Genomic DNA, 55,883 nt, shown 5'->3' with positions numbered 1-55,883 from the left:
CGTTACCATCAACGAGTCCGGCGAGGTCTTCGCTAAGATCGACGGACAGGCCCAGCCGCAGAATCTTGGTCAGCTGACGCTTGCGAACTTTGCCAACGACGCCGGCCTGGAGCCGATCGGCAGCAATTACTATCGCGAGACCCTGGCGTCCGGCGCGCCGGCGACCGGCATTCCGTCCGATCCCGGTTTTGGCAAGATCCATCAGGGCTACCTTGAGGCTTCCAACGTTGATCCCATCAAGGAAATCACCAACCTGATCTCGGCCCAGCGCGCCTTCGAAATGAATTCGAAGGTGATCCAGGCTGCCGACGATATGGCGGGGACGGTTTCCAAGGGGATCCGCTAAGACAGGCGGCCGGGTGATAGTCTCATGAAGCATCTCTTCCACATCGCACTTTCGGTAGCCACCCTGGTTTCGGCGGGATCTCGGGCTGCCTTAGCTGAAGAGCGTATCCTCCCGGTGCCTTCAATCACGATCTATGCCGGCGACACGATCACCGAGTCGATGCTCAAGGATCGAACGTTTCCCGAAAACTATCGCTATCGGACGGCCGTCATTGAATCTCCCCGGGTCCTTGCAGGTAAGATGGCCCGCCGAACTCTTCTCCCTGGGGAGCCTATTCCGATGAATGCCGTCGACGATCCGAAGCTCGTAACACGGGGTGTTCAAACCCAGATCGTTTTCGAAGAAGGCGGCCTGGCGATCATGGGAACCGGGATCCCGCTGCAATCGGGAACCTTGGGAGAGACGATCCAGGTCAAGAACGTCGACAGCGGCCGAATCATTACCGGCCGGGTCCAGCCCGACGGTCGAGTCCGAATCGGATTTTGATGATGCTACGCTCGATTCTTTTCCTTCTCGCTGTTCTCGTCTCCTTCCAGAGCCACGCTGCGACGCGCATTAAGGACGTGGCGGCCGTTCAGGGCGTGCGCGACAACCAGCTGATTGGCTATGGCCTCGTGATGGGTCTCCAGGGCACCGGCGATACGCTTCGCAATTCCCAATTCACGGAACAATCGCTGCAATCGATGCTGGACCGGATGGGCGTCAATGTCCGTGATATCAACCTGCGCACCCGCAACGTTGCGGCAGTCATCGTTACGGCCGACCTTCCTCCGTTCGTGGGCGCAGGATCCCGCATTGATGTGACGGTTACATCAATGGGGGATGCAACGTCCCTGAAGGGGGGCACTCTGATGCTCACGGCCCTGCAGGGTGGAGACGGACAGGTCTATGCCGTCGCCCAAGGAGCCATCGCCGTATCCGGTTTCTCCGCACAGGGCCAAGCGGAGACGCTGACTTCAGGGGTCGCGACCGCAGGGCGCATCCCGAACGGCGCCCTGATCGAGCGGGAAGTCCAAGGCGGGTTCAACACTGTCGGGCCGATGGCCTTCGAACTCAAAAACCCCGATTACAAGACCGCGACTCTCATCACCGATGCTATCAACCAATATGCCCAGCAGCGGTATGGTACGCGCGTCGCGTCCCCTCGCGACTTCCGGACCGTCGTACTGCAGAAGCCGAAGAACGTCGCAGCGACACGGTTCATTGCTGAACTGGGGGATCTCGAGATCAGACCGGACACGCCGGCCCGGATCGTTGTGGATCAACGGACCGGAACGGTCGTGATCGGAAAGAATGTCCAGATCTCCACAGTGGCGATCACGCATGGTGCTTTGACGATCCGCGTGACGGAAACTCCGGAGGTATCGCAGCCGGACCCATTCTCGATGGGCCAGACTGTCGTCGTACCTCGCACCCAGATCACGGCCGCGGAGGAGAGGGTGCCCCTTGCCATCGTACGAGGAGCGGATCTGCAGACTCTCGTCAAAGGCCTCAATCAGATGGGTCTCAAGCCTTCCGACGTCATCGCTATTCTCCAGGCCGTGAAGACGGCTGGGGCACTGCAAGCAGAACTGGTGATCCAATGACCGAATCGACGATCATCAAGGCGTTTCAGCCGATGGCGCTCGCCGCCTGCATGCTCGCCGGAGCAGCACTCTATCAGGCAGCCTGGGCGCAGGACGCGAAGCCGAATGCCAAGAACAACCAGTACTGCGCCAACATTGCCGATGCCGCGTCGGACGCTCGCTTTGCACTTCAGAAGCAGGCGCTCGCCGACATGGAGAAGGAGATCGAGAGCCGCATCAAGGTTCTGGAATCCAAGCGCGCCGAATACGAAGAGTGGCTCAGGCGCCGTAACGAAGTTCTAGAGAAGGCCGATGAGACCATCGTCCTGATCTATTCGCGCATGCGCCCCGATGCCGCTGCATTGCAGCTCACCAACATGGATGAGGAAATCGCTGCGGCCGTCATCGCCAAGCTCAATCCACGGGTGGCAAGCGCCGTCCTGAACGAAATGGAACCTGGACGGGCGGCTCAATTGGCTAATGTCATCACCGATGCCCCGAAGCGGGACAAGAACACCGTGAGGCAGAATTGAAACACATCATCTTGATTGTCGGCCTGTGTTTCCTCGGTGCCTGCGCAACGAGGCCCGAGGAAATTGGACGTGAGCCGGTCATGACACCCGTCGGTTCGGGAATCGCGGTCGACCGTGAGCCGCTTCCTCATCTGTTCAAGGCGGGCGGCAGGTCTGCGGCGAACTCGACCTGGAGCAATGCCAGCGCGGATCTCTTTACGAGTCCGCGAGCCAGGCAGGTCGGCGATATTGTCACGGTGAACATCCAGATCGACGATAAGGCCGAGTTCGACAATGCGAGCGATCGGTCAAGGAAGTCCTCGATCAGCGCCGGGCTGGATTACGCCTTCTCGTTCAAGGGATGGAACGCCGATGGAACCGGGGATTTCGGTGTCGACTCCTCGTCCTCGTCGAATGGGCAGGGCACGATCGACAGGTCCGAGAAGCTGCGCCTTTCCGTCGCTGCGGTCGTCAACGAGGTCCTGCCGAACGGAAATGTCGTGATCAGTGGATCTCAGGAAGTGCGCGTCAACTATGAGCTCCGCATCCTGAACATTGCCGGCATCGTGCGCCCGCGAGACATCTCGCCGAAGAATACGATCAGCTACGACAAGATTGCCGAGGCTCGGGTGTCCTATGGCGGCCGTGGACGCCTGATGGAAGTCCAGCAGCCCGCCTATGGACAGCAGATCTATGATGTCGTGGCGCCCTTCTAGACAGATCATCAAGACGAGAGAAGAATGGCCAAGGCCCTAGAACTTCCAGCGCCTTCCGGAAGCGCGCCGAGCAAAGAAGGATCGCTCCGATGGCTCCTGACGCTCGGCCTCCTGACGCTCCTGTCGGCCGCCATCGGTGGCGGATTCGGCTTGGTGATGGTGTCCGGCATCGAAAAGCAGGTTGAGGAAAAATATAAGGCCCTGCCGCACAAGGCGGAAGTCGTCAGCCCCTACACAGGAAACATCGCAGTCAAGAAGCTCGCCCCAGTCGTCACCAACCTCGCCGGTTCGGAGACCGACTGGGTCCGGATCGAGGCGTCCATTGTCTACCAGCCGGGCGGTGACCATAACCCCGATATTCTTGTCGCCGAGGCCCGGCAGGACATGTTGTCCTATATCCGCACGATGTCATTGGCTCAGATCCAGGGTCCCAGCGGTCTTCTCCACCTGCGTGAAGACCTCAACGAACGCGCGAGACTGCGTTCGAAGGGAGCCATCCGGGAGCTGGTGCTCGAAACATTGATCGTTCAGTAATTTGCCGACATTGCTGCGCTCGCCCGCTCCCGGGTGACTGCCATCTGATTTCCTGAAAGATATAGTGATGCTCCGTCGTTTCATATTCGCCATAACGTTCCTCCTGGCGGCAACGAGCGCCCACGCTCAGATCGCAGGTCTGGAGGCCCTCCTTCCGCCTGGCGACGGCGCCGTCAGCGGCCGAATCATCCAGCTCGTCGTCCTCTTGACCGTGCTGTCCCTGGCGCCAGGTCTGCTGATCATGGTGACCAGCTTCACCCGGTTCGTGGTCGCCTTCTCGTTCCTGCGCTCGGGCCTGGGCCTCCAGAGCACACCTGCCAACATATTCCTGATCAGCCTGTCCCTCTTCATGACCTTTTTCGTCATGGGGCCGACCTTCGACCGGGCCTGGAATGACGGAGTCAGGCCTTTGACGGAAAACCGCATCTCGGAAGCGGAGGCATTCACCAAGACGACGGAGCCCTTCCGCGACTTCATGCTGACCCATGTGCGCCCCAAGGATCTCCAGATGTTCAGCGATCTGGCTGCCGTCAATTATCCCAAGCCCGCCGAGGGTGAGAAGATCGACCTCCGAATCCTCATTCCCGCTTTCATGATCTCCGAGCTCCGGCGCGGTTTCGAGATCGGCTTCCTGATCGCATTGCCGTTTCTCGTGATCGACATGATCGTAGCAACACTGGTCATGTCGATGGGCATGATGATGATGCCTCCGACGGTTCTGGCTCTTCCGTTCAAAATCCTGTTCTTTGTCCTCATCGACGGCTGGAACATCCTCGTGAGCGGCTTGGTGCGCTCCTATTTCTGATCCCCGCCCGACTTCGCAGGACATAAATCCGCGCTGCGAGGCAAGGCTGGCAACCTTCGCACAAGGTTAACGAAGCACAAGTGATCTCGACACCTCTTATCAGTACCGAGATCCTCTATGCCTGGTCGTCAACACGCCGAAAGATTATGGAGTAGTTTAATGCTGCTGGGCGCGCGTCGCCTGGCTGCCTTAGCCGCAATCGGTCTTGCGGTTTTCCTGTCCGTGGGTATCGGCACCTATTACCTCAGCCGGCCTGCCCAAGAGACGCTCTACACGGGCCTTGACCGTGAGGATGTAGGACGCATGGGAGCTGTCCTGAAGGATGCCGGTATACCCTTCGACGTGAGCGCCGATGGAACGGCTCTCCTCGTCAGCTACGGCAATACAGCGCAGGCTCGGATGCTGCTGGCCGAGAAAGGGCTGCCGCACAGTACCAAGTCCGGTTACGAGCTCTTCAACGACCTCGGCTCGCTCGGGCTGACCTCCTTCATGCAGGAGGTCACCAAAGTGCGAGCCCTTGAAGGAGAGCTTGCCCGCACGATCCAGGGCATGAAGGGTATCAAGGCCGCGCGAGTTCATATTGTTCTGCCAGATCGTGGCTCGTTCCGCCGCGAGCAGCAGCCGCCATCCGCCTCCGTGGTCATCCGGACCGTACCGGCGGACGACGCATCGTCGGCTCAGGCGATCAGGCATCTCGTCGCCGCCGCCATTCCAGGCATGGCTGTCGACAAGGTCACCGTCATGAACACGGAGGGGACTCTCCTGATGTCCGGAGACGATGCGGCCAATGCATCGACCGGCAAAATGGCTCGCCTCGAGAAGAGCGTTGGTCTGGAAATCCAGGACAATGTGCGTCGCACCCTGGCTCCCTACCTCGGGACCGGCAACTTCGAAGTCAGCGTGGCTGCGCGCCTGAGCACGGACAAGATCAGCACGAATGAAACGATCTTCAATCCGGAGTCGAAAGTCGAGCGCTCCACCCGCACCATCAAGGAGACGGAAGTTTCGCAGAACAAGAGCGGCCAGAAGCCGACCACTGTTCAGCAGAATCTTCCCGAAGAGAATGTTCGGAGCGAGTCGGGCGACAGCTCGAGCGAAGACAACCAGCGCCGCGAAGAGCTGACGAACTACGAGATCTCCTCGAAGACAATCCAGACGATCAGCGACGGATATCAGATCAAGAACCTGTCCGTGGCCGTCCTGGTCAACAAATCCCGGATCGCATCGCTGCTGGGCGAGAATGCGACCCCGGCCGAAATGGATGCCAAGGTTGCGGAAATCGAGCAGCTCGTGTCCTCTGCTGCAGGATTCAGCAAACCTCGCGGCGATCAGATCAAGGTTGCTGCCGTCAGCTTCGTCGACGACAGCGGAATGCTTCAGCCCGTCCCTGGCCCGTCGCTTGCAGAGATCCTGATGCGTCAGTTCGGGACGGTCGTCAACGCACTGACCATCCTGGCCTTGTGCGCGATGATGATCTGGTTCGGACTGCGCCCGGCCGTTCGCATGCTCATGGCCCGTCACCAAGCCGAACTCGAGCTCCAGCGTGAGCAGGCGGCGGCACTGGCCGCGGCAGAGGCGGAGGAGGCTCTCGAGGCGAGCAAGGAGACTGCTCTGCAAATTGCATCCGATCTCGATGAACAGAATCTCATCGAGATGCCGAGGACTCCGCAGCGCAAGCTCGAGCAGATCATCGAACTGAGTGAGGAACAGGCTGCAGCCGTTCTCAAACAATGGCTCGGGCGGGAGGCTGCGTAATGGCCGGAACGCTAGCCAGCCTCTTGGCGGATTTCTCAAGTCCGGCCGCCGGCGACGTCTCGGGCATCAGCCTCTTGCGGACCGCGAAAGTAGCGCCCGAACCGGCTCTCGAACCGCAGCAGCCCGCTGTGGATCGACAGGCGGAGCTCGTGAGATCGGTAGAGGCAAGGATCAGAGCCGAGGAGAAAGAGACGGCCCGCAGGATGCTCGAGGATGCCATCGCGGCCGAGCGGGCCCGCCATGCAGAGCATATGGACGCTCAGCGAGCCCTCTGGACGGAGCAGCAGGCTCAGCAGCTGTCAGCTCGGATCTCAGAGGCGATCGACCACATCGATCTGAGCGTCTCGGAGCGGGTTGCAAATGTCCTCAGGCCCTTCGTATCGGAGGCCTATCGCCAGCAGACTCTCGCCGAGTTCAAGGATGTGCTCGCAGCCTTGCTCGCCGGGCGAGGTGAGAGGCTTTTGACGATCTCGGGACCGGACGATCTCCTTTCCGCCATGAAGCCCCATCTCGAAAGCTATGGAAGCTCGATCGAATTTGTTCCGAGCGACCAAATCGAGGTCAGCGCGACCGCGCAAGACACATTCGTTCAAACGCAGTTGAGTTCCTGGGCCTCGCGGCTGGCCCAGACGTTAGAGAGCTGATGACCGATGGCGAGTTCAGATAAGCAGGAGATCGTCATCGTTCGTCGGAACGATGACAGCGAGGATGTCGTCAAGGGAGGCGCCTGGAAGATCGCTCATGCGGACTTCATGACGGCCATGATGGCGTTCTTCCTCGTGATGTGGCTTATCAGCCTGACCGACGAGGAGACGCGAAGCGGTGTCGCCAACTACTTCAATCCCGTTCAACTGGCCCAGTCGACTCCAAACAAGAAAGGGCTCGACGATCCGCAGACTGTGCCGCCCGACAACGAAACGGACAATACGAAGGACGGCAAGGAGAGGGGAAGCGGCGAGGGAACGGGAGGAAAGTCGCACCAGCTGCGAAAGCCCCGCTTCAAAGAGGGCGCGCTCTTCCAGGATCCCTATGCCGTTCTTGCCAAGATCGCCGACGAGGTCGAAGTGAACCCCCATGACACACTGGGTGCGGACGTCACCCCGGGCGAGAGCGATGTGCCGGGCCTCAAGGCGGGCGAGGCTTTTAGGGATCCCTTCGACCCGCTCTACTGGCAAGTGGCTCCGGTTGACGAGCTGAAGACTGACACGCCTTCAAAGCCGGGCACCGCAGCTCCGGCTCCTTCGAAGGCCGTCATGGATGCGGTTGCGGCTTTGAGCCAGAAGCCCGCCACGGGCGGCCGCCCTGATTCCAAGACTACCGCCAAGCCATCGGCGTCAAACGAGGGAAGCGATATGCAGGCGAACGGGACCGCTTCCGACCCGGGAGCTCAGGCCTCCGATAGCGATGCCAGCGCAGCAACGGCCGCGGACATGAAGGCTGCTGAACTGAAACGAGAGATCCTCAAGGCCGTACAACCATCGAAGGATGCGACACCGCAGCCGCATATCGAGGTTCGCCGGACCGGCGCGGGAACTCTGATCAGCCTGACCGATGACTTCGACTTCACGATGTTTGCCGTCGGCTCGGCCGAACCGCATGCAAAGGTCGTGCGGGCCATGGCCGAGATTGCGAGGATCCTGCAGTCCCGTCCGGGCAAAATCGTGATTCGCGGTCATACGGATGCTCGTCCGTTCAAGTCTGCCACCTACGACAACTGGCGGCTGTCCCAGGCGCGAGCTCAGATGGCGCTGTACATGCTTGTTCGAGGTGGGCTGAGCGAGCGCAGGATCGTGCGGGTCGAGGGGCATGCGGATCGGGATCCCAAAGTTCCGAATAATCCGAATGCCGATCAGAATCGCCGCGTCGAGATCCTTCTGCAGGAGTGATCCCGTTGAAACGTCTTTCACTGCCCCTCATTGCGATCTCCTGGCTCTTCGCAGCCGATGCGGCAATGGGTGAGAACGTGGCCCTATCCGAGGCGACAGTCGAACAGAGTGCACCGTCCTCGACGGTTCCCAGTCCGGTGCAGCTCGTGCGAACGCTGCATCTGATGCAGGATCAGATTGCGATAGGCTCCACGGAGGCCCATCTCGGGCAACGCGGTCTGCTGGAAATTCTGGACACCAGATTCATGAATCTGGAACCCGAAACCTGGCAGTCGGGCAAGAATGTCCGAGCGGCAGTGTCTTTCGTCCTGAGTGGCGGAAATCCCGGCATCCTGAGAAAGCTCCTGGATCTGGGCTCCGCAGCGATCACAGAGAACGACAGGCCCTTGATCGAGGGCGCGCTCGCCTATGTCGAGGGCAGGGAGGAGGCCGCGCAGAACTCACTCGTGTCCCTGGATCCTCATTCCCTTCCGCCCACCCTCGGGGCGCAGCTGGCACTCGTGCAGGCAGCGCTCATGGTCCGGAAGAACGTTGCGAAATCGGACGAGCTACTGGATTTTGTCCGGCTCCAGGCACCCGGCACGCTCCTTGAGGAGGCGGCCCTGCGCAGGCAAGTCTTTGTGGCAAGTCAGACGAACAACATGGCGAAGTTCCAGTCGCTCGCGACTGACTATCTGCGGCGCTACCGGCATTCGATCTATGCCGGCAACTTCCGACAGCGATTGGCTTCAGCGCTCACGCGGGTCGATTTCGGAAAGGAAGCCTCCCGGTTTGACGGCGCGGTTGCGATGATGTCGGAACTCGAGCCAGACGCACGGCGCGACCTCTATCTCTTGGCAGCGCGATCGTCCATCGAACAGGGATTCACGACCTCGGCCCGGATGATGGCGGATAAGGCACAGGAACTGGTAGGATCGGACAAGGTCAGTGCTGCAAGAGCAAATCTCTACCGGGCAGCATCGTTGATCACGTCACCTCAAGCTATCGATGGTGCCGTCAATGATCTTCATGGCATTGATCAGTCCCTTCTTGCGGAGAGCGACGTCGACCTGCTGAAATCCGCCCTCGCGATGGCTGCCGAGATACGCAAAGTACCCGAAGTTCGATCCGCGCAGGGAGGAGCAACGAAGCCGATACAGGCCACGCTCACTGTCGAAGGATCGCAGGCCAGTCCTGATTCCGCGCAAGGGCTGGAAAAGCTTCAGGCGCTATCTAAGGCACGTGACGCCTTAAGTCGCGTCGATAGACTGATCAAGAATTAAGCGTGTAAGAGCCCATGAGCCGATTAGATCTATTATCGCAGGCAACACCTAGGCTTGTGGACGCCCAGTCGCGCAATCCAGCCACCGTCATGGATGCACAGGACGGTGCTGGAACCGCTCAGTCATCCGACTTCGCCTCACTGCTGGACGGGTTCTCTGGTCGTCCGCAGCGAGAGGGACTGGTGATCTCCGAAGAGACTGGGCTCTCAAACAGCGAGCCGGACAAGGCTGATTCCGAAGTGAATGCGGGAACCGACCCGCTACAGGCGCTCCTTCCTGAGGTAACGACCAGCGGTAACTCTACGGGCAGTCCGGTTCTTCCGTCTGGAATTCCCGCGATGTCGCTTCTCGAGAGCATCCTTCCCCGGATACTGGCGAGAACAGCCGCGGAAGGACATCCCGACGCGGGGCAGCCAGGTGCATCGTCTGCATCCCCCTATCTTGCAATGTCGCCACAAGAGACGGACGAGCTGAGCTCGACGACAACGGGATCCGCGCCAAAGCTCTCGATCTCCGTTCAGAACCAGGAAACACATTTCAGACCTATCGTTGAAGGACTGAACGATGCTTCGCTCGAGGCAGAAGCCGCAGCGCCTCGCGAAGAGCTCGATCTCACCACGGGCGCTCCGCTGATCGGGAAGTCCAAGGGGTCAGCTGTGAAGAGCCCGCACCCGGACGCCACTGCAGGAGCCGCCCAAGGTTCGAGCGGTCTGACCGGCGCAGTGAATGCCGCCAAAGGGCAAGAGGACGACGTCGTCAGACGCGTATCCTTCGATCGTGCTCCCGATCATGCCGAGCTGCAGAAGCAGTCGTCCATCGGAGCGGCGAAAGCCGAGGCTCCGTCTCTCCCGCCCTCGACGCTTCAGCATCTCGCCAAGTCCATCGTCGATGACGCCAAGAGCGTGTCGGAACCCCAAGCACCAACTTTCCAACAGAACGGATTGAACCGGGTCGCCACCGCGAGAGCGTCTGCTGGCGTCCTGCGGGTCCTGGATCTTCAGCTGAAGCCGGCGGAGCTCGGCCTGGTGACGATCAGGATGCGGCTTGCCGGCGACAGCATCGAGATGGAAATCCAGGCCCAGAACGACGAAACCGTAGACCTTCTGCGCCATGACGCGGAGAAGCTGTCGAACCTCCTGAGAGCGTCCGGCTACCGTCCCGACGTGATCACCATTCAATCCACCGAAGCTTCCTCCCATGACCGCGCCTCGTTCCAACGTCCTCCTCAAGGCAATCAGACACAAGGACAGTCTTTTGACCAAGGTGCGGGAGCAGGGCAGGGCAATTCACCCCGTCACCAGGATAACCGCCATGCCGGTGGCAGGCTGGACCTCCCTAAGGACGGGAAAGATGCGTCGAGCCCTGGCAGCAGCCGTACTGGCGGGATCTACCTTTAGTCCGGGTGCTGTGCTGCCCGCCCTCGCGCAGTCACCGTCCGGCCTGTGTGAGCGGGAGATGATGCGAGCCGCGTCCAAGTACGGGGTCCCGTTGGGCATGCTCTACTCCGTCGGCCTCACCGAAACGGGGCGGCGCGGCAGCCTGCAGCCCTATGCCATGAACGTTGAAGGAAAGGCTGTCTTCTCGAACACCGCGGCCGAGGCGACGCAACGCTTCGAGGAAGCCAGCCGAGGTGGAGCGAGGCTCATCGATCTTGGCTGCATGCAGATCAACCATCTCTACCACCGCGAGAATTTCCCGTCGCTTGAGAGCATGTTGAACCCACGCACCAACGTCGAGTACGCCGCACGCTTTCTGCGCGAACTCAAGGCACGGCACGAGACATGGACGATGGCCGTCGCCCGCTATCATGCCGGGCCAAACAATGACCCGGCCCAAAAGCGCTACGTGTGCCGGGTGATCGCCAATATGGTGGCGACCGGATTCGGTCAATGGACGCCCGGAGCCCGGACCTTCTGTGCGGATGCCCCGGGCCTGAGCGCCGGACAGACCGCCTCAGACGGCTGATGCGCCGAGCCTCCCTTATCAAGGCGTCCTGTCATACAACCTCGGACACCAGACCGACAATTGTGCCGATGCGGGCCCCTGCCCTCGCACTGGCGCTAACGCGTCATGCGGATTTCGGAGCCGGTACCATTCAAGTGTCCGGCAAGTGCGGCCTCGGCTCCCGCCAACCGGGCAACCGGCTGGCCGCGTGAGAAGAGGATCACCTGGTTGTCACGGAAACTCCAGCCATTGACACTTCGCATGCCCTCGTGGGCGCATCCTTGCGTCGATGCCCTGTAAAGATCCAGGGATGGGACGCTCGACAGCTGCACCTTGCAGGTGGATGCGTCGACACTGGCCTTCCAGGCGCCCGCGTAGGAAGAGGCGCGCTGCGGAGCGGCGAAAACCCCTGGTGGACTGGACGTGGAACCGGCAGAACTTTGGCCGGTCGAGACAGGAGCGCTGCTCGATGGAGCCGGCTCCACCGGAACCGGGCTGCCGGAGGGCTCCAGGGTGCCAACGACCGGCGCCGAGGCAGGAGGGTCCATATCGATTTCGAGTTGAACGTCTTGAGACCGTGCCGGACGCACGACATCGAGCTCCGGAATCCTGGTCGCGACCGTGGCAGGCTCGGCGACCGCATAATAGGCTGGCCCGACGGCCTGTCGGCTCCAGGGCGCAGAATATTCCGGGTAGGTCGTGCGGCCGCGCGCCGTGCCCCACGGCCCGTGATCATACGACGCCCCCGTTCCGTTGCAGGCCGAGATCGTGCCTGCCACCGTCAGCAGAATTGTCGTCGTCAAGACTTTGCGCTGCATCGCACTGGGATCAGCCATGGTCAATGGCGCAACGCGCCGGCAGGGCAATAGGAGGACTTGAACCGGGCCGGCAGGGGCCTCAGGCGGGCGGACGAGAGAATCCTCTCGAAAGATGATGGGTTGAAGTCGGATTGGCAGATCGCCGTGTCCAGAAGCACTTCGCTGATTTGGACTCCGATGTCGTAGTTGCCGAAAATGATCTTGAAGAAGACGGTGACCGAGTCGTGCACGAACTCCATGTCGAGAACGACATGCCTTGCATCTTCCCGTTCGGCACTGACATGGGCGACGTAACCATATGACAGTGTCTCACCCTTGAAGTAGAGTTCCGCGGAGGATGTTACCATCTCGTCCATGTTGCCGTGCAGCTGATTGTCTGCATAAAAGCGGATGATCTCAGCGTCCGTCAGGCAGAAATCAGCGATGACGTCCTTAATATTGCACGCCAAAACCTCCTCGAAGGCTTGCATATCCCAATGCTCTCTCAGCGGAGCCGCAACTTCGACGGTGCGAAGGCTTCTCATTTAGACCTCGTGAGGATGTAGAATAGAATCTGGGCGACGGCCTTGTAGAAGTCGGGAGGAATCATTCGGTCGACTTCGACATGGTCGTACATGGACCTTGCCAGAGGCTTGTCTTCAATGACCGGGATGCCGCTATTCTCGGCAATCTCGCGGATTTTCAAGGCGATGAGATCCTTGCCCTTCGCGACGACAATCGGGGCGCTGGCTTCACTGCGTTCGTAGCGCATGGCAATCGCGAAGTGGGTCGGATTGGCGATCACGAACGTCGCCTTTGGCACCGCCGCCAGCATCCGCTTGCGGCTTCGGTCCTGCGCCAGGGAGCGCATCCGTGCCTTGACCATCGGATCGCCCTCCATCTGCTTGTACTCTTCCTTAACCTCCTGCTTGGTCATCTTCAGATCACTGTGCCACTTGAACCGAGCCCAGAGCAGGTCGGCGGCAACAAGAACGATCGTCGCGATGGCGATGGCCGAGACAAGACGCATGGCCATGGTCAACATCAGCTCCGGAAGAAGGGAGGGATCGGTGATCATGGCATTCAAAACCTTGTATTGCTCCGACTTCAGAAGCAGGAGGCTGACGAGCGTCATCGTTGCAAACTTGAACAATGACTTTGAAAATTCTACTAAACCTTGGCGTCCGAAGATCCGCTTCCAGCCGCTCACGGGCGATATTCTGTTCCATTGCGGTCTGATCCGCTCGGAGACAACGGACGGGACATTCTGCAATATCGATGCAGCGAGGCTGCAAGCGGCCAAGATGATGATTGCCGGGATCAGGAACTGACCAATCTCGAGGGCGACCGCGTGTATCAGCGCGGTCGCGTCCGAGCCCGAATCGAGACGAAAGTCCTGAGGGCGATTGACGAACAGCGAGAGCTTCTCCGTCAGGCTCCTCGTCGTGCTCCGGGTCGTGAACGCCAGAACGAGGAGGATCCCGACAAGGGAAGCGAACATGGGAGCTTCTCTCGAGAACGGGATATTCCCCTTCTCGATCGCGTCCCGAATTTTCTTATCGGAAGGCGCTTCTGTCTTGCTGTCCTTATCGTCCGTGTCAGACATGTTCCAAGGTTCGGCTGCGAGAGCATCGGACTCGAAGGGCAGGTACCGTTCCGGACCCGATGCTCAGATCTTGGGTGACGCATGGCGGAAAGTGAGGCGCCTCGCGGCGGGGAGATCCTCTCATAATCCTCGATGCTCTAGAAATAGGCCTCTTCCTCGGACTCCGAGTTGATGACGATCTCTCCTCGACCGGCCATCTCGAGAGCCATGTCCGTGATGCTGCGCCGTGCATCTGCGATATCGCGATGTGCGGACGGCTCCTTGCTGTTGAGTTCGTGCTCGATCATACGGCGAACTCGCGACGAGAGAGCCGAGAGAACCACCTTGCGGAACTCGTCGTTCGTGCCCTTGAGGGCGAGCACGACGCGATCCGGCGGGACCTGATCGAACAGGGTCGTGCGATCCTTGGGCGTCAGTTTCACGATGTCGTCGAAGGTGAAGAGCAGGCCTCTGAGGATTTCTGCCGATTTCGGGCGAACGGTCGACAGGCTTGTCAGCACATCCTCCATGTGATCCCGTTCCATCTTGTTGATGATGTCGGCGATCTTCGCGTGAGTATCCGCACCAGCATTCTTCGAGAAGTTGGCCATGAAATCCTCATGCAGCGTCTTCTCGATGTTCTTCATCGTCTCATCGACGATCGGCTTCATGCTGAGCATCCGACGCATGAGGTTGTTCCGCAGTGGCTGCGGCAGCTGCGTCATGACTTTCGCCGCGCAGGAGGGCTTCACCTTCGACAGGATCAGAGCCGCAGTCTGCGGATGCTCCTTCATCAGGTAGGATGCAATCGCACTTTCGCTGACGGTGGAGATTCGCTCCCAGATGCTTCGGTTGGCGTTTCCGACAACCTCGTTCATGATGCTGGCGATCTGCTCCGGACTCAGGATTCCCGTAAGCAGCTTCTCGATGTGTGCCGCACCGCCGACCAGGTCCGCTCCGTCAGAGAAATTCGACGCGAACTCTTCAACGAGCTGCTCGATCTGTGTCGGGGACACCGGCCCGAGCTGAGCGGCCGATTTGGTGACGAGACGAATCTCCTCTTCGTTGAAATGCTTGAGGATCCTGCTTGCTGCAGGCTTCCCCATGGCGAAGAGGAGGGTTGCGACGCGCTCGGGTCCTTTCAGAACCTTAGTGCCATTCGCCTTCATGGGAACGTGAGCGACCATGCCGTGAAGCCAACTTAGCCGTTAAGATCGTTGGTCGGAGGGCCGACGATTTCCGTCAGCGAGATGCCGAAGCGGGAGTTGTCGTCCTCGACGACAACGACTTCGCCCCGGGCGATGATGCGGCCGTTCACTACCACGTCGACCGGTTCGCCGACCCGATGGTCCAGCGGAACGATCGCACCTCGGCCGAGCTTCATCAAGTTGGCGACCGGCATCGTGGCGGAGCCGAGAACGACCTGAATGGTGACCGGAATGCGCAGGATCGAGTCGAGGTTCTTGCCGCCGCCCAGCTTTTCGTCCTGCAGAGCAGAACTTTCAAAAGCAGCGTCCTGCTGCCACACGGCTTTGTCCTGAGATTTGGGCTCGAAGGGGTTCGTCATGGGAATGGGCCTTATGGTTGCGATGCGCGGGCGAGGGATTGGGTCTGCTGGCGTGCGTCTTGCAGGAGGTGCTCGAGCTGGCTGGTGATCGCCTGGGCCTCCTCGATGCGTTTGCCGAGCAGGACGAGCGTCTCCTTGCCTTCGGTGCCGAAGGTTGCAACGGCTCCCTGAGCCGCCATCAAGGCCGCGCCGGTCTTGTCGAAGATCTGCTGATACTCGGCATGGTACCGGTCGAGCCTCTTGAGCTTGCGATACATGACGGCGACCATGACGCTGGTCGTTACGAGGGCGAGGAAGAGGACGGCGTTAGCGAGGGAGGACATCATCGAGAAACTCTTTTTCCTGGTCGATGAGCTCATCGACCTTCAGAACGTAGGATCCTTCTGACTGGCCGATATGGCACCAGAAAAGACCCTGCTGATTGCTCTCAAGTTTGACGCGGCTGCGAGGGGTCGCCTGCAGTTCAATGACGTCTCCGATCTTGAGGTCGGCAATCTCTCCGAGGGAGAGGAACCGCTCCTCGAGAACGGCCTTGAGCGTAACCTCCGTCTTCTTCACCTCCGTGGCAATCTGCTTCATCCACCGGGGGTCACGACCCGATGATTCGCCGGTCACCACATGAGAGAGGGCTTTCCGCATCGGGTTGAGGACCGACTGCGGAATGATGACGAACATCTCGCCGCCGCGATTGAGCGCCTGGAGAAGGAACTTCGCCGCCACCGCCTGATTGTTCCGTCGCCCGATGACCGCGAAATCCATACGGGTCTCGATTCGCTCGAGCTTGAACTTCGTATCGACGATCAGGGAGAACGATGCCTGAAGAGCCTTCGCGACGTGCTCGAAGAGGGTCTGAGCCATCCGGAGTTCGATGCTCGAGAAGCCGCGCGCCTCCTCGACGGGAGGTTCGGAGCCGTCGGAGCCGAAGAGAACTTCCACCATCGTATAGATGAAGTCCCGGTCGAAGCCGATCAGGATGTGGCTGTCCCATTCCGGCGCATGGAAGATGCCCGCGACTGCGTTTGCCTCGTACATCTCCAGGATTTCGGTGATGCGGCCGCTCTCAAGCCCGCTGAGCGAGTAGTACATGGGTGATGCTGCCAGGTGGCGCAGGTGCTCGGCGCAGCTGGTCGTCATGCGGTCGAAGATCACATGGAGCATCGGCAGGCGATCGAGGGAGAGGCCCGCTGCATCCAGAAGCATGTCGCGGATGTCGTTGGCGCTATGGGATCCGCTCATCATCACGCGGCCTCCTTCAGATCTTCGGAGCGGCCGCCGGTCGTCGTCGCGGTCTCAACTTCGTCGATGGTCGGCCGGTATTCCACGGAGATGCCCTTGCGGCCATGCTCCACGGCAATTTGCGGGAGAGCGCCGTTCATGTAGGCGATGAAGGCCTGCTTGACGATCACATAGACGCGGGTCTGCTTTTCCCGTGTCGCCTTCACCTTGTTCGCAAGTGGTGACAGGAAGGCATAGGAGATGAAGATGCCGCCGAATGTTCCGACAAGCGCCGAGGCAATCAGCCCACCCAGAATGGTCGGCGACTGATCGATGGCGCCGAGCGCCTTCACGATCCCGAGGACGGCTGCCACGATGCCGAGAGCGGGGAGAGCCTCCGACACGGTATTGATCGAGTAATAAGGTTTCGTGCGATCGCGCTTGAGGGTTGCAATCTCTTCTTCCATGAGAGCCTCGATCTCATGGGGACGCGCATTGCCAATGATGATCAGCCGGGCATAGTCGCAGATGAAGAGCGTGAGATCCTTATCCTTGAGGACGCCCGGAAAGGCCTTGAAGATCTCCGATTCTTCCGGCTGGTCGATATGGCCTTCCACCTCGTTCCGCGGCTTGTTCTTCAGCTCCCGCATGAGGGCATAGAGAAGGCCGAGGATTGCAAGATAGTGATCTCTCTTCGGCACGGCCCCGGAGATAGCCTCACGCGCGGCCCGACCGGTATCCTTCACCAGGGGCATGGGATTCGCGATGATGAATGTGCCGATCGCGATCCCGCAGATGATTACGTATTCCCAAGGCTGCCAAATGACGGCCAGATGACCGCCCATGGCGACATAGCCGCTCACAAGCGAGCCGATGGCGACTGCCAGTCCGATCAAAACGCCCAAAGTCGCGGTCCTTTTATGAAAGTCCAACTTGTTGAGGATGTATTAAACCCGGAGGCTTGCGCGAAGCTGGAAACCAGGGAGCAAGCCTCGTGCAAGGCTGTTCGATTACCCCTCTGGCCAAGTTCATGCGGCAAATGGAATGCCGCGCCGTCAGGGCTGGCGCTATTGGGCCGCCCTCATGAGAAAAGGCCGGAGCTCCTCCATGCAATCCTCGCTTTATGTCGCGCTGTCCGCCCAGGTGGCCATGGAAAAGCGCCTGAACACGATAGCGAACAATGTTGCGAACATGAACACGGGCGGCTTTCGTGCGGACGAGGTCAAGTTCGAGGAAATACTCTCGCTCGCAGCCAAGGAGAACGTGTCCTTCGCGTCCTCCGGGCAGAACTTCGTGTCTCGGCGAACGGGTCCCGTCGTGAAGACCGACAACCCCCTCGATGTCGCGATCCAGGGGGAGGCTTGGTTTGCCTTCAACGGGCCCAACGGGGCGGTCTATACCCGCGACGGCCGGTTCAAGATGAACGAGAATGGCGATCTTCTGACGGTTGAAGGCTATCAGGTTCTGGACGCGGGCGGCGCGCCCATCGCACTCGACCCGATGGCGGGTTCGCCGACGATCGGGCACGACGGGACGATCATGCAGGGCACCAACCAGGTTGGAGCCATCGGTCTCTTCAATTTGAGGAACGACAGCCGCCTCACCCGTTTCGGAAACTCCGGCGTCATGTCCAGCATTCCGGGAGAGGTCGTTCAGGATTTCAACTCCACCGGGGTTCAGCAGGGCTTCAGCGAGGGATCAAACGTCAACCCCGTGCTCGAAATGACGAAGATGATCGCGGTGCAAAGGAACTTCGATAGCGCGGCGACGAGCATCCAAGAAAGCGAGTCGACCTTCATGGATGCCATCCGGACCCTTGGCCCCAGTTCCTGATGGCTGCGATGAACGCTCTCCAAAGACTCGAGGAGTTCGTCCTCACCGAAGGCACCGGCAGGCGGAAGGTTCAGATCAGCGGAACCATACGCGAGGTCAATCCGAGCTATTATCGCGTTGCCGGATTGTCCCAGTTCGTGAAGCTTGGCGATCGGGTCGGTTTTGAGGCGCATGAGAAGACGCAGGCCGGAGAGGTGGTTCGAATCGACGACGGCGGGGTCACCATAAAGCCCTTCAACGGGCGCATCGAAGCCGGTATCGGAACGCCCGCCTTCATCCTGGGCGACACGGCCTTGAGCCCGGACCACAGCTGGCGCGGGCGGGTCATCAATGCTCTCGGTGATCCGCTGGACGACCTGGGGCCTCTGGTTCCCGGTCACAGGCCGGTCCGGAACGATGCCGAGCCCCCGTCCGCCATGACGAGAGCCAGGGTGACGACTCCCTTGAAGACAGGCGTCAAGGCCATCGATCTGTTCACGCCGCTCTGTCAGGGGCAACGCATCGGCATTTTCGCGGGCTCCGGCGTCGGAAAGTCCACTCTTCTGACCATGCTCGCCAAGTGTGAGGGCTTCGATACGATCGTCGTGGCGCTGGTGGGAGAACGGGGTCGCGAAGTCCGGGAATTCCTGGAAGGACCCATTCACGCGAACTTGCATAAGTCCATTATGGTGGTGTCGACCGGCGACGAGAGCCCGATGATGCGGCGACAGGCTCCCCGAACGGCGGTGGCGCTGGCCGAGTACTTCCGCGATTGCGGCGACTCGGTTCTGCTCATCGTCGATTCGGTCACGAGATATGCCCATGCCGCCCGCGACGTCGCTCTGGCCGCAGGGGAGCCCGCCGTCGCACGCGGCTATACGCCGAGCGTTTTCAGCGACCTGCCCAGGCTGCTGGAGCGGGCGGGGCCTGGACAGGAGGGACGAGGATCGATCACGGGCATCTTCTCCGTGCTCGTCGACGGCGACGATCACAACGACCCGGTCGCCGACAACATTCGCGGCACGCTCGATGGTCACATCGTTCTGGATCGCGCTATCGCTGATCAGGGACGGTACCCGGCCATCAACGTTCTGGGATCGATCTCGCGCCTGGCCGACCACGTCTGGTCTCCCGACCAGAAGGAACTGGTTCGCCGCCTCCGCGGGCTGATTGCCCGCTACGAGGACACACGGGATCTCAGGCTCATGGGCGGCTATCATCCCGGCAACGATCAGGAACTCGACCAAGCGGTCGTGCTCGTCCCGAAGATCTACGAAGCGCTCAGGCAGGATCCGTCCATGCCCGCCAGTCGAGACGCCTTCATGGACCTGGCACAGGCCCTCAAACAATAGAGTTGTTCACCTCTCACATTAGGACTGGATCGGAATACAGCCTCGCGCAAGCGTCATGGTGTTAGGTCCAGCTTGAAACCGTAGGAGCTTTAGATGAGTCTTTATGGCGTTCTTCGTAGCGGCGTTTCTGGCATGAACGCTCAGTCGAACAAGTTGGGTACCGTTGCGGAGAACATCCAGAACTCGAGCACGACCGGATACAAGCGAGCTTCGACGGAGTTCTCGTCCCTCATCCTTCCGTCGAGCGAAGGCAACTACAATTCCGGCTCCGTCACCAGCAGGGTTCGCTACACGATCGCCGACCAGGGCCCGATCGCGTACACGACCTCGGCATCCGACCTTGCCATCTCTGGCAACGGCTTCTTCGTGGTGACCGATCCGAGCGGATCTCCATACCTGACCCGCGCGGGCAATTTCGTGAAGGACGGGCGGACGGGCAATCTCGTGAACGCCTATGGCTTCACGCTCATGGGCTACAAGCTTGGGGCGGGGGCCGTCAATCCTTCCCTGAACAGCCTCGACGGCGTCGAACCGGTCAACATGTCCTCCTTCGCCATGCAGGCGAGCGGGTCGACGAAGGGGTCGTTCAAAGGCAACCTGCCTGACGGCGAGCCTGTTATTGCTCCCCCGGCCACTGTCAGCAAGCAATCGTCGCTGCAGGTCTATGACAAGGTCGGCAACCCGATCAAAATCGACATCGCATTGACGAAGACGAGTGCGACCGAGTGGACTATTGCTGTCAGCAATGGCACGAGCTCCGAACCGCTGGTTCCTGCCACACCATCGATGGTCCTGAAGTTCGATGGGGATGGTCAACTCGATGTGCCCTCTTCTGTGCTGAGTTTCACAATCCCAGGCGGCGAGACATTCGACCTCGATATGGCGGGCATGACGCAACTCGCCGGCGAATACAACGTCACCGGTGAGGCCAACGGCAATGCGCCGTCCGCCGTGAAGGACGTCGAGTTCGCTTCGGATGGCACCGTCTATGCCGTTTACGAAGACGGAACCCGAGTCGGCGCCTACCGGATTCCCCTGGCAAACGTGTCGAGCCCGGACAACCTGAGCCCGCGCGCCGGCAACGTCTACGAGACGACGGCCGCATCCGGGGGCTACCAGGTCGGCTTCCCGGAGATGTCCGGCTTCGGGTCGATCGCGTCGGGCGCCCTCGAAGGGTCGAACGTCGATATCGGCACCGAGCTGACGGCGATGATCGAGGCTCAGACCAGCTACACGGCCAATTCGAAGGTCTTCCAGACCGGATCCGAACTGCTCGACGTCCTGATGAACCTGAAGCGGTAATCGTTAGAGAGTCATTGATCCATGTCTCTGTCAGTAGCCTACAACACGGCGCGTTCATCGCTCCTGGCGTCGCAATCGCAGATGGCGACGGTCTCACGCAACATCACCGGCGCGTCCGATCCAAGCTATTCACGCAAGATCGCGGCACTGGTGACTCAAGGGGGCGCGGCCCGCGTCGTGACGTTGAGAGCAAGCGATGCGGCGCTGCTGTCGAAAATGCTCGAGACTACGTCCGACGCAGCAACTCAGAAGGCGCTGCTGGAGGGGCTGGAGAAACTGAGCCAAACCGTGGGCGACACGGAACTCGACGAGTCTCTCGCCGCCCGCATCGGAGCCTTGGACAGTGCCCTCAAGCAATATGCCAATGCTCCGGACAATTCGCAGTACGCCCGGGCCTTCGTCACGGCGGCCACCAACATGGCATCCAGTCTGAATCAGGCCACATCGGCCGTTCAGGCCATCCGGCTGGAAGCCGACGGCAAGATTGCGGACTCCGTCGCCCGCATCAACGACCTTCTGGCGAAGTTCGAAAAGGCTAACCAGCAGGTCGTGAGCGGTTCAGCCCTCGGGGCCGACGTCACCGACGCCATGGACACCCGGGACAATCTGATCGCTCAGCTATCCGAGGAAATCGGCGTGACTGTTGTGCCGCGTGCCGGCAACGACATTGCCCTCTATACCGATAGTGGCGTTCCGCTGTTCGACAAGACAGCCAGGCAGGTCAAGTTCGACCAGACAAACGTTTACGCTCCCGGCACAACCGGTAAGGCCGTGTACATTGACGGCATTCAGGTGACCGGTGCGGGGGCCCTGATGCCTCTTAATTCCGGCAACCTCGTCGGGCTGGTGGCGGTGCGGGACGATGTCGCCGTGACATACCAGCGGCAGCTCGACGAACTCGCGCGCGGCCTCATCGAGACTTTTGCTGAGAAACATCAGACCGACGCATCCAAGCCCGATCTCCCGGGTGTCTTCACGGTTGCAGGCGCAACCAGCGTTCCCGCACCGCCGGCGACGACAGGTCTGGCAGGCCTGATCAGGGTCACGGACGAGATCGATCCCACGAAGAGCGCGACTGGAACCTTCGCGAACATTCGCGATGGCGGGATCAATGGCGCGGCTTACCGCTATAATCCCGATCCGGACAATGCGGCCTTCTCCGGTCGTCTGTACGGACTTGTCGGAGAGATTTCGAAGGAGCGGACGTTCGATAAAACACTCGGTCTGGGAGAGACGGTGTCCCTGCGGGAATTTGCTCAGGGATCCGCCAGCTGGGTCGAGTCCTCGCGTCAGAGCGCCGACCAGTCGCTGAATTACCGGAATACTCTTCTGGGACATGCATCGGAAGCGCTCTCGAACGCAACCGATGTCAATGAGGATGATGAAACCGCCCTGATGTTGCAGCTCGAGAAGTCCTACTCGGCTTCCGCGAAGCTGATCTCGGTGATCGATCAAATGATCAAGACGCTCCTAAACGCGGTGGGCTAGGGCATGAAGACGACATTCATCTCGACGGTGACGCTGTGGAACTCCCCTCGATCGTCGCTCGACAGGCTTCAGGAGAGCCTCACGAAGGCCAACACGGAGCTGACGACAGGCCGGCATGCGGATGTCGGGCTCGCTCTTGGATACAAGGTCGGAGAGTCGCTGTCCCTGCGCCAGCAGCGAACTGAGATCGACACGCTGACCAGCAGCAACGGATTGGCCATCCAGCGCCTCAAGACGACGACGTCTGCCCTGGACGGGATTCGCGAAAGCGCCACCAAGTTCCGGGATGCCCTGGTGGGACTGCCGGCCAACCCTCCCGTCGAGACGGTCAAGGGCCAAGCCGCGGCCTACATGAGCAGCCTCATCGGAAACCTCAATGTCTCGATCGGCGGCCAGTTCATCTTCGGGGGTATCAACACGAAGGCGGCGCCAGCCAACGACTATGCCGGCGGCAGCCCGGTCTCGCTCAAGGGGGTGGTTGCGACCGCATTCTCCGCGCCTGCGGCATCGGGCGGCTTCGGCTTCCCGCAGAGCGATCCGCTCGCCTCCGGGATCTCGGCCACCGATATGGAGGCCTTCTTGGACGGGCCGTTCAAGCAGATATTCGAAGGTGCCGACTGGAACAAGCTTTCCAATGCATCGGACCAAAACATCCAGAGCCTGATCTCGCCGACGGAGAAGGTCGAGACATCGACCAATGCGAATTCAACGCCCGTCCGTCAGATCGCCATGGCATACGCAATGGTCTTCGACCTCGGGATCGAGGCGCTCAGTCCCGAAGCGAGAAACGTCGTGTTCACGAAGGCGATCGCGGTGCTTTCGACAGCCATCAGCGGCCTGATCGACGTCCAGGCGGGGATCGGAACAGCACAGGCGAGAACCGAGACCGCCAACCAGAGGATGGAGTTGCAGAAGTCGATCTTCGACGAACGCATCGGAGGGTTGGAGGCCGTCGACCCCACGGAAGCAAAGGTCCGTGTCGATCAACTCATGACGCAAATCCAGACCTCCTACTCCCTGACTGCTCAGCTCAAGCAGCTGAGCCTCATCAACTATCTCTAGTATCGGGTTGAGTCGATGTATCGATTTTCATATGCAGAAGTTGTCGAAGACGCTCCTAGAGAATGCCGGCAGCGTGAATATGAGGTCTTCGAACGTGCGATCGGACTCCTGAAGGCTGCCGAGGGGCGGCCTTCCAGATCGCCCGAGGTGAATGACGCGATGGAATTCCTCCAGCGCCTGTGGACAGCCTTCGTCCAGGACCTGGCGCATCCCGACAACGAGTTGCCCGACAAGCTTAAAGCCCAGCTCATCTCGATAGGGTTCTGGGTCATGCGCGAGTCCAGCCGCGTAGCGCTGGGCGAGCACAACGACCTGAACGCGCTTATCGATATCAACACCATGATCCAGGAGGGCCTGAGATGAAAGCCAAAATGAGATTCTCCCTGAAGGCCGGGGAGCGCATCTTCATCAACGGCGCCGTTCTCACCGTGAGTCAGAAGGTGACCTTGAGCCTCCTGAACGAGGCCCGCTTCCTCCTGGAAAGCCATGTCCTCCAGGTCACGGATGCGACGACTCCGATGCGCCAGCTCTACTTCGTCGTGCAGTCGCTCCTGATCAACCCTCAGGAAGCCGGCAAAGTCATGGGCGCATTCCGCAAACTGCACGATGCTTTGATAACGGTCGCGACCGATGAAGGCGTGAAGGATTCGCTTCGCAAGGTCGGGGACCTCGTGGAAGCGGACCGCACGTTCGATGCGCTGAAGCTCATCCGCACCTTGTTCGAGCCGATCGAGGCTCATCCCTCCGCACCCGCTGAAGCCGCCGCGGTTCAGGCAGCCTAATTCAGGAGCCCCACGATGAACGTCTCCTCAATCTCAAACAACATCGCAACGCAGCGGACGGCCGCGACCGAGACGTCCTCGACGGCGAGCTACGACAACTTCCTGAAGCTGCTGCTCACGCAGATGAAGAACCAGGATCCGACCGAGCCCATGAAGTCGACCGACTACATGGCCCAGCTCGCGACCTTCTCCCAGGTCGAGCAGACCGTGAAGAGCAATTCCAAGCTCGATGCGCTGCTTTCGTCCTCGACATGGGCCCAGGCCGACAGCGTCATTGGCCGCACTGTCTCGACCGCTGACGGCAAGATCTCCGGCGAGGTCCTGTCCGTCACGATCGCCAGCGACGGCGCGGTGGCCAAGCTCAAGGGCGGAGAACAGATTCTCCTCGGGCCTGGCATCGTGGTGAGCTGACGATGAACGAGGTCGATGCCCTGGAGCTTGTCCGGGCAGCCATCTGGACCGTCATCATTGCGGCAGGGCCGGCAGTTGCCGCCGCAATGATCATCGGCATCGTCATCGCGCTTGTTCAGGCGCTGACGCAGATCCAGGAGGTCACCCTCACTTTCATCCCGAAGATCATCGCCATTCTGGTGGTCGCGCTCGTCACCGCTTCCTTCGTCGGATCGCAGATCTTTGCCTTCACCGAACTGGTCTACGGCAAGATTGTAACAGGGTTCTAGTTCCTGGTCTTGCGATCGACTGATGCGCTGCGGAATTCCCTGTCCGGGCGAATGAGCGACCCTCGCGCAAGCTTCGTGGTTCATGTGTCTGTCTGATCGTTCATTCGTTGAGCTGGCAGGCACATGGAAGCAAGTGAAGTGACAGCCCCGGGGCGTGGCAGAGACCTGGCATTCGCCGGCGCGGTCGTCGGCATTCTCGCCATCCTCTTTCTTCCGATCCCGCCGATTGCGATCGATATGGGCCTCGCCCTCTCGGTTGCCCTCTCCGTCCTGATTCTGATGGTGGCGCTCTGGATCCAGAAGCCCCTCGATTTCTCGGCTTTTCCTACCGTCCTCCTCATCGCAACTTTGTTGCGACTTGCGCTGAGCATCGCGTCGACCCGTCTCATCCTGTCCGACGGCCATAAAGGCGTCGACGCGGCCGGCCACGTGATCAGCGGCTTCTCGCAGTTCGTGATGAGCGGCGACTTCGTCATCGGCATCGTGGTCTTCATCATCCTGATCACGGTCAACTTCCTGGTGATCACGAAAGGCGCAACCCGTATCGCGGAAGTGGGCGCGCGCTTTACGCTCGACGCCATTCCCGGCAAGCAGATGGCCATCGATGCCGATCTGTCGGCCGGACTCATCGACGAGAAGGACGCTCAGAAACGCCGGCGTGAGCTCGAAGAGGAAAGCGCCTTCTTCGGATCCATGGACGGCGCCTCCAAGTTCGTTCGCGGCGAGGCCGTCGCGAGCCTGATCACGATCGCCGTCAACATCTTCGGCGGCATCGTCATCGGGGTCACGCGCCATGGCATGCCTCTGTCCAAGGCCGCCGACGTTTTCGTCCAGCTCTCCGTGGGTGATGGACTTGTCAGCCAGATCCCGGCGCTCGTCGTCTCCCTGGCCGCAGGCCTTCTGGTGTCGAAGGGCGGTACGAGAGGACAGGCACAGCAGGCCGTGCTCGGGCAGCTTGGCGCCTATCCCCGGGCCCTCATGGTTGCCGCCGCTCTGATGTTCGTCTTCGCGATCGTGCCTGGCCTGCCGATGCTCCCGTTCCTGGTGCTCGGCTGCTGCATGGGCTTCATCGCCTATTCGATTCCCAAACAGAGAGCCGAGCAGGAAGCAAAGGCTCAGGCCAAGCTCGCGCAGGAACAGCAGAAGACCCTTCTGGAGTCCCGGGATACGGTCAAGGAATCCTTGAAGCTCGCTGAGATCGAGCTCTGCCTGGGCAAGCATCTGGCCTCCCATCTCACCAGTTCCCATGGGGACTTGGCTCATCGCGTCAGCAAGATGCGCAAGAAGTTCGCTCAGGATTACGGTTTCGTGCTGCCGGACGTGAAGCTCTCAGACAGCCTCATGATCCCGCCTAAGAGCTACCAGATCAAAATCCACGGAACCGTCATCGCGACGCAGGAAGTTCGCCCGGGCGATCTTCTCGTCGTGCTCGGCGACGGACCGATGCCCGACGTGCCGGGTGACGAAGTGCGGGAGCCGGCCTTCGGCATGAAGGCCATGTGGGTGTCGGATGTCTATCTGAGCGAGATCAAGCGGCAGGGATTCCAGGCCGTCGATGGAGCGTCGGTCCTCCTCACTCACCTGAGCGAGGTGATCCGCAACAACCTGCCGCAGCTTCTGTCCTACAAGGATGTGCGCAATCTGCTGGATGGCCTGGACTCCGAGTACAAGCGCCTGCTCGACGACATCTGCCCCTCGCAGATTTCCTATTCCGGGCTCCAGTCGGTCCTGAAACTCCTGCTGGCGGAGCGGGTCTCGATCCGCAACCTGAGCCTCATCCTCGAGGCGATCGCCGAGATCGCCCCCCATGCTCGCAGGGCCGAGCAGCTGGTGGAGCATGTGCGGGTCCGGATCGCCCAGCAGATCTGCGGCGATCTCGCCGAGGGCGGCGCTCTGAACGTCCTCAGGCTCGGCAACAAATGGGACATCGCATTCCATCAAAGCCTGAAGCGGGACGCCAAGGGCGACGTGGTCGAGTTCGACATCGATCCCCGGCTCGTAGAACAGTTCGGAACCGAGGCGTCCGATGCCATCAAGACCCGCATGGGTCAGGTTCATACCTTCGCGGTCGTGACGGCGCCGGATGCGCGCCCCTACGTGCGCATGATCATCGAGCGCATGTTCTCGTCCCTGCCGGTTCTCTCGCATCTGGAAATCGCCCGCGGCGTGGAGGTCAATTCGCTTGGTACGATCTCGTGAGCCAGCTGATCCCCGAGATCCTGCTGGCGATCTTCCTGATCTTCTGCCGGATCGGCGGATGCCTGATGATGGCGCCCGGATTCTCGAGCAGCCGGATTCCGATGCAAGTCCGCCTCTTCATCGGCCTGGCCACCAGCTTGGCGCTGGCCCCGGTCCTTCTCGATAAGGTTCAGGCCGGCATCGCCTCCCAGGCGCCTGCGGCCATCCTGGTCTATATCGGCTCGGAGCTCCTGACCGGAATCCTGATCGGCCTCTTGGGACGCGTATACTTCTTCGCCCTGCAATCCATGCTGAGCGCCGTCGCGATGGCGCTGAGCTTCAGCATGCCGGGCACCCCGATCGATGAGGCGGAGCCCCTTCCTGCGATCAGCTCGTTCATCATGATGGTGGCAACGGCCGTTCTGTTCCTCTCCGATCTTCACTGGGAAGTGTTTCGCGGTCTCGTCGACTCCTACTCGCGGCTTGCGATGGGCGAGGGACTGGGCACGAGGCTGTCGCTGACGCAGCTGGTCGACCAGATCGGCATCGCGTTCGTGCTTGCCCTGAGGATCAGCAGCCCCTTCATCCTCTATTCCGTCATCGTCAATCTCGCGGTCGGGCTGACGAACAAGCTCACGCCCCAGATCCCGGTGTACTTCCTGGCGACTCCCTTCGTCATGGTCGGCGGATTGCTGATCGTGTACTTCGCCGCCAGCGATTACGTGCTCCTCTTCATGGAGGCTTTCTCAACCTGGCTTCGGAACGGATAGGCCCATGAAGCAGAGGGTTCGCAAGATCGAACGTATCCTGAAGGTCCAGCAGCATCTCCAGAAGGAAGCGGAGCTGAGGCTCGCTACGCTCGAGCGGGAGTCGACCGAGCTCAAGGCCGCCCAGGAGACGCTCATCCGGACGATGAACGATCACGAGACACTGCACGGGCTTTTCGTCGATGTCACGGCCAAGCGCCTGCAGGGGCTGGCGTCCCAGGCGAGCAAAGTGGACAAGGCGAAGACGGTGCAGAAGGCGATGACCATCGATCGGGCCATGCAGGCCAAGCGCACGGAAAAGATGCTGACCGGCCTGAAGGGGCATGAGCGCCGCGAGGCCGAAAAGAAGGACCTCGCCACGATCCTCGAAGGGCTCGCAAAAGGCGGCAGCGCAAGCTTCCCGTAAGCTAGCCGGGTTACACCTTGCCTCGAGTTTAGAAACCTGAAGAGATGCGAGATGGCGATCAGCCCGCCCTCCGATATTGTCAACGACGTCGCAAGAGCGGCGGATCCCGCGCGCTACCAGGCGGCCGCGCAGAAGCTCCTCGACGGCGCGTCCGCGGTGGACGGAGCCAGCTTCGAGGACGCGGTGAAGTCAGTGGCCGGCCAGCCTCTCATGGCGTCCGGCGCGGATGTCTATACCCTGCGCATTTCGCTTCGCAACGACGCCGAGTCGGCCGGCGCCGCCCGGTCGAAGAAGGCGCACCAGGAGTTCGAGGCCTATATTCTTCAGACCTTCGTGGAATCCATGCTCCCGAAGGATGCGGAGAACACCTACGGCAAGGGCAATGCGGGCTCGATCTGGAAATCCATGATGGCCGAGCAGATCGGCGCGCAGATTTCGAAGGCGGGCGGCATCGGTATCGCGCAGCATGTCCTCGGAACCCGGGTGACCGGACCGTCCTCCGACATCCCGGCTCCTCGGCCGATCCCGCCGTTCTCGACCAAGATTTGACCTCAGAGCGCACGACGGCAAGAGCGTCCGACCGTCGCCAGAAAACAGGAACCACCATGATGCTGATGAAGTCCCTGGATCGACTCGAAGAAACGCTGGACATGGAAACCGCTGCTCTCATGGCGCGCGACCTGTCGAACCTGGACGAGTTCAACCGGCGCAAGAGCCAATGCCTGCTCGAGATCAGCCGGATCGTCCGCACGGCCGAGATCCACGCGCTCGATCAGAAGGCGACGAAGCGGCTGCAGGATCTCCAGGCCAAGATCGAGACCAACCAGGACATCCTGCGGCGCCATATGCAGGCCGTTCAGGAGGTCGCGAGCATCATCTCGACGGCGATCCAGAGCGCTGAATCCGACAGCACATATTCGGTGCACATGAACAAGGCGGGCTTCGGCGCATGATGAAGAACGTCATGGCGGGCTTCTGGGTCTGCGCGGTCACGCTGGCGTCCTGCTATGCGGCCGTGACCTGGACTGTCGGCAAGGCGCCCGCGGAGGAGAAGGGAAGTTACGAAGGGCTGCAGTACAAGAAGCTGCCGCCCATGAACATCCCGATCGTCGCGGAAGGAGCCGTGCAGGGCTACGTGATCGCAAATCTCGTCTTCACGGCGGATGCCAAGACCCTGCGCGAGATCTCCGTGCCGCCCGAAGCCTTCATCCAGGACGAGATCTTCCGCCATGTCTATGCCGACGAGACGCTCGATTTCAAGAAGCTCTCCCGGTACAACGTCAACGGCATGATCGGCAGCGTCCGCGAGAAGATCAACAAGCGCCTGGGGGCCGAGATCGTCAAGGAGATCCTGGTCGAGAATTTCAACTTCGTGGACAAATCCGACATCCGCTCCTAGCGCGCCGGTCGACCCGGTGCGGCGGGGCGGCGACGCCTGGAAAGAATTTTTTGATGACCTATTGCCTGATCATTGATGACTCCCGCGTAATCCGAAAGGTATCCCGCGACATTGTCGAGAGCCTGGATTGTCGCGTCTCCGAAGCCGAGAACGGAGAGGCGGGCCTCAAAGCCTGCCAGAACGAGATGCCGGACGTGATCCTCCTCGATTGGAACATGCCCGTCATGGACGGCTACAGCTTCCTCAAGGCGCTGCGCAGCACGCCGGAAGGCCGGTCCCCGAAGGTGGTCTTCTGCACGACGGAGAACGGCCTCGACCATATCACGCGTGCGCTGGAAGCGGGCGCGGACGAATATGTCATGAAGCCGTTCGACAAGGATATCCTCGCCGCCAAGCTCCAGGGGCTCGGTGTTCTTTCAGCAACGCATTCGGCGTGAGACGATGTCCCATTCTCCCTTATCCCAGACAGGCCCCGCTCCTGGCCGCCTCACCCGCGTGATGATCGTCGACGACAGCGCGGTGATCCGCGGCATGATCGGCCGATGGCTCACGGAAGCCGGCGGCTTCGACATCGTGGCGACCGCGTCGAACGGCCGGATGGCCGTCGATGCGGCGGAGCGCTCGAAGCCCGAGATCATCCTGCTCGACATCGAGATGCCGGAGGTTGATGGCCTCGCGGCCCTGCCGATGATCCTGAAGGCGCATCCGGCCAGCAAGGTGATCGTGATCTCGACCCTCACCCAGAGGAACGCCGAGATCTCCCTGAAATGCCTCTCGCTCGGCGCTGTCGATTATCTGGCGAAGCCGGAGAGCGCCCGCGCGGCCGGCGCGGCGGCGGATTTCCGCCGCGACCTCGTGGACAAGCTCCGGGCCCTGGGCGAGACGAAGGCCCGCCCGGCGAGAACCTTCGCGGCGCCCGCGCCGACCGTCGTTTCCCCGGCGCCCGCTCCGCTTGCGCGGCCGAGCGCCACCAGGCCGCAATGCCTCCTCATCGGGTCGTCCACGGGCGGTCCGCGCGCCGTCGAGCGCGTGCTCCTCGATCTGAAGCCGGCGCTGGCCACCATCCCGGTGCTGATCGTCCAGCACATGCCGGCGATGTTCACAGCCGTCTTCGCCGAGCACCTGCAGACGCTGTTGTCCGTTCCGGCCCGCGAGGGGCGTGACGGGGACGTGGTGGCGCCCGGCACGATCCTGGTCGCTCCCGGCGGACGGCACATGGGCGTGGTGTCGTCCGGCGGCAAAACGACGATCCGTCTCAACGACGGGCCGCCGGAGAATTTCTGCCGCCCGGCCGTCGACGTGCTGTTCCGCGAGGCCGCCGCCATCTACGGCGCCTCGGCGCTCGCCGTCGTGCTGACCGGCATGGGCTCGGACGGCACGCAGGGCGCGCGCTTCCTCACCAAGGCGGGCGCGACCGTGATCGCCCAGGACGAAGCGACGAGCATCGTCTGGGGCATGCCGGGCAGCATCGTGAAGGCGGGCCTCGCCCATGACATCCTTCCCCTGGAATCCATCGGCCGTTCCCTGAAGGGCCTCATCACCGGAGCGTCGAAATGACCGAGGCCGAATTCGAAGCCCTGCGCGTCTTCCTGAAGGCCCGGTCCGGCCTGGCGCTGTCTCCCGACAAACGCTACCTGGTCGAAAGCCGCCTCTCGTCCGTGTGCACGCGCTTCAAGCTCGAGACCCTCTCGCACCTCGTGCGGGAGATCAGGACCGGCCGCGCGATCGCGCTCGAAAAGGCGACGATCGAGGCGATGACGACGAACGAGACCTTCTTCTTTCGGGACAAGACACCGTTCGATCTCTTCCAGGACGTCCTGCTGCCCAAGTATATCAAGGAGCGGGCGACCAGCCGCAGGCTGCGGATCTGGTGCGCGGCGGCGTCCAGCGGCCAGGAGCCGTATTCGCTGGCGATGCTCCTGAAGGAGGCCTCCGCCCGCATGCCGGGCTGGCACATCGACATCGTGGCGTCCGACATTTCCACCGAGGTGCTGGAGAAGGCGAAGGCCGGCCTCTACAACCAGTTCGAGGTGCAGCGCGGATTGCCGATCCGCCTCCTCGTGAAGTACTTCACGCAGGTGGGCGACCAATGGCAGATCGCCCCGGAGATCCGCGCCATGGTGGATTTCCGCTACCTCAACCTGCTCGACGATTTCGGCCGCCTCGGCCCGTTCGACATCGTCTATTGCCGCAACGTGCTGATCTATTTCGACGCGCCTCTCAAGGCGGACGTTCTGCGCCGGATCTCCACCATCATGGCGGCGGACGGCTCGCTCCTGCTCGGAGCGTCCGAGACCGTGCTCGGCGTCACGGACGCCCTGACCCTCGATCCGGCCCATCGCGGGCTCTACTCCAAGTCTCCGGTGGCGAGTGCCCCGAAGATGGTCGCCATCGGCGCGCGGTAGAGCGTCGTAAGGGCCCGAAAGGGTAGCGTCAGCGATAAGTGGACTTCATTTCCCGTACGCTGCGCCAGTGAGCTCTCCCGCGTCATGGCCGGGCCTGTCCCGGCCGTCCGGCGCCCTCGGGGCCGACACCCTCCCCATGTCATGGCCGGGCTCGTCCCGGCCATCCCGCTGCGGTGGAACGCAGCGCCTCACGGCATCGAGATCACCGGCACAAGGCCGGTGATGACGACGGAAGGGGCAGAGTCGCGTTCCAAACAAGCGTGATCGCCGGAAGCGTCCACCCCGAGGGTCGGGCGCTCTTTTTATGCCGCGCAGAGCGGACTGTCATAGTTAACAAACTGTAAACACAAAGTTTTTTGCGAGAATCGATCTCTTTCTGCTTGACGCAACGGACGCCCCTCATTAAACAGAAAGCACAAGCACCGCCGACGAAGCGCTCATCGCTTCGGGTGCCTAAGAAAGCACTATGGTACGCCTTCCGATGAAGGCCAGGCATGATGCCATTCCATTTTGCCGGTAAAAGCCCGGATGTCATGTGAGCAGCGGATCGAGATTCACTCGAGGCATGAAGCCACTCCGCTGGGTCGGTTAAAATCCGACATTCCCTGAAAAAATCTCACATCATTCAAGGAAGAAGCACATGTCTTCGATTCTTACGAACTCCAGCGCGCTGACCGCTCTCCAGAACCTGAACAACACCCAGCGCGCTCTGAGCAAGACCCAGAGCCAGATCTCGACGGGTCTGAAGGTCGCCACCGCTGCCGACAACGCGACCAATTGGTCGGTGTCGACGCAGATGAAGTCCGACAACAGCGTGCTTGGCACCGTCAAGGACTCGCTGAAGCAGAACTCGGCTCTCGTTAAGACGACCACCGCTGCGCTTTCCCAGGTTGTCGAAACCATCACGAAGATCAAAGAGCAGCTCACTCAGGCGAAAGACGTCGACGGCACGGCTCCGACGGCAGCTGCTGGCTACGCTGAAATCAATAAGGCCCTCGACGGCCTCGGAAAGACTCTCGACGGTCTCGTGAAGGGAGCGAACTTCAACGGTGTGAACCTCCTGACTGGCGGCGACGCTACGACTGCCGGTGATGCATTGCGTGTTGTGACCGGCTATAGCGAGAAGACGTTTACGTCGATCTCTGGTCCCGCCAGCGTCAATCTCCTTTCCGCGACCGCTACCGGACTCGACGGTCTGATCAATCTCGCTGACATCAATGCCCCGGATGCTCCGGCCGGAACTGGTTCTATCGCGACTGCTATGGGTCTTGCCGATGATGCTCTCAAGGTAGTTCGTGAACTCGCAGCGGATTTCGGTGCGGTTCAGAACCAGATCGAAGCTCAGTCCAAGTTCATTGAGGTTCTGTCCGACTCGCTGACGAACGGTGTCTCCGCGATGGTCGACGCCGACATGAACGAGGCTTCGACCCGCCTGCAGGCCCTGCAGACGCAGCAGCAGCTCGGAGTGCAGTCGCTTTCGATCGCGAACCAGAACAGCCAGATGATCCTGAAGCTCTTCAACTAAGAGCCTCCTGATCGGTGACCATGAGGCCCCGTCTTGCGAAAGGCGGGGCCTTCTTTTTGGATCGCTCGCGGAACGCTGAGCCATGTTCAATGCATTTCACCGCACGACCGTCCTGGTGCTCGCGGGCACGCTCGGGCTGGTCGTCCCTGACCTTTCTGCCCTTTCGGCGACGGATTCGCTCCGGACCTGGAACTACGCCCTCCAGACCGACCAGAGCGGACTTCCGTACCGGGCGCTGGCACAGGTCCGGGGAGGGGAGGGGAGCTCCCTCTGGTTCTCCTGCACGCGGGTCGCCGCCGAGGAAGGCGAGCCGCTGCAGGTCGCCATGGCGGCGACCGTGACGCAGCGCGCCTATCTCGGCCCGAGCGATGCGCGGGGACGCAGCACGGTCTACTGGCTCGACGATCGCCCGCCGGAGGTTGCCCCCTGGATCTACCGCGATCGCTACGGGCAGCTGCGCGGCGAGAGCGAGGTCATGGGTTTCGTGGCAAGCCTCGCGACAGCACAGACCCTTATCGTGGAGCTTGCGAATTACCGCCTCGAGCCGATGAGCGTGACGTTCGCCCTCGTGCCCGACGAGACCAAGGCGGTCGCCGAGCGGTTCGCGAAGGATTGCCGGACCATCGCAACGGCTCAGGATTGATGCGCGGCCCGCGGCGATGCGGGCCGAAGGAGTGAACCATGATCAGCACGATGACCCGCTACCAGATGTTGCAGACCAACACGGCGCTGACCAAGACGCTCACCCAGAACGACGCGATGGTCAAGCGCGACACCGAGTACTACCTGGCGAACATCTCGAAGGTGAAGACCATCGACGATTTCATGAAGGATTACCGCCTGTACAGCTATGCCATGAAGGCCTATGGCCTCGAGGACATGATCTACGCCAAGGCCTTCGTCAAGAAGGTGCTCACCGAAGGGATCACGGATACCAAGAGCATGGCGAACAAGATGACGGACTCGCGCTACAAGGAGTTCGCCGCCGCCTTCGACTTCGCCGCCAAGGGCGACAAGGCGACGTCCCAGGCGAGCGCCACCACGAAAGCCGTCAGCCGGTACTACGAGTATACGCTCGAGAAGAAGGAAGGCGAGCAGAACGAGGGGGTGCGGATCGCGCTCTATTTCAAGCGCAAGGCGTCCAGCATCACCACCACCATGGGGCTTCTGGGCGACAAGGCGATTCTGAAGTTCGTCCAGACCACGTTCAACATCCCGACCGGTGCCTCCAAGGCGGATCTCGACCTGCAGGTCCGCAACCTGGAGAAGCACATCAACGTCAAGGACCTCCAGGATCCCAAGAAGGTCGACAAGCTGATCCAGCGCTTCTCCGCCATGTACGATATGAACAACGTCAGCGCCGCCACGGCGGCCCCGGTCCTGACCCTGTTCTCGGAGCCGGCGGAAGCGGGCGTCAGCGTCGACCTGATGATGAGCATCTCGAAGCTCAGGCTCGGCGGCTTCTGATCATCCCTTCGCGACGACGACATCGACGATGGTCCGTTCCGAGAGCGGCACCGCATCGGTGGGCGCGTTCACCACGAACACGCCGCTGCAGATTGTCGTGAGCTTGCGCACCGGCGCGTGGTGCTTGTCGGCGCCGATCAGGTAGTTGACCGTGTAATAGGGCTCGCCGCCCACATAGGCGGTCTGCCGGCTCTCGAAGATGTAGCCGATCTGGGTCGGGCTGATCCTGTAGACGGTCCGCGGCGGCCCCCAGGCGGCGATGCGCGCCGAAATGGGTTTGCCGATATAATCCGAGCACGACAGGGCGAGCGTTTCCTGGGTCGTCGGCACGCAGCCGCCGGCGCCGATGGCCGCCGCGAGTGTCACGAAGAGCGCTCTCACACCAATCTCCCAGAAATTCGAATTCGCTTCTGCGTCTGATTATAGGCGTGACCCGGCGCAACCGAAGCTCTTCGTGCGATTGTAGTAAATCCCAGGAACACGGCGTCAGGTTCGGGCAAGCTCGCGATGCCATAGAGAACGGGTTACCTCCGAAGGATGAGGAGAGATCCGTGGCTGTCATTCTCGTGCCGGTTGTCGCGGCATCCCTGGTCGGGTTGATCGGAACACCCGTCGTTCGCCTCATGGTTTCGTCGAAGAGAACGAGGCACTGGGCAAGACATCGCAGCCTCGCGCAGAGCCGCTCTTGAATGAATGTACGGCTCGAAGGATGGGTGCGCCGATCCTGCGACGCCGGTCATCGTTGAAGCCGCCGTCAGCGACCGCATTCATCGCGCATCTGCACGACGTCATCCTTGCCGAACGTGCGCCGCGGGGTCGAAGCGGCTCGGTTGAATTGAAGTCGCGCGAATACTGATCTTCCCTCTACGTTCAGAGAGGTCGGCAGCACGATCCGCGGCCGAATGCTTGCCCTGTTGCTGGAAGTCAACACTGGCGGATCCTTCGTGATCTTGCGACGAGTTCGCGCTTGCGCCGAGCGCCTGCGGCTGACAGCTTTATTCAAAAGAACAATGCTGAACAGGTGCGGGGCATGTGCGGGAATTCTCTCAGGATACTGGCGAGGTGCAGTCGACGCCTCGATCGCCTCGTCGCTTCGGCGGGTCTTGCTGCCGCCCTGTCCGTCATGGCCGGCGCCGCGCCGGCTCTCGCACTCCCGCAATGGGCCACGCGCGGGTCCGGCGATGCTCTGGCCTCGGTGGGAGCGGCCGGTCCGACGCCGGCCTGGCTGGCATTCTGCGCACAGCAGCCGCAGGAATGCGCGCACAATCCCTCCGAGCCCGACACGATCGTTCTCGACCAGTCGACCTGGAAGACCATCGTCGACGTGAACGAGCAGGTGAACAAGGAGATCCTGCCGGTCACGGATCAGGATCACTGGGGCGTGGCGGATCGCTGGGACTTTCCCGATGACGGACTCGGCGATTGCGAGGACATCCAGTTGCTGAAGCGCCGGCGCCTCACCCAGGCCGGCCTGCCGCAGCGGGCCCTGCGCATGACCGTGGTGATCGACGAGATCGGTGCCGGCCACGCGGTCATGATGGTGCGCACGGATCGCGGCGACTACATCCTCGACAACAAGCGCAACGCCGTCCTGTCCTGGCAGGAGACGGGCTACCGCTATGTGAAGCGGGAAGGCTCCGACAGCGCGGCCTGGGTCTGGCTCGGAAACCAGGCGGCTCCCACGGTGACGGCGGCCAAGTAGTCGCGAGACAGCGCAAGCGCGCCACCGCATACGAACGAAGCCGCGCGCCGGATTTCCTCCCGGTCTCGGCTGCGGCGCTAGCTCGACGCGCGCGATCCGGGCGATTGCGTGATCATGGTCTCGGTGGTCAGCACCACCCAGCCGGCATCGGACCGTTCGATGGACAGGACCTGACCGATCCCGGGCAGGGTCATTCCGGGCGTCACCCACCAGAGGCCTTCCGGGCCCTCGATCAGGGCCGACCCGCCGGTGGCGCGGTGGATCACGTAGCGCTGGAACTGGACCCGCCTGTCGGCGCTCTGCGCGGCCGCGTCGCCCTTGTGGCCGGCCGAGAGCTCGACATCCTTTCGGGTCAGGGAGCCGGTCGTCGCGGGGTTCGGATCGGCGGGGCGCGTCACGCTCGCGGCAACGGCCCGTCCGACCGCATTGTCCGTCACGGCCGTCTTGATGTAGGTGTAGCCGTCGCTGAAGTTCAGCGCATAGACCGGCAGGCCGATCGCCGACAGGGTGAGGGCGAGGCCCAGGCACATCACGATCCGGTCGCCCACCGCTTCGCGGGCGCGGATCGATTCCTCGATCCGCTGGACCTTGCGCTCCCGCTGCTCGGCCGTGGAGACAGGGCCCTTGACGGTTCCGGCTCTGGCTACCTGCTCCAATACCTTGTCGAACCGAATGCCCATGGAACCCGCCACGTTGAGAATCGCGTGGAATCATTCCTATGGGGTTATGCTTAACATTCCGTCACCTGACGCAGAGAAACTTGGCCGTATTCCCCTGAGGAACAAGAACAAGCCTCGCGCAAGCATCGGCAGCATACCATGGCGTGATTTCAAGGATGTTGCAGCGGCCTGGGCCGATCGGGGTGATCATGAAGATTAGAACGAAGATTTTCGCGCTCGTCGCGGCGTTGAGCTTGGTCGCCGTCCTGACGGCGGCCGTCGGCATCAGCACGCTGCAGACCTACAACCAGGCCGTGGACGACGTCCGGCTCGCGGCCACCCGGGCCCTCTACGGGGAGCGCCTCAACCGGCTGGTGACCCATGTGGTCATGGAGGCCCGGGGCATCTACGCGTCGAAGGACACGGCCGAGGCGCGCAAGTTCGGCGACGGGCTCGCCGCGACCCTCAAGGACATGGACGCCCTCCTGAAGGAGTGGGAGCCGATCGTGCCCGGCGACGGCAAGGCCCTGTTCGACGCCGTGGTCAAGGATGCGGCGGAGTTCAAGGCGTTCCGCACCGAGACGGTCCGCCTGGGCGCCGAGGTCTCACCGACCGCCGCGAACGCGCAGGGCAACACCGATGCCAACCGGGCCAACCGGAAGGCCTTCCAGGTCAGCATCGACGCCCTGACCAAGCGCGGCAGCGAAGAGATCGAGGCGGTCAACCGGCGCGCGGCCGAGCTCTACGACCAGCGCCTGATGCTGCTCGTGTCGATCGCGCTCGCCGGCACCGTGATCGCGCTGCTCATCGGATGGCTCGTCGGACACCGGCAGATCGCCCAGCCCCTGCGGCGCGTGACCGAGGCCATTCAGCGCCTCGCCTCGGGTGATTACAACCTGCCGCAGGCCAAGGCGAGCCGGGACGAGATCGGCGACATCTGGAAGGCCACGCAGGTCTTCGCCGGCGCCATGCAGGAGGCCGAGACCCTTCGTCATGCGCAGGCCGAAACCGAGAAGCAGGCCGTCGAGCGCCGCCGGATCGAGATGATGTCGCTCGCCCAGAGCTTCGAGGGCAGCGTCGGCGGCCTCGTGCAGCATCTCACCGTGGCGGCCCAGCAGATGGAGGCGACCGCGCGCTCGATGGCCTCGACCGCGCAGCAGACCAACCAGCAATCGAACTCGGTGGCGGCGGCCGCCGAGGAAACCTCCAGCAACGTGCAGGCCGTCGCGGCCGCGGCGGAGCAGCTCGCCGCCTCATCCAGCGAGATCGGCTCGCAGGTGTCGCAGACGTCGGTCGCGGCCGCCCGGGCCGTGGAGAACGCCCGCAAGACCAACCAGCTCGTGCAGACCCTGGCGGACGGCGCGCAGAAGATCGGCGAGGTCGTGGCCCTGATCAACACGATCGCGAGCCAGACCAACCTGCTGGCGCTCAACGCCACCATCGAGGCGGCCCGCGCGGGCGAGGCCGGCAAGGGCTTCGCCGTGGTGGCCTCCGAGGTGAAGGAGCTCGCCAACCAGACCTCGCGGGCCACCGAGGACATCACGGCCTACATCCATCAGATCCAGCAATCGACCCGGGATGCGGTCGACGCCATCCGGGACATCGGCCACACCATCGAGGAGGTGCATCAGATCGCCACGAGCGTGGCGGCCGCCGTCGAGGAGCAGCAGGCCGCCACGCAGGAGATCGCGCGCAATGTCAGTGAGGCCGCGAGGGGCACGCAGGACGTGAGCGAGAGCATCGTCCAGGTCCAGGGAGCCGCCACCCATGCGGGCTCGGCCGCCTCCCAGGTGCTGGCCGCGGCGGGCGAGCTGGCCTCCAACTCGACGGCCCTGAGCCGGGAGGTCGAAGGCTTTCTCCAGGGCGTGCGCGCCGCCTGAAGGCGGACGGCAGCTCTCACCCGATATCCATCAGGGGGCACGGCGTGGATGCGCCGTGCCCTTTCTCCATGAAGAGGGTCAGGCCGTCTTCGGAACGGGCGGAGCCGCGCCGTCGGCGGCCTCGCCGGGCAGGCCTGGACGCTGGGCGCGGGCGGCCTGGGCCTTCTCGGCCGCCACCAGCGCATGGGACACCAGGGCGGCAGGGGAGAAGGGCTTGGCCAGGAAGGCCGCGCCCGGCGGCAGGTCGTTGGCCCGCGGCCACTCGCGGCCCGACGTGATGAGGATCCCCGTCGAGGGCCAGTTCCGGTGGATCTCCCAGGCCAGATCGTAGCCGTTCATGCCTGGCGGCATTTCCACGTCCGAGAGCACCAGATCCACGCCGACCTCCGCCTGCATGACCCTCAGGGCCTCCTGGGCGTCGGCCGCCTCGATCACGCGGAAATGCGCCTCCATGAGAATGTCGGCCGCCACCAGCCGCACAAGCGGCTCGTCTTCCACGAGGAGAATGACGCCTAGGGGTTTCGGATCAGACACGGGACCGATGGGGCAAGGAGGAGGGCCAAAAAAAACGAAACGTGGCCATTGATAGACGGTTCCGCCTGCCAAGGCCAGCCGGTCGGGGCGAGATCCCGGCCTGACGCAGGAGAACCCTTGAGCAGGAGAACCCTTGAGCAGGAGAACCCTTCGGTCAGACGCACGTTGTTGGCGTATTGTATCGCGTCAGGGGCAAGAATGAACGCTGGATCCGTCACGGCTCTTCCACGCCGGACACCCCCCGCCATCCTCGTGGTCGAAGGCGATGCGCGCATCCGCTGCCTGGTCAGCGATGAACTGCGCGGCTCAGGCTTCAAGGTTCTGGAGGCGGGTTCCGCCGAAGAGGCCCTCACGGTGCTCGATGCCGTCCGGATCGAGCTTCTCTTCGTAGCCCTCGATCTGCCGGGATCCGACAATGGCGCCGAAACGGCCCGGCTTCTCGGCGCCCGGCAGACGGCCATGAGGATCATCCTCGCCTCTGCCGAAGGAGACCGCTCCGGGACCGCCGGTCCGGACGGCCCGGATCTGGGCGATCTCGGGCCTCTCATCCGCAAGCCGTATCATGCGTCCCAGGTCGTCGGCCTCGTCATGCGCAGCCTCAACTGGCCCGACCCACCCTGAAGAGGGGCCCGTGGAACAAAGGCAAAAGCTCGGCGGTTAGCACGCCGTGAGCACTCTTTCGACCAACATCACGGCCGAGGCCGATTCCTCCCTCCAGACCGTTCTCGTCGTGGAGGACGAGGTTCTGATCCGCCTCGTCATCGCCGATTACCTGCGCGAATGCGGCTACCGGGTCCATGAGGCGGTGAGCGCCGAAGAGGCGATGGTGATCCTCCAGTCACCCGAGGTGTCGGTCGACGTGGTGTTCAGCGACGTCGAGATGACCGGGTCCATGGACGGCTTCGGGCTGGCCCGGTGGGTCCGCGCCAACAAGCCGGGCACGCAGGTGATCCTCACCTCGGGGGCGGAGCGATCGGCCGACATCGCCGCGACGCTCTGCGAAGCAGGCCCCTTGCTGAAGAAGCCCTATCCGTCGCAGGACGTGGTCGACCGGATCCGGCAGCTCACGGCGAAGGCGAAGCGGGCTTGAAGGCGCGTCGCGCTTGACGGACATTCACCCCGTCATCACCGGGCTTGTCCCGGTGATCCCGATGGCTCGAAGCGTCGTACCTTTCCTTGTCGGGATGGCCGGGACAGGCCCGGCCATGACGGAAAGGTGCAACTTAATCGTAGCGTTCCGACGGGTTCGAAACGCTCACGCTCATGTGACGTAAGGGAACTCGATCGGAACAGACCCGTTTCCTGGAGCATGAAACCGCATCGCCGAATCGTGAAACATCCGGTCGTTCTCCTCGTGGAAGACGAGCCGCTCGTTCGCCTCACGCAGGTCGACATTCTGCGAGAGGCGGAGTTCTGGGTCGTCGAGGCGCAGGACGCCGACGAAGCCTTCGAGCTGCTGAAGACGCGCCCCGACATTTCCGTCGTCCTCACGGATGTGGACATGCCGGGCTCCATCGACGGCTTCGAGTTCGCGCGCCTGGTCCGCCAGGGCTGGCCCGAGGTGGGCGTGCTGGTGATCTCCGGCAAGACCGCCCCCGAACCCGGCGACCTGCCGCCCAATGCCACGTTCCTCCACAAGCCGATCATGCCGGACGATCTGGTGGCGGCGCTCACGCAAGCGATGGCCGCGACACCCAAGAGCAGCGTCGCGCAGGGATCTTGAGGCCTGCCTCACCGGGGCGTCATGGCTGCCCAACCTGTCGGACGTACGGTGACACCTCCCCGTCGTGGCCGGGCTCGTCCGGGCCATCCCGATGCGGTGAGGCGCAGCGTTCCAGACGATCGGGATCACCGGGACAAGCCCGGTGATGACGTGGTGAGTGTCCATCAAGCGCGCAGCGGCTCGGGCTGGCGGCGATCGATGACCTCGGACTCGTTCGCCATACGCTCCCACATCCGATCGACATCGGACCGCACCTGGTGGATCGCCGCTTCCTTGACCGGGCCGTAGCCGCGGATGTCCATCGGGGCTTTCGCGACCGCCAGCAGCTCGGCGAAACGGGCAGGGCCGAGGCGTGCGAGGATCCGGTCGACCTGTTCTTCGTACCAGCCGATCAGGGCCCGCTCCGTGCGCCGCTCGGCCGTGTAGCCGAAGATGTCGAGGGGCGTGCCGCGGAGCACCTTCATCCTGGCGAGAACGGACATCGGCGTCTGGATCCAGGGGCCGAAGCTGCGCTTCTTCGGGCGGCCGCGGGCGTCACGCTTCGACGGCAGGAGCGGCGGCGCCAGATGGTAATGCACCGTGAAGTCGCCCTCGAATTGCTGCTTCAGCCCGTCGAGGAAGCCTGTCTCCATGTGGAGGCGCGCGACCTCGTACTCGTCCTTGTAGGCCATGAGCTTGAACAGCGAGCGTGCCACCGCGTCGGTCAGCGTGTCGGATCCAAGCGCGCCTTCAGCCTTGCGCACCCGCGCCACCACGGCCTCGAAGCGCGCCGCATAGGCGGCGTTCTGGTAACCGGTCAGGAACGCGACCCGCCGCGCGATCACCTGATCGAGGGTCTCGCCCTCGTCCGGCGTGTCGCCGACCGCCTGGCGCACCACGGCCGGATCGGCGCTCAGGAGGCGGCCCCAGGCGAAGGCCTGCCGGTTGCGCTCGACGGTCACGCCGTTGAGCTCGATGGCGCGCGACAACGCTGCGAGCGAGACCGGCACAAGGCCCTGCTGCCAGGCGAAGCCGAGCATCATCATGTTGGCATAGACCGTGTCGCCGAGCAGCGTTTCGGCGAGCGCATTGGCGTCGATGCTCGCGAGGTTGCCGATCCCGATCGCCCGCTCGATGGCGCGCAGCCGCGTGCGGCCGGCAAGATCCGCATCGCGGAAGCGCACCACGTCGCCGGTCGGCATCTCGGCAATGTTGACCACGGCCCGCGTGCCCTGGCGATAGGTGCCCGAGGCCTTGGGCGAGGAGCTGACCACGAGATCGCAGCCGATCAGGGCGTCGGCCGCACCCTGGTCGATGCGCACCTGGTGGAGCGCATCGGGGCTCGCTGCGAGGCGCACATAGCTCAGCACGGGCCCGAACTTCTGCGCGAAGCCCGTGAAGTCGAGCACCGACACGCCGCGCCCCTCGAGATGGGCCGCCATGCTGATGAGCGCCCCGACGGTGACGACGCCGGTGCCGCCGACGCCCGTGACCAGAAGGTCGAAGGGCCGCGTGAGATCGGGCAGGGCAGGGGACGGCAGCGCTGCCGCGCGCGTGACCGCGTCGAAGCCGCTCGCGGTCTTGGCACGGCGCGTGGCGCCCTCCACGGTGACGAAACTGGGGCAGAAGCCCTCCAGGCACGAGAAGTCCTTGTTGCAGGTGGAGAGATTGATCTTGCGCTTGCGCCCGAACGGCGTCTCCTTCGGCTCCACGCTCAGGCAGTTGGACGCGACCGAGCAATCGCCGCAGCCTTCGCAGACGAGATCGTTGATGACCGCGAAGCGCTTCGGGTCGTCCATCTGTCCGCGCTTGCGGCGGCGGCGCTTTTCGGTCGCGCAGGTCTGCTCGTAGATCAGCACCGTGACGCCCGGGATATCGCGCAGCTCCTTCTGCACCGCATCGAGATCCTCGCGCGGGTGGATCGTCACGCCCTTCGGCAGATCCGCCGGCACGAACTTCCCGGGCTGGTCCGACACCAGGGCGATGCGCTGCACGCCCTCCGCGCGGACGCTGTGGGCGATGGCATGGACGCTCACCGGCCCGTCGACCGGCTGGCCGCCCGTCATGGCGACCGCATCGTTGAACAGGATCTTGTAGGTGATGTTGGCGCCCGCCGCGATCGCCTGCCGGATCGCCATGGAGCCCGAATGGTAATAGGTGCCCTCGCCGAGATTCTGGAAGATGTGGCCCTGGCCGGTGAACCTGGACGAGGCCGCCCAGTTGACGCCCTCGCCGCCCATCTGGATCAGCGACGAGGTTTCGCGGTCCATCCAGCTCGCCATGAAGTGGCAGCCGATGCCGGCGAGCGCCTTCGAGCCTTCCGGCACGCGGGTCGAGGTGTTGTGCGGGCAGCCGGAGCAGAAATAGGGCGTGCGGGTCGCGCCCGGCACGGCGATCACGCGTTCCGGCTCCGGCGTCAGGGCGGCGGCGCGCTGCGCGAGGTCGAGAAAGATCCGATCGAGGCGCTTCGCCAGGACGCCCGCGAGGAACCGCGGCGACAATTCGCCGGTCCATGGGATGAGCCGTTCGCCGGTCTCGTCGTGCTTGCCGACCATCCGCTCGGGCTTCGAGCCGGGATAGTCGTAAAAATACTCCTTGAACTGGCTTTCGATGATGCCGCGCTTCTCCTCGATCACGAGGATCTCGCGCTTGCCCTTCACGAACTCCATGGCGTCGTGCAGGGCGAGCGGCCACACCATGCCGACCTTGTAGATGTCGATGCCGTGCGCCCGGCAGGCGGCCTCGTCGAGCCCAATGAGCCGCAGCGCCTCCATCAGGTCGAGATGCGCCTTGCCGGCCGTGACGATGCCGTAGGAGGCGTCCGGGATGTCGTAGATGCGCCGGTCGATGGGATTGGCCTTGGCGAAGGCGTAGACGGCGTGCTTCTTCGCCTCCATGCGCTCCTCGATCTGCGGTCCGGGCAGATCCGGCCAGCGGTAATGCAGGCCGCCGGGCGGGGGCGTGAAGTCGGGCTCGACGAAATGGCGCGGGGGATGCAGGTCCACGGATAGGCCCGATTCCACGATCTCCGACACGGCCTTGAACCCGACCCACATGCCGGAGTATCGGCTGAGCGCATAGCCGTACTCGCCGAATTCGAGATATTCGGCGACGCTCGCCGGATGCAGCGTCGGCATGAACCAGCTCATGAAGGCGACATCGGACTGGTGCGGCATCGACGAGGACACGCAGCCATGGTCGTCGCCGGCGATCACCAGCACGCCGCCATGGGGCGACGAGCCATAGGCGTTGCCGTGCTTGAGCGCATCGCCCGACCGGTCGACGCCCGGGCCCTTGCCGTACCAGAGGCCGAACACGCCCTGGACCTGCCGGTCGGGATTGGTCTCGACCTGCTGCGAGCCGAGGACGGCGGTGGCCGCGAGGTCCTCGTTGACCGCGGGCAGGAACTCGATCCGGTGCTCCTTCAGCTGATCCTTCACCCGCCAGAGCTCGAGATCGACGCCGCCGAGCGGCGACCCGCGGTAGCCGGACACGAACCCGGCGGTGTCGAGCCCGGCGGCCCTGTCGCGCCTCGCCTGGTCGAGCACGATGCGGACGATCGCCTGCGTGCCGGTCAGGAAGACCCGGCCCCGTTCGCGGCTGTACCGGTCGGCGAGCCGGTAGGAATCGAGTGAGGAAGCGTCGTCCATGGGCTTGATCCCGGTAAAGGAGCGCCGTCAGCCGGCCTCTCCAGGATAATCCCGAACGGCTGGTAGGTGTTTCCAATTCTTTCCTGCTTGCGGCGTGTTCGTGGTAGAAAGGACGCCAGACGTCATGATTATTGGAAAAACCTACCGGGAACGCACAAGCCCATGATCGAGAAACAGGACGAACACATTCTGGCGCAGCTGCAGAGGGAGGGGCGCACTACGAACCAGCAGCTGGCGGACGATGTCGGCATGTCCACCTCGGCCTGCTGGCGGCGGGTGCGGACGCTCGAGGAGACCGGCGTGATCACGGGCTATGCCGCTCTGGTGGACCGGGAAAAGGCCGGCTTCGCCACCTCGGCCATCCTGCACGTGTCCCTCGAGCGGCATGACGCCAAATTCGTCGACGAATTTGTTTCACGTGTAACAGCGCGCGCCGAAGTCCTCGAGTGCTTCGCCACCACGGGCGACGCCGATTATCACCTGCGCGTCGTCGTGCGCGACATGCACGCCTACAACGAATTCCTGGACCAGTTCATGTTCCGGCTGCCCGGGATCCGCACGGTGCGCACCAACGTGGTCCTGAAGGAGATCAAGACCAGCGTGGCGCTGCCGTTTTGACAGGCTGGCTCACAAAGAGAGCAGCAACATCCTCACGTCATCACCGGCCTTGTGCCGGTGATACCGATCATGAAGAACGGCGCGCTCGAGACAAGCGGGATGGCCGGGGCAAGCCCGGCCATGACGGCGAGGGAAGGCCATGAGAAGCCCTCTCACGATAGGTGACAGGCGGGCCGCTACCTGCCCTCGGCCAGCAACGCATAGGCGAGCTGCGCCATCGCCACGGGCCGCGCATCGCCGTCGGCCGTGAGCGTCACGCTGCCGAACGCCATGGTGCGCCCGAGGCGAACGACTTTCGCGTCCGCCAGCACGTCGGCCTGCGCGGCGGGCCTGAGGAAGTGCATGGTCTGGTCGACCGTCGTCATGGGGCGATAGGCGCCTGCGGCCGAGGAGACCGCGAACACCATGGCGGTGTCGGCCAGGCTCATGAGGGCCTGTCCGCAGACCACGCCGTTGTCGCGGCAGAGCTTTTCCGAGAACCGCATGCGCAGGACGGCGCCGTCCGGGCCGAGGCTTTCGATGGAGAGGTCGAGCGCCTGCACCCAGGAGGCGAAGACGTTTCCGAGCATCGCCTCGGCGGTGGCTCGATCGAACATGCGTGGATTCCCCGCTGATGGTGTTTGGAAGTTCCGCCTATGGGTAGAACGTCGCTCCCGAGGCGGCCCGGCTCACGAGCCCGTCCGCCGGATCCCATCCGGGCCCGTCCCGTTCGGCGCGTTCCTGCACGGTGTCGAGGATCGGCCCGAGCCCGACGGTGTCGGCCTCGAACAGGGGGCCGCCGCGCCAGGCCGGATAGCCATAGCCGTGCATCATCACCACGTCCACGTCGAGCGGACGCTCGACGATGCGCTCGTCCAGGATCTTGCAGGCTTCGTTGACGATGGCCGCCCGGATGCGGGACTGGATCTCCTCCGCGGGAACCGAACGTCGCGTCAGCCCGCGCCGCCGCGAGGCCTCCTCGACGAGCTCCGTGACGAAGGGGTCGACCTGCCGCTTGCCGCCCGTGTAGCGATACCAGCCCGCACCGGTCTTGCGCCCGAAGCGGCCCGCCTCGCAGAGCCGGTCGGCGATGTCCACATAGCGCTCGCGCGGATCGCGGGTGGGCGCCAGCCGCTTGCGCCGCGCCCAGGCGATGTCGAGGCCGGCGAGGTCGGATACAGCGAACGGGCCCATCGGGAACCCGAACGCTTCCAGCGCCGCATCGACCTCGTGCGGCAGGGCGCCTTCTTCGAGGAGGTACTCGGCCTGCAGACGATAGCGCGACAGGATGCGGTTGCCGACGAAGCCGTCGCAGACCCGGCACACGACCGGGATCTTGCGCAGGCGCTTGGCGAGGCTGAGGCCCGTGGCGATGACGTCGGGGGCGGTTCGGTCGGTCCGGACGATCTCGAGGAGCTTCATCACGTTGGCAGGGCTGAAGAAATGCAGGCCCACCACGTCGGCCGGCCGGGACGTGGCAGCGGCTATCAGATTGATGTCAAGGTAACTGGTATTTGTTGCCAATACCGTTCCAGGGGGGAGAATCGCATCGAGATCCCGGAAAAGCACCCGTTTGACGTCCAAATCCTCGAACACGGCCTCGATGACGAGATCCCGATCCGATAGGGAGCTGATACCAACCGCATACCCGATGGTCCGGAGGCGCTCGTCGCGTGCGGCGGCCGTGATCCGACCGCTTGCAACCTGCTTGTCGTAGACCTCCGTGATCCGCGCCTGACCGGCCGCCAATGCCTGTTCGCCGGTCTCGACGACCTTGACGTCGAAGCCCGCATCCGCGAACGCGATGGCGATGCCCGATCCCATCGTTCCGGCGCCCACGATCCCGATCTTCTGGACCGGGCGGGGCTCAATGGAGTCGAGGCCGGGGAGACGCGTGACCTCCCGCTCGGCGAAAAAGGCATGCCGCAGGGCGGCCGACTGCCTGGACGCGCGCAGTTCCAGGAACGTCTCGCGCTCCCGCGCCATGCCGTCCTGAAGAGGCAGGCTTGCGGACAGCAGAACGAGTTCGGCGGCTCTGCCCGGCGCTTCGGCGCCTCTGGCTTTCCGGCGGACGTCCGCGACCCCTTCAGAAGCCGCCTCGGCATTCATCGCATCGACATTCAGCTCACCGGTGCGTCGCAGCGGCTGATCGATCAGTTCTCGAGCAAGCTCCATCGCATCCCGGCGCAGGTCGCCGGAGGAGAGGCGATCGATCAGGCCGAGACGCAGCGCTTCCGCGGCTTTGACGGTCCGCCCGCTCGTCACGAGATCGAGGGCCGCTTCCAGCCCGACCAGCCGCGGCAGGCGTTGCGTGCCGCCGGCTCCCGGAACCAGCCCGAGCTTGACCTCCGGCAGGCCGAAGCCTGCACCCGGATCGGCCACACGGGCATGGCAGGCGAGCGCGATCTCGCAGCCTCCGCCAAGGGCCGTTCCGTGAACAGCGGCAACGACCGGCTTGGAGCAGGCTTCGATGGCGTTGATGACATCGGGCAGGTGGGGCTCTTGTGGAGGCTGACCGAACTCGCGGATGTCGGCTCCGGCCACGAAGGTACGGCCGGCGCAGGCGATCACCGCGGCCGAGATCTGCGGGTCGCGGTCGACCTCCCGAATTGCCGCGAGCAGGCCTGCTCTCACGGCCTGAGACGTGGCATTGACTGGAGGATTATCGATCTCGATCACGGCCACGGGAGCGTTCCGGACAAGCCTGACCGGTCCAGCGTCATTGGCTGAGGCCATATCCGTCATGGACGCACCGCGTTCATCGTGAGGAGCTCATAGGTCGCGACCGGTTCACCCTTGTCCGTCATGATCTCAACGTCCCAGCGCACCTCGCCGTACTGCTCGTTACGCGGCGACTTCGATTTTGTCGTCAGCCGGATCTTGATGGTTTCGCCCGGCTGCACGGGTTTGATGAAACGTAAGGAGTCGAGACCGTAATTTGCAAGCACGGGCCCGAGGTCCGGATCGACGAAGAGGCCTGCCGCAAAGGACAATAGGAGATAGCCGTGGGCCACTCGACCGGGGAAGAACGGATGGTTCTTCGTCGCTTCCTCGCTCATATGGGCATAGAAGGTGTCGCCGGTGAACTCCGCGAAGTGCTCGATATCCTCAAGCGTGATCGTGCGCTCCTTGGAGACGAAGGTCTGACCGATGGCGAGGTCCTCGAAATAGAAGCGGAAAGGATGCCGGCTTTCTTCGATGGTCGGGGCACCCTTGATCCAGCTCTGCGTCACCCGTGAGAGCATGGCGGGAGAGCCCTGCAGGGCAGTGCGCTGCATGTAATGATGCACGCCGCGCATGCCGCCGAGTTCCTCGCCGCCGCCGGCACGTCCTGGTCCGCCATGAACCATGTGTGGCATCGGGGAGCCATGGCCGGTCTGCTCCTTGGCACAGTCCCGGTCGATCAGCACGAGACGACCATGGAAGGCGCCGACCCCGAAGACGAGATCGGCCGCCGTGGTAGAATCATAGGTGTAGAGGGACGCTACGAGGCTGCCGTCGCCCCGATTGGCCAGGGCTACCGCCTGATCGAGGCCGTCATAGCCCATCACGGTGCAAACGGGACCGAAAGCTTCAACGCTGTGCACGTTGGTGGCCCGGATCGGGTCCGGGCAATGGAGCACGAGAGGCGGGATGAAGGCGCCGCGTTCGCGGTCCGCGCCCTCGACGTCGAAATTATCCGGATTGCCAACGACGATATCCGCTTCTGTTCGCAGCTTTGCCACCTGAGCCAGCACGTCCCGACGTTGGCCCAGACCGACGACCGGCCCCATGCGGACGCTCTCGAGTTCCGGGTTGCCAACCTTGATCTTGGCGAGCCGCTCTCCCAGAGCTTCGATCACGGCGGACACATGCGCATTGGGAGCAATGGCGCGGCGGATGGCCGTGCATTTCTGTCCTGCCTTGACGGTCATCTCCTTCGCCACTTCCTTGATGAAGAGGTCGAATTCCGGCGTTCCCGGCCCGGCGTCAGGCGCAAGAATGGCCGCATTGAGCGAATCGCGCTCGGCGATGAAGCGGACGGACTCGCGCGCAATGACGGGATGCCGCTGCAGTTTCTGGGCCGTATCGGCGGAGCCGGTGAAGGACACGACATCCTGACAGGTCAGATGATCGAAGAGATCGCCCGTGGAGCCGACGATGCATTGGAGCGCCCCGTCGGGAAGGATGCGGGATTCCGTGATCATGCGCACCAGCGCATGGGCCACATAGGATGTGATCGTCGCGGGCTTGGTCACAACCGGGACGCCGGCCAGGATGGCGGGCGCGAGCTTTTCGAGCATGCCCCAGCAGGGGAAGTTGAAGGCGTTGATGTGAACGGCAACGCCATGGAGAGGCGTCATCACGTGCTGGCCGACGAAGCTGCCGCCCTTTGAAAGGGCTTCGACATTCCCATCCAAGAGGAAGGCGGCGTTGGGCAGTTCGCGGCGGCCCTTGGAGGCATAGACGAAGAGGGTGCCGATGCCGCCATCCACGTCGATGAGGTTGTCGGACCGTGTGGTGCCTGTCTGGTAGGAGAGCTGATAAAGCTGGTCCTTGCGTTCTGATAGATGAATGGCAAGACGTTTCAGAAGTTCTGCACGCTGATGGAAGGTGAGCTTCCTCAGGTTGGGCCCGCCAACCTGGCGGGCATAGGCCAGCACCTCGCCCATGTCGAGGCCGCCGCTGGCGACCTGTGCCACCACGTTGCCGGTGACGGCGCTGTGAATATCGGCCAGTTCCTGACCGGGCGACATCCAACTTCCACGAACGAAGCTCTCAAGTCTCATTGGGACACCTTGGAATGATGAACGAGCGGCCGCATTGGCATCGCCGCGCCTTTCCGGCATTATTGACCGACCGGTCGGTTAGTCAAGGAATTTTGGGGATCTATTGATCGCCCGGGTGGCTCGACAGGAATGCGCCAGTCTGAGTAGGTGAAGGCCGGACGGGCGGAGGCGGCTCCGGCTCCCCGGCCCAGATAACCGGAGTACACTTGCATGGTCGCGGTCGTAGAGGCTCTGCTGGACAGGTTTCACGAGCGGACGCCGATCCGGGCGGGCTCGCTCATCGTGACCGTGTTCGGGGATGCCGTGGTGCCCCGGGGCGGGGTGCTGTCCCTGGCATCCCTGCACGAGATCATGCGGGCCTTCCGCATCAGCGACACGCTCGTCCGGACGGCCCTGTCCCGCCTCGTCTCCGAGGGCTGGTTCGAGCGCTGGAAGGTGGGGCGCAACAGCTATTACCGGCTGACGCCGCAGGGCCAGGAGGCTTTCGCCGAGGCCACGCGGCGGATCTATGCCGACCCACCCCATGAGTGGCAGGGATCGTTCGATCTCCTCCTGCTCGAGAACGCGCAGGACCGCAATGCGCTGAGGAGTGAATTATCAGCCGCAGGTTATGGCCCGCTCGGGCCCGATCTCCTGATGGCTGCGGCACCGGCGGCCAAGGTCGGCCCCTTCCTGAGACTGGCCGCGACCCCGGCCGATCTGCCCACTGCCCGGCGGCTGGTCGAGAAGGCATGGCCCTTGGTGGAGATCGAAGCGCGCTACAGACGGTTCATCGACACCTATGCGGGCACCCTCGGCGCCCTGGAACGGGGCGCGGGGTTCACGAATCTCGACGCCCTTCTCGTGCGTATTCTCCTGATCCATGATTACCGCAGGGCGGTCCTGAAGGATCCGCTGCTGCCGTCGCAGCTCCTTCCCAGGCCCTGGGCCGGGACAGGGGCGCGGTCCCTCTGCGGCACGATTTACCGCACCCTGCTTCCGGCCGCCGAGCGCTGGATTGACACCCATGCCCAGAACGACCTGGGACCACTCCCCGCGGTCGACGAGACCTTCGGGCAGCGCTTCGCGACGGCGGAGCCGGCCGCGGAACTGAGGATCGGCTGAAGAAAGTGTTACAAAAATTTCTTGATTAATCTGTTTTATGTGACATATTAAAGAGGTCCGCGGAAAGCCGGAGAGGCATGCCGCCTGCGCGCCATGATCAGCGCGGCGCGGAAGGGCTGCTCCGGCAGGCGAGGCTCGATTCCGTCCAATCCGGCCCGGTCTTGGACAGGGCTGCAGGACGAGAGCCCGGCAGGATTGAACGTCAGGGAGAAGCGCCATGTACGCACAGATGGTGAAAACAGGCGTCGAGCACATCCGGTCCAAGGACGAGATGTCTCCGGAGGAGCGTGCCTTCCAGGACCGCATCGATGCCGACATCAAGATCGAGCCGAAGGAGTGGATGCCGGAGGCTTATCGCAAGACCCTGATCCGGCAGATCTCCCAGCACGCTCACTCCGAAATCATCGGGATGCAGCCCGAGGGTAACTGGATCACCCGGGCGCCGACCCTCGAGCGCAAGGCCATCCTGCTCGCCAAGGTGCAGGACGAGGCCGGCCACGGCCTTTATCTCTACTGCGCCGCCGAGACCCTTGGTGTGAGCCGCGACGAGCTCCTGGAGCAGCTCAACAGCGGCAAGGCCAAGTATTCCAGCATCTTCAACTATCCGACGCTCACCTGGGCCGACATCGGGGCCATCGGCTGGCTCGTGGACGGAGCCGCAATCATGAACCAAGTGCCGCTGCAGCGCTGCTCCTACGGGCCTTATTCCCGCGCCATGATCCGCATCTGCAAGGAAGAGAGCTTCCATCAGCGGCAGGGCTACGACGCGATGACCAAGCTCGCCCGCGGCACGCCCGAGCAGAAGCAGATGGCGCAGGACGCGCTGAACCGCTGGTGGTGGCCGTCGCTGATGATGTTCGGACCCTCCGACGCGGAATCGGTCCACAGCGCGCAATCGATGCGCTGGAAGATCAAGATCAACTCGAACGACGAGCTGCGCCAGAAATTCGTCGATCAGACGGTGCCGCAGGCCGAGTATCTCGGTCTCACCGTTCCGGATCCTGATCTCAAGTGGAACGCGGAGCGCGGCCACTACGATTTCGGCGCGATCGACTGGGACGAGTTCTATCAGGTCATCGCCGGCAACGGACCCTGCAACCGCCAGCGCCTGCGCACGCGCGTGAAGGCCTACGAAGAGGGACAATGGGTGCGCGATGCGGCGGACGCCTATGCGGCCAAGAAGGCCGCGCGGGCGCACGGCAAGGCGGCTGCTTAGGCGGGAGGGGAGAGAGACAATGACCGACAAGAAGGGATGGCCTCTCTGGGAGGTGTTCATCCGCAGCCAGCATGGATTGGCCCACCGGCACGTGGGCAGCCTGCATGCGCCCGATGCCGAGATGGCGATCATGAACGCGCGCGACGTCTATACACGCCGCAACGAGGGCGTCAGCATCTGGGTCGTGAAGGCGTCCGATATTGCGGCGAGCTCGCCCGGCGACAAGGGGCCGCTGTTCGATCCCGCCAACAGCAAGGTCTATCGCCACCCGACTTTCTACGAGATCCCCGAAGAGCTGGGGCATATGTGATGACCGCGCAGGACGCTCTCGTCGAGTATCTGCTGCGGCTGGGCGACAATGCCCTGATCTTGGGCCACCGTCTCTCCGAATGGTGCGGCCATTCGCCGGCGCTCGAGGAGGATCTGGCGCTCTCCAACGTCGCTCTCGACCTGATCGGACAGACGCAGCTCTGGCTCAACCTCGCGGGTGAGATCGAGGGCAGGGGACGCGATGCCGACAAGCTCGCCTATCTGCGCGACGCGCGCGACTTCCGCAATGTGCTTCTGGTCGAGCAGCCGAACGGCGACTTCGCCGCCACGATGGCCCGGCAGTTCTATTTCGATGCCTGGCACTATCTGCTGCTGCGCGGGCTGACCGGCTCGACGGATCCTCGTATCGCCGAAATCGCCGCCAAGGGCCTCAAGGAGGTCACCTATCACCTGGAGCGGAGCCAGGAATGGGTTCTGCGCCTTGGCGACGGCACGGAGGAAAGCCATCGCCGGATGCAGAACGCCGTCGACGATCTGTGGATGTATACCGGCGAGCTGTTCGAGACTGACGAGATCGACCAGGCCATGGTCCGGAACGGCCTCGCACCCGACGTCGCGACGCTGCACGAACCCTGGCTCGGTCTCGTTCGCGCGACGATCGGGGAGGCGACGCTCACGCTGCCGCAGGCCGGCTGGGCGCAGAAAGGCGGCAAGCGCGGCGTTCATTCCGAGCATCTCGGCTACATCCTGGCCGATCTCCAGTTCCTGCAGCGGGCCTATCCCAACGCGACGTGGTGAGGAGCGCAGGATCGATGATGGACAGCCTGACGCGGCCGGACCCGAACCAGATCAGAGACTGGCTGGGCGACGTTCCAGACCCGGAGGTGCCGGCGGTCTCCGTCATGGATCTCGGCATCGTGCGCGACGTGCAATGGCAGGATGAAGATCTCGTCGTCGCCATCACGCCGACCTATTCGGGCTGTCCTGCCACGAGCGTCATCGCGTTCGAGATCGAAGCGGCTCTGCGCGCGCGCGGGATCGACCGCCTGCGGATCGAGCGGCGCCTGTCGCCGCCCTGGACCACGGACTGGATCACCCCGGAGGGCCGCCGGCGCCTGGAGGCCTACGGCATCGCCCCCCCGGCGGAGAACGCAGGCGGGCCGTCGCCCTTCGATCGCTTCCTGCGCAAGCCTTTGACCATCGCGTGCCCGCGCTGCCGATCCGAGAACACCGACCGGGTGAGCGAGTTCGGCTCGACGCCGTGCAAGGCACAGTACCGGTGCCGCGACTGCCTCGAGCCTTTCGACTACTTCAAGTGCATTTGAAAAGACCGGATGCTCCATGACGAAGTTCTACCCCGTCACCGTTGCCGACGTGCGGCGCGAAACCCGCGACGCCATCGTGCTCACTCTCGACGTGCCGGACGAGCATAAGGAGGCGTTCCGCTTCTCGCCGGGCCAGTACCTGACCCTGCGCACCACGATCGACGGCGACGAGGTGCGGCGGTCCTATTCCATCTGTGCGACGCCGATGGAAGGTCGGCTCCGGGTCGGCATCAAGAGGATCGCCGGCGGAGCCTTCTCGAGCTGGGCCAGCGAGCAGCTCGCACCCGGGCAGGTCATCGAGGCGATGCCGCCCATGGGCAATTTCTTCGTGCCCCTCGACGAGACCCGCAGGCGCCACTTCGTGGGCTTCGCCGCGGGCAGCGGGATCACGCCGCTTCTGAGCATCATCAAGACCACGCTCGTCGCCGAGCCGAATTCGTCCTTCACCCTGTTCTACGGCAATCGCGCATCGGGTTCGATCATGTTCCGCGAGGAGCTCGAGGATCTCAAGAACGAGCATCTCGATCGCTTCAGCCTCATCCACATCCTCAGCCGCGAGCAGCAGGACATCGACCTCTTTAACGGACGGCTGACCAAGGAGAAGTGCGACCAGCTGCTCGACCATTGGATCGACGCATCGTCCATCGACACCGCCTTCATCTGCGGACCGCAGGACATGATGCTCGGCATCGCGCAGAGCCTCGAGGAGCACGGGCTCGACAAGCGCCAGATCAAGTTCGAACTTTTCGCCACCGCGACGCCGAGCCGACGCCAGCGCAGACCCGAGGAGGCGGCAGCGGAAGACAAGAGGAACCTGTGCGAGGCCACCATCGTCATCGACGGACGTGCCCGCACCCTGTCATTCGAGAAGGGCACCGCATCGGTGCTCGATGCCGCAACGGCCGAGGGGCTGGAGCTGCCCTATGCCTGCAAGGGCGGCGTCTGCTCCACCTGCCGGGCAATGCTGGTCGACGGCGAGGTGGACATGGACGCGAACTTCGCTCTCGAGGATTACGAGATCGCGCGGGGCTACATTCTGACCTGCCAGAGCTATCCGGTGAGCGACCGGATTCTGGTCGATTTCGACAAGTGACGCCGCAAGAGGCGGGGAGGGTGGTTCCATGGTCGATGAAGAAAGCCTCGTCGCCTTCTTGGCCGGCGGCGGCCGCCTGAGCGCTCCCGACAACGTGACGCCTCGCTATCGCGGCGAACTCATGCGCCTGATGGCGATCTTCGTCGATTCCGAGATGGCGGGCGCCTCGGGCTTCGCCGATTGCATCAACCTGGCTCCGGGGCTCAAGGAGCGGATCATCGCGACACGCATCGTCTTCGACAAGTTCGACCACGCGCGTCAGGTCCTG

General features: G+C 62.9%; 62 protein-coding genes (2 of these 62 cut by a window edge). 47 read left to right on the top strand and 15 right to left on the bottom strand.

Annotated elements, in window-relative coordinates:
• From flgG to KBI52_RS31750, 13 genes are all read left to right on the top strand, one after another.
• On the top strand, nt 1–346 hold the final stretch of the coding sequence (flgG, locus tag KBI52_RS31810; protein ID WP_173950051.1) for a flagellar basal-body rod protein FlgG. 443 nt of this gene lie to the left of the window's left edge; the window shows 346 of its 789 coding nt (coding positions 444–789); the start codon falls outside the window, past its left edge; the stop codon is at nt 344–346.
• Nucleotides 347–370: 24 nt separating this feature from the next.
• Nucleotides 371–832, top strand: coding sequence for a flagellar basal body P-ring formation chaperone FlgA (gene flgA / locus KBI52_RS31805; RefSeq protein WP_173950052.1), 462 nt, complete (start codon nt 371–373; stop codon nt 830–832).
• On the top strand, nt 832–1,932 hold the full coding sequence (flgI, locus tag KBI52_RS31800) for a flagellar basal body P-ring protein FlgI (RefSeq protein WP_210812803.1): 1,101 nt from the start codon (nt 832–834) through the stop codon (nt 1,930–1,932). Before flgA ends, flgI begins: the two co-directional genes overlap by 1 nt.
• Before the next feature lie 32 nt (nt 1,933–1,964).
• The gene (locus KBI52_RS31795) at nt 1,965–2,444 is read left to right on the top strand and encodes a MotE family protein (protein ID WP_371823236.1); all 480 of its coding nucleotides are present in this window, start codon (nt 1,965–1,967) and stop codon (nt 2,442–2,444) included.
• Nucleotides 2,441–3,139: a flagellar basal body L-ring protein FlgH gene (flgH, locus tag KBI52_RS31790; protein WP_173950055.1), complete on the top strand. Its 699-nt coding sequence runs from the start codon at nt 2,441–2,443 to the stop codon at nt 3,137–3,139. Before KBI52_RS31795 ends, flgH begins: the two co-directional genes overlap by 4 nt.
• 24 nt (nt 3,140–3,163) lie before the next feature.
• The gene (locus tag KBI52_RS31785; protein ID WP_210812801.1) at nt 3,164–3,673 is read left to right on the top strand and encodes a flagellar basal body-associated FliL family protein; all 510 of its coding nucleotides are present in this window, start codon (nt 3,164–3,166) and stop codon (nt 3,671–3,673) included.
• Nucleotides 3,674–3,740: 67 nt separating this feature from the next.
• A complete protein-coding gene (fliP, locus tag KBI52_RS31780; RefSeq protein ID WP_173950057.1) occupies nt 3,741–4,478 on the top strand; it encodes a flagellar type III secretion system pore protein FliP in 738 nt (245 codons plus the stop codon).
• A 117-nt stretch (nt 4,479–4,595) separates the two neighbouring features.
• Nucleotides 4,596–6,233, top strand: a complete 1,638-nt coding sequence (gene fliF, locus KBI52_RS31775) for a flagellar basal-body MS-ring/collar protein FliF (RefSeq protein WP_173950058.1) — start codon at nt 4,596–4,598, stop codon at nt 6,231–6,233.
• The gene (locus KBI52_RS31770) at nt 6,233–6,877 is read left to right on the top strand and encodes a hypothetical protein (protein ID WP_210812800.1); all 645 of its coding nucleotides are present in this window, start codon (nt 6,233–6,235) and stop codon (nt 6,875–6,877) included. The genes fliF and KBI52_RS31770 overlap by 1 nt, the downstream gene beginning before the upstream one ends.
• Before the next feature lie 6 nt (nt 6,878–6,883).
• Nucleotides 6,884–8,119 (top strand): MotB family protein, encoded by a 1,236-nt coding sequence (locus KBI52_RS31765; protein WP_210812799.1) that lies wholly within the window; start codon nt 6,884–6,886, stop codon nt 8,117–8,119.
• 386 nt (nt 8,120–8,505) lie between these two features.
• Nucleotides 8,506–9,381, top strand: coding sequence for a hypothetical protein (locus KBI52_RS31760; RefSeq protein WP_210812798.1), 876 nt, complete (start codon nt 8,506–8,508; stop codon nt 9,379–9,381).
• Between the two features lie 656 nt (nt 9,382–10,037).
• Nucleotides 10,038–10,778, top strand: a complete 741-nt coding sequence (locus KBI52_RS33545) for a flagellar hook-length control protein FliK (protein WP_210812797.1) — start codon at nt 10,038–10,040, stop codon at nt 10,776–10,778.
• Nucleotides 10,732–11,346, top strand: a complete 615-nt coding sequence (locus KBI52_RS31750) for a lytic transglycosylase domain-containing protein (protein ID WP_210812796.1) — start codon at nt 10,732–10,734, stop codon at nt 11,344–11,346. Before KBI52_RS33545 ends, KBI52_RS31750 begins: the two co-directional genes overlap by 47 nt.
• Before the next feature lie 95 nt (nt 11,347–11,441).
• Here the strand turns inward: KBI52_RS31750 and KBI52_RS31745 are convergent, their stop codons facing one another.
• The 8 genes from KBI52_RS31745 to motA form a co-directional block, all read right to left on the bottom strand.
• A complete protein-coding gene (locus tag KBI52_RS31745; RefSeq protein WP_173950064.1) occupies nt 11,442–12,128 on the bottom strand; it encodes an AprI/Inh family metalloprotease inhibitor in 687 nt (228 codons plus the stop codon).
• Nucleotides 12,129–12,163: 35 nt separating this feature from the next.
• Complete coding sequence (locus KBI52_RS31740; RefSeq protein ID WP_210812795.1) at nt 12,164–12,613, bottom strand: hypothetical protein; 450 nt, start codon at nt 12,611–12,613, stop codon at nt 12,164–12,166.
• Nucleotides 12,614–12,663: 50 nt separating this feature from the next.
• Complete coding sequence (flhB, locus tag KBI52_RS31735) at nt 12,664–13,728, bottom strand: flagellar biosynthesis protein FlhB (RefSeq protein ID WP_210812794.1); 1,065 nt, start codon at nt 13,726–13,728, stop codon at nt 12,664–12,666.
• A gap of 137 nt (nt 13,729–13,865) precedes the next feature.
• Nucleotides 13,866–14,894, bottom strand: a complete 1,029-nt coding sequence (locus tag KBI52_RS31730) for a flagellar motor switch protein FliG (protein WP_247654769.1) — start codon at nt 14,892–14,894, stop codon at nt 13,866–13,868.
• A gap of 14 nt (nt 14,895–14,908) precedes the next feature.
• Nucleotides 14,909–15,274 carry a flagellar motor switch protein FliN gene (fliN, locus tag KBI52_RS31725; protein ID WP_247654768.1) on the bottom strand — a complete coding sequence of 122 codons (366 nt, stop codon included), beginning with the start codon at nt 15,272–15,274 and terminating at the stop codon, nt 14,909–14,911.
• A gap of 11 nt (nt 15,275–15,285) precedes the next feature.
• Entirely contained in the window at nt 15,286–15,597 is a 312-nt protein-coding gene (locus KBI52_RS31720) for a hypothetical protein (RefSeq protein ID WP_210812793.1), read from the bottom strand.
• On the bottom strand, nt 15,581–16,513 hold the full coding sequence (locus KBI52_RS31715) for a flagellar motor switch protein FliM (protein WP_173950068.1): 933 nt from the start codon (nt 16,511–16,513) through the stop codon (nt 15,581–15,583). Before KBI52_RS31715 ends, KBI52_RS31720 begins: the two co-directional genes overlap by 17 nt.
• Nucleotides 16,513–17,394 carry a flagellar motor stator protein MotA gene (motA, locus tag KBI52_RS31710; RefSeq protein ID WP_173950069.1) on the bottom strand — a complete coding sequence of 294 codons (882 nt, stop codon included), beginning with the start codon at nt 17,392–17,394 and terminating at the stop codon, nt 16,513–16,515. Before motA ends, KBI52_RS31715 begins: the two co-directional genes overlap by 1 nt.
• 202 nt (nt 17,395–17,596) lie before the next feature.
• Between motA and flgF the strand changes: the two genes are divergently transcribed.
• The 21 genes from flgF (at nt 17,597) to KBI52_RS31605 (ending at nt 35,114) form a co-directional block, all read left to right on the top strand.
• A complete protein-coding gene (gene flgF / locus KBI52_RS31705; RefSeq protein WP_173950070.1) occupies nt 17,597–18,322 on the top strand; it encodes a flagellar basal-body rod protein FlgF in 726 nt (241 codons plus the stop codon).
• Between the two features lie 8 nt (nt 18,323–18,330).
• Nucleotides 18,331–19,653: a flagellar protein export ATPase FliI gene (gene fliI / locus KBI52_RS31700; RefSeq protein WP_173950071.1), complete on the top strand. Its 1,323-nt coding sequence runs from the start codon at nt 18,331–18,333 to the stop codon at nt 19,651–19,653.
• Nucleotides 19,654–19,746: 93 nt separating this feature from the next.
• Nucleotides 19,747–20,955 (top strand): flagellar hook protein FlgE, encoded by a 1,209-nt coding sequence (locus tag KBI52_RS31695; RefSeq protein WP_173950072.1) that lies wholly within the window; start codon nt 19,747–19,749, stop codon nt 20,953–20,955.
• Between the two features lie 21 nt (nt 20,956–20,976).
• Complete coding sequence (gene flgK, locus KBI52_RS31690; protein ID WP_210812792.1) at nt 20,977–22,443, top strand: flagellar hook-associated protein FlgK; 1,467 nt, start codon at nt 20,977–20,979, stop codon at nt 22,441–22,443.
• A gap of 3 nt (nt 22,444–22,446) precedes the next feature.
• A complete protein-coding gene (locus tag KBI52_RS31685; protein WP_210812791.1) occupies nt 22,447–23,505 on the top strand; it encodes a flagellar hook-associated family protein in 1,059 nt (352 codons plus the stop codon).
• A 15-nt stretch (nt 23,506–23,520) separates the two neighbouring features.
• Complete coding sequence (flaF, locus tag KBI52_RS31680; protein ID WP_173950075.1) at nt 23,521–23,868, top strand: flagellar biosynthesis regulator FlaF; 348 nt, start codon at nt 23,521–23,523, stop codon at nt 23,866–23,868.
• Nucleotides 23,865–24,287, top strand: a complete 423-nt coding sequence (flbT, locus tag KBI52_RS31675; protein WP_210812790.1) for a flagellar biosynthesis repressor FlbT — start codon at nt 23,865–23,867, stop codon at nt 24,285–24,287. Before flaF ends, flbT begins: the two co-directional genes overlap by 4 nt.
• Nucleotides 24,288–24,302: 15 nt before the next feature.
• On the top strand, nt 24,303–24,698 hold the full coding sequence (gene flgD, locus KBI52_RS31670) for a flagellar hook assembly protein FlgD (RefSeq protein WP_173950077.1): 396 nt from the start codon (nt 24,303–24,305) through the stop codon (nt 24,696–24,698).
• A gap of 2 nt (nt 24,699–24,700) precedes the next feature.
• Nucleotides 24,701–24,967, top strand: coding sequence for a flagellar biosynthetic protein FliQ (locus KBI52_RS31665; RefSeq protein ID WP_173950078.1), 267 nt, complete (start codon nt 24,701–24,703; stop codon nt 24,965–24,967).
• A 123-nt stretch (nt 24,968–25,090) separates the two neighbouring features.
• A complete protein-coding gene (gene flhA / locus KBI52_RS31660; protein ID WP_173950079.1) occupies nt 25,091–27,166 on the top strand; it encodes a flagellar biosynthesis protein FlhA in 2,076 nt (691 codons plus the stop codon).
• Nucleotides 27,163–27,915 (top strand): flagellar biosynthesis protein FliR, encoded by a 753-nt coding sequence (fliR, locus tag KBI52_RS31655; RefSeq protein ID WP_210812789.1) that lies wholly within the window; start codon nt 27,163–27,165, stop codon nt 27,913–27,915. Before flhA ends, fliR begins: the two co-directional genes overlap by 4 nt.
• A 4-nt stretch (nt 27,916–27,919) precedes the next feature.
• Nucleotides 27,920–28,318, top strand: a complete 399-nt coding sequence (locus KBI52_RS31650; RefSeq protein ID WP_173950081.1) for a hypothetical protein — start codon at nt 27,920–27,922, stop codon at nt 28,316–28,318.
• A 51-nt stretch (nt 28,319–28,369) separates the two neighbouring features.
• Nucleotides 28,370–28,867 carry a rod-binding protein gene (locus tag KBI52_RS31645; RefSeq protein WP_210812788.1) on the top strand — a complete coding sequence of 166 codons (498 nt, stop codon included), beginning with the start codon at nt 28,370–28,372 and terminating at the stop codon, nt 28,865–28,867.
• A gap of 101 nt (nt 28,868–28,968) precedes the next feature.
• Nucleotides 28,969–29,271 (top strand): flagellar protein FlgN, encoded by a 303-nt coding sequence (locus KBI52_RS31640; RefSeq protein WP_210812787.1) that lies wholly within the window; start codon nt 28,969–28,971, stop codon nt 29,269–29,271.
• The gene (locus tag KBI52_RS31635; protein ID WP_247654767.1) at nt 29,268–29,717 is read left to right on the top strand and encodes a hypothetical protein; all 450 of its coding nucleotides are present in this window, start codon (nt 29,268–29,270) and stop codon (nt 29,715–29,717) included. The genes KBI52_RS31640 and KBI52_RS31635 overlap by 4 nt, the downstream gene beginning before the upstream one ends.
• A gap of 53 nt (nt 29,718–29,770) precedes the next feature.
• Entirely contained in the window at nt 29,771–30,154 is a 384-nt protein-coding gene (locus KBI52_RS31630; protein WP_173950084.1) for a PleD family two-component system response regulator, read from the top strand.
• 4 nt (nt 30,155–30,158) lie between these two features.
• Nucleotides 30,159–31,274 carry a chemotaxis response regulator protein-glutamate methylesterase gene (locus tag KBI52_RS31625; protein ID WP_173950085.1) on the top strand — a complete coding sequence of 372 codons (1,116 nt, stop codon included), beginning with the start codon at nt 30,159–30,161 and terminating at the stop codon, nt 31,272–31,274.
• The gene (locus KBI52_RS31620) at nt 31,271–32,122 is read left to right on the top strand and encodes a protein-glutamate O-methyltransferase CheR (RefSeq protein ID WP_210812786.1); all 852 of its coding nucleotides are present in this window, start codon (nt 31,271–31,273) and stop codon (nt 32,120–32,122) included. Before KBI52_RS31625 ends, KBI52_RS31620 begins: the two co-directional genes overlap by 4 nt.
• Before the next feature lie 640 nt (nt 32,123–32,762).
• Nucleotides 32,763–33,647 carry a flagellin gene (locus KBI52_RS31615; protein ID WP_173950087.1) on the top strand — a complete coding sequence of 295 codons (885 nt, stop codon included), beginning with the start codon at nt 32,763–32,765 and terminating at the stop codon, nt 33,645–33,647.
• A gap of 82 nt (nt 33,648–33,729) precedes the next feature.
• On the top strand, nt 33,730–34,290 hold the full coding sequence (locus tag KBI52_RS31610; RefSeq protein WP_210812785.1) for a hypothetical protein: 561 nt from the start codon (nt 33,730–33,732) through the stop codon (nt 34,288–34,290).
• A gap of 38 nt (nt 34,291–34,328) precedes the next feature.
• Nucleotides 34,329–35,114 (top strand): DUF1217 domain-containing protein, encoded by a 786-nt coding sequence (locus KBI52_RS31605; protein ID WP_173950089.1) that lies wholly within the window; start codon nt 34,329–34,331, stop codon nt 35,112–35,114.
• On the opposite strand, the gene KBI52_RS31600 is transcribed toward KBI52_RS31605, so the two are convergent.
• Nucleotides 35,115–35,495: a hypothetical protein gene (locus tag KBI52_RS31600; protein ID WP_173950090.1), complete on the bottom strand. Its 381-nt coding sequence runs from the start codon at nt 35,493–35,495 to the stop codon at nt 35,115–35,117. It abuts the gene before it with no gap.
• Nucleotides 35,496–36,144: 649 nt separating this feature from the next.
• Between KBI52_RS31600 and KBI52_RS31595 the strand changes: the two genes are divergently transcribed.
• A complete protein-coding gene (locus KBI52_RS31595) occupies nt 36,145–36,816 on the top strand; it encodes a transglutaminase-like cysteine peptidase (RefSeq protein WP_210812784.1) in 672 nt (223 codons plus the stop codon).
• Nucleotides 36,817–36,893: 77 nt separating this feature from the next.
• Here KBI52_RS31595 and KBI52_RS31590 read toward each other — a convergent pair whose 3' ends face one another.
• Entirely contained in the window at nt 36,894–37,496 is a 603-nt protein-coding gene (locus KBI52_RS31590) for a hypothetical protein (protein ID WP_173950093.1), read from the bottom strand.
• Between the two features lie 188 nt (nt 37,497–37,684).
• On the opposite strand from KBI52_RS31590, the gene KBI52_RS31585 reads away from it, so the two are divergent.
• Nucleotides 37,685–39,355 (top strand): methyl-accepting chemotaxis protein, encoded by a 1,671-nt coding sequence (locus KBI52_RS31585; protein ID WP_210812783.1) that lies wholly within the window; start codon nt 37,685–37,687, stop codon nt 39,353–39,355.
• Nucleotides 39,356–39,433: 78 nt separating this feature from the next.
• Here the strand turns inward: KBI52_RS31585 and KBI52_RS31580 are convergent, their stop codons facing one another.
• Nucleotides 39,434–39,889, bottom strand: a complete 456-nt coding sequence (locus KBI52_RS31580; RefSeq protein WP_210812782.1) for a response regulator — start codon at nt 39,887–39,889, stop codon at nt 39,434–39,436.
• A gap of 198 nt (nt 39,890–40,087) precedes the next feature.
• On the opposite strand from KBI52_RS31580, the gene KBI52_RS31575 reads away from it, so the two are divergent.
• The 3 genes from KBI52_RS31575 to KBI52_RS31565 all read left to right on the top strand — a co-directional run bounded on the left by KBI52_RS31575 (nt 40,088) and on the right by KBI52_RS31565 (nt 41,612).
• The gene (locus tag KBI52_RS31575) at nt 40,088–40,510 is read left to right on the top strand and encodes a response regulator (RefSeq protein WP_210812781.1); all 423 of its coding nucleotides are present in this window, start codon (nt 40,088–40,090) and stop codon (nt 40,508–40,510) included.
• Nucleotides 40,511–40,556: 46 nt separating this feature from the next.
• Nucleotides 40,557–40,979, top strand: coding sequence for a response regulator (locus tag KBI52_RS31570; RefSeq protein ID WP_173950097.1), 423 nt, complete (start codon nt 40,557–40,559; stop codon nt 40,977–40,979).
• A gap of 240 nt (nt 40,980–41,219) precedes the next feature.
• Nucleotides 41,220–41,612, top strand: coding sequence for a response regulator (locus KBI52_RS31565; RefSeq protein ID WP_371823235.1), 393 nt, complete (start codon nt 41,220–41,222; stop codon nt 41,610–41,612).
• A gap of 164 nt (nt 41,613–41,776) precedes the next feature.
• Here KBI52_RS31565 and KBI52_RS31560 read toward each other — a convergent pair whose 3' ends face one another.
• Complete coding sequence (locus KBI52_RS31560; protein WP_210812780.1) at nt 41,777–45,241, bottom strand: indolepyruvate ferredoxin oxidoreductase family protein; 3,465 nt, start codon at nt 45,239–45,241, stop codon at nt 41,777–41,779.
• A 162-nt stretch (nt 45,242–45,403) separates the two neighbouring features.
• Between KBI52_RS31560 and KBI52_RS31555 the strand changes: the two genes are divergently transcribed.
• Nucleotides 45,404–45,859, top strand: a complete 456-nt coding sequence (locus tag KBI52_RS31555; RefSeq protein WP_173950100.1) for an Lrp/AsnC family transcriptional regulator — start codon at nt 45,404–45,406, stop codon at nt 45,857–45,859.
• Between the two features lie 176 nt (nt 45,860–46,035).
• Here the strand turns inward: KBI52_RS31555 and KBI52_RS31550 are convergent, their stop codons facing one another.
• From KBI52_RS31550 to paaZ, 3 genes are read right to left on the bottom strand one after another with little or no spacing between them, the layout of a single operon-like run.
• Nucleotides 46,036–46,455: a PaaI family thioesterase gene (locus tag KBI52_RS31550; RefSeq protein ID WP_173950101.1), complete on the bottom strand. Its 420-nt coding sequence runs from the start codon at nt 46,453–46,455 to the stop codon at nt 46,036–46,038.
• A gap of 37 nt (nt 46,456–46,492) precedes the next feature.
• Nucleotides 46,493–48,574, bottom strand: coding sequence for a 3-hydroxyacyl-CoA dehydrogenase NAD-binding domain-containing protein (locus KBI52_RS31545; RefSeq protein ID WP_210812864.1), 2,082 nt, complete (start codon nt 48,572–48,574; stop codon nt 46,493–46,495).
• A gap of 5 nt (nt 48,575–48,579) precedes the next feature.
• Nucleotides 48,580–50,607 carry a phenylacetic acid degradation bifunctional protein PaaZ gene (gene paaZ / locus KBI52_RS31540; protein ID WP_210812779.1) on the bottom strand — a complete coding sequence of 676 codons (2,028 nt, stop codon included), beginning with the start codon at nt 50,605–50,607 and terminating at the stop codon, nt 48,580–48,582.
• 210 nt (nt 50,608–50,817) lie between these two features.
• Here paaZ and KBI52_RS31535 point away from each other — a divergent pair, with 210 nt between their 5' ends.
• From KBI52_RS31535 to KBI52_RS31505, 7 genes are all read left to right on the top strand, one after another.
• Nucleotides 50,818–51,711, top strand: coding sequence for a PaaX family transcriptional regulator C-terminal domain-containing protein (locus tag KBI52_RS31535; RefSeq protein WP_210812778.1), 894 nt, complete (start codon nt 50,818–50,820; stop codon nt 51,709–51,711).
• Between the two features lie 217 nt (nt 51,712–51,928).
• Nucleotides 51,929–52,927: a 1,2-phenylacetyl-CoA epoxidase subunit PaaA gene (paaA, locus tag KBI52_RS31530; RefSeq protein ID WP_173950104.1), complete on the top strand. Its 999-nt coding sequence runs from the start codon at nt 51,929–51,931 to the stop codon at nt 52,925–52,927.
• Nucleotides 52,928–52,946: 19 nt separating this feature from the next.
• Nucleotides 52,947–53,237 carry a 1,2-phenylacetyl-CoA epoxidase subunit PaaB gene (paaB, locus tag KBI52_RS31525; RefSeq protein WP_173950105.1) on the top strand — a complete coding sequence of 97 codons (291 nt, stop codon included), beginning with the start codon at nt 52,947–52,949 and terminating at the stop codon, nt 53,235–53,237.
• On the top strand, nt 53,237–53,995 hold the full coding sequence (paaC, locus tag KBI52_RS31520) for a 1,2-phenylacetyl-CoA epoxidase subunit PaaC (protein WP_210812777.1): 759 nt from the start codon (nt 53,237–53,239) through the stop codon (nt 53,993–53,995). Before paaB ends, paaC begins: the two co-directional genes overlap by 1 nt.
• A 17-nt stretch (nt 53,996–54,012) precedes the next feature.
• Entirely contained in the window at nt 54,013–54,522 is a 510-nt protein-coding gene (paaD, locus tag KBI52_RS31515) for a 1,2-phenylacetyl-CoA epoxidase subunit PaaD (RefSeq protein WP_210812863.1), read from the top strand.
• A gap of 16 nt (nt 54,523–54,538) precedes the next feature.
• On the top strand, nt 54,539–55,615 hold the full coding sequence (gene paaE, locus KBI52_RS31510; RefSeq protein WP_210812776.1) for a 1,2-phenylacetyl-CoA epoxidase subunit PaaE: 1,077 nt from the start codon (nt 54,539–54,541) through the stop codon (nt 55,613–55,615).
• Between the two features lie 28 nt (nt 55,616–55,643).
• On the top strand, nt 55,644–55,883 hold the 5' end (the start) of the coding sequence (locus tag KBI52_RS31505) for a Phenylacetic acid catabolic protein (RefSeq protein ID WP_210812775.1). It continues 564 nt past the right edge of the window; only the first 240 of its 804 coding nucleotides appear in the window; its start codon is at nt 55,644–55,646; the stop codon falls past the right edge of the window.

It is taken from the genome of Microvirga sp. HBU67558, from assembly GCF_018069605.1.
Lineage (GTDB): Bacteria > Pseudomonadota > Alphaproteobacteria > Rhizobiales > Beijerinckiaceae > Microvirga > Microvirga terrae.
This window is presented reverse-complemented; position numbering and strand designations above follow the sequence as displayed.

Coding starts and splice junctions, on each gene's coding strand:
- fliF (WP_173950058.1), top strand. CDS start 4,596: ATGCCTGGTCGTCAACACGCCGAAAGATTATGGAGTAGTTTAATGCTG.
- KBI52_RS31545 (WP_210812864.1), bottom strand. CDS start 48,574: ATGGCCTCAGCCAATGACGCTGGACCGGTCAGGCTTGTCCGGAACGCT.
- KBI52_RS31740 (WP_210812795.1), bottom strand. CDS start 12,613: ATGCAAGCCTTCGAGGAGGTTTTGGCGTGCAATATTAAGGACGTCATC.
- KBI52_RS31685 (WP_210812791.1), top strand. CDS start 22,447: ATGAAGACGACATTCATCTCGACGGTGACGCTGTGGAACTCCCCTCGA.
- fliP (WP_173950057.1), top strand. CDS start 3,741: ATGCTCCGTCGTTTCATATTCGCCATAACGTTCCTCCTGGCGGCAACG.
- flbT (WP_210812790.1), top strand. CDS start 23,865: ATGAAAGCCAAAATGAGATTCTCCCTGAAGGCCGGGGAGCGCATCTTC.
- KBI52_RS31750 (WP_210812796.1), top strand. CDS start 10,732: ATGCGTCGAGCCCTGGCAGCAGCCGTACTGGCGGGATCTACCTTTAGT.
- KBI52_RS31730 (WP_247654769.1), bottom strand. CDS start 14,894: ATGGTCGCTCACGTTCCCATGAAGGCGAATGGCACTAAGGTTCTGAAA.
- flhA (WP_173950079.1), top strand. CDS start 25,091: ATGGAAGCAAGTGAAGTGACAGCCCCGGGGCGTGGCAGAGACCTGGCA.
- KBI52_RS31555 (WP_173950100.1), top strand. CDS start 45,404: ATGATCGAGAAACAGGACGAACACATTCTGGCGCAGCTGCAGAGGGAG.
- KBI52_RS31715 (WP_173950068.1), bottom strand. CDS start 16,513: ATGATGAGCGGATCCCATAGCGCCAACGACATCCGCGACATGCTTCTG.
- KBI52_RS31560 (WP_210812780.1), bottom strand. CDS start 45,241: ATGGACGACGCTTCCTCACTCGATTCCTACCGGCTCGCCGACCGGTAC.
- KBI52_RS31620 (WP_210812786.1), top strand. CDS start 31,271: ATGACCGAGGCCGAATTCGAAGCCCTGCGCGTCTTCCTGAAGGCCCGG.
- KBI52_RS31785 (WP_210812801.1), top strand. CDS start 3,164: ATGGCCAAGGCCCTAGAACTTCCAGCGCCTTCCGGAAGCGCGCCGAGC.
- fliI (WP_173950071.1), top strand. CDS start 18,331: ATGAACGCTCTCCAAAGACTCGAGGAGTTCGTCCTCACCGAAGGCACC.
- flgF (WP_173950070.1), top strand. CDS start 17,597: ATGCAATCCTCGCTTTATGTCGCGCTGTCCGCCCAGGTGGCCATGGAA.
- KBI52_RS31770 (WP_210812800.1), top strand. CDS start 6,233: ATGGCCGGAACGCTAGCCAGCCTCTTGGCGGATTTCTCAAGTCCGGCC.
- KBI52_RS31550 (WP_173950101.1), bottom strand. CDS start 46,455: ATGTTCGATCGAGCCACCGCCGAGGCGATGCTCGGAAACGTCTTCGCC.
- KBI52_RS31630 (WP_173950084.1), top strand. CDS start 29,771: ATGACCTATTGCCTGATCATTGATGACTCCCGCGTAATCCGAAAGGTA.
- KBI52_RS31695 (WP_173950072.1), top strand. CDS start 19,747: ATGAGTCTTTATGGCGTTCTTCGTAGCGGCGTTTCTGGCATGAACGCT.
- fliN (WP_247654768.1), bottom strand. CDS start 15,274: ATGACGAACCCCTTCGAGCCCAAATCTCAGGACAAAGCCGTGTGGCAG.
- flaF (WP_173950075.1), top strand. CDS start 23,521: ATGTATCGATTTTCATATGCAGAAGTTGTCGAAGACGCTCCTAGAGAA.
- KBI52_RS31650 (WP_173950081.1), top strand. CDS start 27,920: ATGAAGCAGAGGGTTCGCAAGATCGAACGTATCCTGAAGGTCCAGCAG.
- paaD (WP_210812863.1), top strand. CDS start 54,013: ATGGACAGCCTGACGCGGCCGGACCCGAACCAGATCAGAGACTGGCTG.
- KBI52_RS31585 (WP_210812783.1), top strand. CDS start 37,685: ATGAAGATTAGAACGAAGATTTTCGCGCTCGTCGCGGCGTTGAGCTTG.
- KBI52_RS31615 (WP_173950087.1), top strand. CDS start 32,763: ATGTCTTCGATTCTTACGAACTCCAGCGCGCTGACCGCTCTCCAGAAC.
- KBI52_RS31605 (WP_173950089.1), top strand. CDS start 34,329: ATGATCAGCACGATGACCCGCTACCAGATGTTGCAGACCAACACGGCG.
- KBI52_RS31645 (WP_210812788.1), top strand. CDS start 28,370: ATGGCGATCAGCCCGCCCTCCGATATTGTCAACGACGTCGCAAGAGCG.
- KBI52_RS31595 (WP_210812784.1), top strand. CDS start 36,145: ATGTGCGGGAATTCTCTCAGGATACTGGCGAGGTGCAGTCGACGCCTC.
- flgK (WP_210812792.1), top strand. CDS start 20,977: ATGTCTCTGTCAGTAGCCTACAACACGGCGCGTTCATCGCTCCTGGCG.
- paaE (WP_210812776.1), top strand. CDS start 54,539: ATGACGAAGTTCTACCCCGTCACCGTTGCCGACGTGCGGCGCGAAACC.
- paaA (WP_173950104.1), top strand. CDS start 51,929: ATGTACGCACAGATGGTGAAAACAGGCGTCGAGCACATCCGGTCCAAG.
- KBI52_RS31625 (WP_173950085.1), top strand. CDS start 30,159: ATGTCCCATTCTCCCTTATCCCAGACAGGCCCCGCTCCTGGCCGCCTC.
- flgD (WP_173950077.1), top strand. CDS start 24,303: ATGAACGTCTCCTCAATCTCAAACAACATCGCAACGCAGCGGACGGCC.
- KBI52_RS31795 (WP_371823236.1), top strand. CDS start 1,965: ATGGCGCTCGCCGCCTGCATGCTCGCCGGAGCAGCACTCTATCAGGCA.
- KBI52_RS31665 (WP_173950078.1), top strand. CDS start 24,701: ATGAACGAGGTCGATGCCCTGGAGCTTGTCCGGGCAGCCATCTGGACC.
- flhB (WP_210812794.1), bottom strand. CDS start 13,728: ATGTCTGACACGGACGATAAGGACAGCAAGACAGAAGCGCCTTCCGAT.
- flgA (WP_173950052.1), top strand. CDS start 371: ATGAAGCATCTCTTCCACATCGCACTTTCGGTAGCCACCCTGGTTTCG.
- KBI52_RS31590 (WP_173950093.1), bottom strand. CDS start 37,496: ATGGGCATTCGGTTCGACAAGGTATTGGAGCAGGTAGCCAGAGCCGGA.
- flgI (WP_210812803.1), top strand. CDS start 832: ATGATGCTACGCTCGATTCTTTTCCTTCTCGCTGTTCTCGTCTCCTTC.
- KBI52_RS31720 (WP_210812793.1), bottom strand. CDS start 15,597: ATGTCCTCCCTCGCTAACGCCGTCCTCTTCCTCGCCCTCGTAACGACC.
- KBI52_RS31575 (WP_210812781.1), top strand. CDS start 40,088: ATGAACGCTGGATCCGTCACGGCTCTTCCACGCCGGACACCCCCCGCC.
- KBI52_RS31765 (WP_210812799.1), top strand. CDS start 6,884: ATGGCGAGTTCAGATAAGCAGGAGATCGTCATCGTTCGTCGGAACGAT.
- paaZ (WP_210812779.1), bottom strand. CDS start 50,607: ATGAGACTTGAGAGCTTCGTTCGTGGAAGTTGGATGTCGCCCGGTCAG.
- KBI52_RS31635 (WP_247654767.1), top strand. CDS start 29,268: ATGATGAAGAACGTCATGGCGGGCTTCTGGGTCTGCGCGGTCACGCTG.
- KBI52_RS31610 (WP_210812785.1), top strand. CDS start 33,730: ATGTTCAATGCATTTCACCGCACGACCGTCCTGGTGCTCGCGGGCACG.
- KBI52_RS31535 (WP_210812778.1), top strand. CDS start 50,818: ATGGTCGCGGTCGTAGAGGCTCTGCTGGACAGGTTTCACGAGCGGACG.
- paaC (WP_210812777.1), top strand. CDS start 53,237: ATGACCGCGCAGGACGCTCTCGTCGAGTATCTGCTGCGGCTGGGCGAC.
- KBI52_RS31640 (WP_210812787.1), top strand. CDS start 28,969: ATGGAAACCGCTGCTCTCATGGCGCGCGACCTGTCGAACCTGGACGAG.
- paaB (WP_173950105.1), top strand. CDS start 52,947: ATGACCGACAAGAAGGGATGGCCTCTCTGGGAGGTGTTCATCCGCAGC.